47 protein-coding genes (2 of these 47 running past the window's edge) are annotated in these 57,671 nt (G+C 59.4%); 28 read left to right on the forward strand and 19 right to left on the reverse strand.

Translation table 11 applies throughout. The annotated features are described in order from the left end of the window. Positions 1–162, forward strand: the end of a protein-coding gene (locus F475_RS07070) for a LysR family transcriptional regulator (RefSeq protein ID WP_111453537.1). The gene continues 693 nt to the left of window position 1, outside the view; 162 of the gene's 855 nt are visible here — the last part of the coding sequence; its start codon lies beyond the left edge, outside the window; the stop codon is at positions 160–162. A 69-nt stretch (positions 163–231) separates the two neighbouring features. Here the strand turns inward: F475_RS07070 and fabI are convergent, their stop codons facing one another. The 8 genes from fabI to gloB all read right to left on the reverse strand — a co-directional run bounded on the left by fabI (position 232) and on the right by gloB (position 11,037). Continuing rightward, the gene (fabI, locus tag F475_RS07075) at positions 232–1,026 is read right to left on the reverse strand and encodes an enoyl-ACP reductase FabI (protein ID WP_007937760.1); all 795 of its coding nucleotides are present in this window, start codon (positions 1,024–1,026) and stop codon (positions 232–234) included. 22 nt (positions 1,027–1,048) lie between these two features. After that, positions 1,049–2,659, reverse strand: a complete 1,611-nt coding sequence (locus F475_RS07080; RefSeq protein WP_018929627.1) for an ABC transporter ATP-binding protein — start codon at positions 2,657–2,659, stop codon at positions 1,049–1,051. 1 nt (position 2,660) lies between these two features. After that, complete coding sequence (locus tag F475_RS07085; RefSeq protein WP_007906755.1) at positions 2,661–3,680, reverse strand: ABC transporter permease; 1,020 nt, start codon at positions 3,678–3,680, stop codon at positions 2,661–2,663. Position 3,681: 1 nt separating this feature from the next. Next, the gene (locus tag F475_RS07090; protein ID WP_018929626.1) at positions 3,682–4,755 is read right to left on the reverse strand and encodes a microcin C ABC transporter permease YejB; all 1,074 of its coding nucleotides are present in this window, start codon (positions 4,753–4,755) and stop codon (positions 3,682–3,684) included. A gap of 4 nt (positions 4,756–4,759) precedes the next feature. Further along, positions 4,760–6,601, reverse strand: a complete 1,842-nt coding sequence (locus F475_RS07095) for an extracellular solute-binding protein (protein WP_111453538.1) — start codon at positions 6,599–6,601, stop codon at positions 4,760–4,762. Beyond that, complete coding sequence (locus F475_RS07100) at positions 6,598–8,430, reverse strand: extracellular solute-binding protein (RefSeq protein WP_018929624.1); 1,833 nt, start codon at positions 8,428–8,430, stop codon at positions 6,598–6,600. The genes F475_RS07095 and F475_RS07100 overlap by 4 nt, the downstream gene beginning before the upstream one ends. 285 nt (positions 8,431–8,715) lie before the next feature. Next, positions 8,716–10,170 carry a transglycosylase SLT domain-containing protein gene (locus tag F475_RS07105; protein WP_111453539.1) on the reverse strand — a complete coding sequence of 485 codons (1,455 nt, stop codon included), beginning with the start codon at positions 10,168–10,170 and terminating at the stop codon, positions 8,716–8,718. 99 nt (positions 10,171–10,269) lie between these two features. Further along, positions 10,270–11,037, reverse strand: coding sequence for a hydroxyacylglutathione hydrolase (gene gloB / locus F475_RS07110; protein ID WP_018929622.1), 768 nt, complete (start codon positions 11,035–11,037; stop codon positions 10,270–10,272). A 65-nt stretch (positions 11,038–11,102) separates the two neighbouring features. Here gloB and F475_RS07115 point away from each other — a divergent pair, with 65 nt between their 5' ends. From F475_RS07115 to F475_RS07135, 5 genes are all read left to right on the forward strand, one after another. After that, positions 11,103–11,861, forward strand: coding sequence for a methyltransferase domain-containing protein (locus F475_RS07115; protein ID WP_018929621.1), 759 nt, complete (start codon positions 11,103–11,105; stop codon positions 11,859–11,861). Positions 11,862–11,954: 93 nt separating this feature from the next. Then, positions 11,955–12,407: a ribonuclease HI gene (gene rnhA / locus F475_RS07120; protein WP_003180633.1), complete on the forward strand. Its 453-nt coding sequence runs from the start codon at positions 11,955–11,957 to the stop codon at positions 12,405–12,407. A gap of 91 nt (positions 12,408–12,498) precedes the next feature. Beyond that, the gene (gene dnaQ / locus F475_RS07125; RefSeq protein ID WP_007937771.1) at positions 12,499–13,257 is read left to right on the forward strand and encodes a DNA polymerase III subunit epsilon; all 759 of its coding nucleotides are present in this window, start codon (positions 12,499–12,501) and stop codon (positions 13,255–13,257) included. Positions 13,258–13,549: 292 nt separating this feature from the next. After that, the gene (locus F475_RS07130; RefSeq protein WP_111453540.1) at positions 13,550–15,805 is read left to right on the forward strand and encodes an Orn/Lys/Arg decarboxylase N-terminal domain-containing protein; all 2,256 of its coding nucleotides are present in this window, start codon (positions 13,550–13,552) and stop codon (positions 15,803–15,805) included. A gap of 14 nt (positions 15,806–15,819) precedes the next feature. Continuing rightward, the gene (locus F475_RS07135; protein WP_007937773.1) at positions 15,820–16,434 is read left to right on the forward strand and encodes a GNAT family N-acetyltransferase; all 615 of its coding nucleotides are present in this window, start codon (positions 15,820–15,822) and stop codon (positions 16,432–16,434) included. On the opposite strand, the gene F475_RS07140 is transcribed toward F475_RS07135, so the two are convergent. Both F475_RS07140 and F475_RS07145 read right to left on the reverse strand, forming a co-directional pair. Further along, on the reverse strand, positions 16,400–17,293 hold the full coding sequence (locus F475_RS07140; protein WP_064618218.1) for a LysR substrate-binding domain-containing protein: 894 nt from the start codon (positions 17,291–17,293) through the stop codon (positions 16,400–16,402). The genes F475_RS07135 and F475_RS07140 overlap by 35 nt on opposite strands. An 88-nt stretch (positions 17,294–17,381) precedes the next feature. Further along, entirely contained in the window at positions 17,382–17,618 is a 237-nt protein-coding gene (locus F475_RS07145) for a hypothetical protein (RefSeq protein WP_018929617.1), read from the reverse strand. Between the two features lie 184 nt (positions 17,619–17,802). On the opposite strand from F475_RS07145, the gene F475_RS07150 reads away from it, so the two are divergent. Both F475_RS07150 and F475_RS07155 read left to right on the forward strand, forming a co-directional pair. Then, complete coding sequence (locus tag F475_RS07150; RefSeq protein WP_018929616.1) at positions 17,803–18,363, forward strand: NADPH-dependent FMN reductase; 561 nt, start codon at positions 17,803–17,805, stop codon at positions 18,361–18,363. A 144-nt stretch (positions 18,364–18,507) separates the two neighbouring features. Beyond that, entirely contained in the window at positions 18,508–19,791 is a 1,284-nt protein-coding gene (locus F475_RS07155; RefSeq protein ID WP_018929615.1) for an arsenic transporter, read from the forward strand. Between the two features lie 22 nt (positions 19,792–19,813). Here the strand turns inward: F475_RS07155 and F475_RS07160 are convergent, their stop codons facing one another. Next, entirely contained in the window at positions 19,814–20,764 is a 951-nt protein-coding gene (locus tag F475_RS07160) for a DUF1853 family protein (RefSeq protein ID WP_086946064.1), read from the reverse strand. A gap of 112 nt (positions 20,765–20,876) precedes the next feature. On the opposite strand from F475_RS07160, the gene F475_RS07165 reads away from it, so the two are divergent. The 8 genes from F475_RS07165 to F475_RS07200 all read left to right on the forward strand — a co-directional run bounded on the left by F475_RS07165 (position 20,877) and on the right by F475_RS07200 (position 31,914). Beyond that, complete coding sequence (locus tag F475_RS07165; protein WP_007906781.1) at positions 20,877–21,767, forward strand: NAD(+) kinase; 891 nt, start codon at positions 20,877–20,879, stop codon at positions 21,765–21,767. Then, on the forward strand, positions 21,764–22,738 hold the full coding sequence (locus F475_RS07170) for a metallophosphoesterase (RefSeq protein WP_172901237.1): 975 nt from the start codon (positions 21,764–21,766) through the stop codon (positions 22,736–22,738). Before F475_RS07165 ends, F475_RS07170 begins: the two co-directional genes overlap by 4 nt. Next, positions 22,735–23,604: a rhomboid family intramembrane serine protease gene (locus F475_RS07175; RefSeq protein WP_019648963.1), complete on the forward strand. Its 870-nt coding sequence runs from the start codon at positions 22,735–22,737 to the stop codon at positions 23,602–23,604. The genes F475_RS07170 and F475_RS07175 overlap by 4 nt, the downstream gene beginning before the upstream one ends. A gap of 31 nt (positions 23,605–23,635) precedes the next feature. Continuing rightward, positions 23,636–23,896, forward strand: coding sequence for a YeaC family protein (locus F475_RS07180; protein WP_007937782.1), 261 nt, complete (start codon positions 23,636–23,638; stop codon positions 23,894–23,896). Beyond that, positions 23,893–24,723 carry a DUF2797 domain-containing protein gene (locus tag F475_RS07185; RefSeq protein ID WP_018929611.1) on the forward strand — a complete coding sequence of 277 codons (831 nt, stop codon included), beginning with the start codon at positions 23,893–23,895 and terminating at the stop codon, positions 24,721–24,723. The genes F475_RS07180 and F475_RS07185 overlap by 4 nt, the downstream gene beginning before the upstream one ends. A gap of 10 nt (positions 24,724–24,733) precedes the next feature. Continuing rightward, the gene (gene pepN, locus F475_RS07190; RefSeq protein ID WP_111453541.1) at positions 24,734–27,391 is read left to right on the forward strand and encodes an aminopeptidase N; all 2,658 of its coding nucleotides are present in this window, start codon (positions 24,734–24,736) and stop codon (positions 27,389–27,391) included. A 1,042-nt stretch (positions 27,392–28,433) separates the two neighbouring features. Beyond that, positions 28,434–29,501: a YCF48-related protein gene (locus tag F475_RS07195; RefSeq protein ID WP_111453542.1), complete on the forward strand. Its 1,068-nt coding sequence runs from the start codon at positions 28,434–28,436 to the stop codon at positions 29,499–29,501. A 28-nt stretch (positions 29,502–29,529) separates the two neighbouring features. Next, on the forward strand, positions 29,530–31,914 hold the full coding sequence (locus tag F475_RS07200) for an RND family transporter (protein ID WP_018929607.1): 2,385 nt from the start codon (positions 29,530–29,532) through the stop codon (positions 31,912–31,914). Between the two features lie 64 nt (positions 31,915–31,978). On the opposite strand, the gene F475_RS07205 is transcribed toward F475_RS07200, so the two are convergent. The 3 genes from F475_RS07205 to F475_RS07220 all read right to left on the reverse strand — a co-directional run bounded on the left by F475_RS07205 (position 31,979) and on the right by F475_RS07220 (position 39,424). Beyond that, a complete protein-coding gene (locus F475_RS07205; protein WP_111453543.1) occupies positions 31,979–36,565 on the reverse strand; it encodes a dermonecrotic toxin domain-containing protein in 4,587 nt (1,528 codons plus the stop codon). Positions 36,566–36,709: 144 nt separating this feature from the next. After that, entirely contained in the window at positions 36,710–37,429 is a 720-nt protein-coding gene (locus F475_RS07210) for a FadR/GntR family transcriptional regulator (protein WP_018926179.1), read from the reverse strand. A gap of 258 nt (positions 37,430–37,687) precedes the next feature. Next, positions 37,688–39,424 carry an IlvD/Edd family dehydratase gene (locus tag F475_RS07220; RefSeq protein WP_111453545.1) on the reverse strand — a complete coding sequence of 579 codons (1,737 nt, stop codon included), beginning with the start codon at positions 39,422–39,424 and terminating at the stop codon, positions 37,688–37,690. 193 nt (positions 39,425–39,617) lie between these two features. Here F475_RS07220 and F475_RS07225 point away from each other — a divergent pair, with 193 nt between their 5' ends. The 9 genes from F475_RS07225 to F475_RS07260 all read left to right on the forward strand — a co-directional run bounded on the left by F475_RS07225 (position 39,618) and on the right by F475_RS07260 (position 46,475). Beyond that, a complete protein-coding gene (locus F475_RS07225; RefSeq protein WP_018926176.1) occupies positions 39,618–40,940 on the forward strand; it encodes an MFS transporter in 1,323 nt (440 codons plus the stop codon). A gap of 43 nt (positions 40,941–40,983) precedes the next feature. After that, a complete protein-coding gene (gene araD1 / locus F475_RS07230; protein ID WP_111453546.1) occupies positions 40,984–41,976 on the forward strand; it encodes an AraD1 family protein in 993 nt (330 codons plus the stop codon). Positions 41,977–41,986: 10 nt separating this feature from the next. Beyond that, on the forward strand, positions 41,987–43,567 hold the full coding sequence (locus F475_RS07235) for an aldehyde dehydrogenase (NADP(+)) (RefSeq protein WP_111453547.1): 1,581 nt from the start codon (positions 41,987–41,989) through the stop codon (positions 43,565–43,567). Positions 43,568–43,765: 198 nt separating this feature from the next. Next, positions 43,766–44,062 carry a DUF5629 family protein gene (locus F475_RS07240; RefSeq protein ID WP_018926173.1) on the forward strand — a complete coding sequence of 99 codons (297 nt, stop codon included), beginning with the start codon at positions 43,766–43,768 and terminating at the stop codon, positions 44,060–44,062. Then, positions 44,055–45,224 carry a lactonase family protein gene (locus F475_RS07245; RefSeq protein ID WP_111453548.1) on the forward strand — a complete coding sequence of 390 codons (1,170 nt, stop codon included), beginning with the start codon at positions 44,055–44,057 and terminating at the stop codon, positions 45,222–45,224. The genes F475_RS07240 and F475_RS07245 overlap by 8 nt, the downstream gene beginning before the upstream one ends. A 155-nt stretch (positions 45,225–45,379) precedes the next feature. Beyond that, on the forward strand, positions 45,380–45,559 hold the full coding sequence (locus tag F475_RS07250; RefSeq protein ID WP_018926171.1) for a hypothetical protein: 180 nt from the start codon (positions 45,380–45,382) through the stop codon (positions 45,557–45,559). A gap of 208 nt (positions 45,560–45,767) precedes the next feature. After that, positions 45,768–45,893 carry a hypothetical protein gene (locus tag F475_RS30655; RefSeq protein WP_007901166.1) on the forward strand — a complete coding sequence of 42 codons (126 nt, stop codon included), beginning with the start codon at positions 45,768–45,770 and terminating at the stop codon, positions 45,891–45,893. Between the two features lie 115 nt (positions 45,894–46,008). Next, positions 46,009–46,221 carry a hypothetical protein gene (locus F475_RS07255; RefSeq protein WP_018926170.1) on the forward strand — a complete coding sequence of 71 codons (213 nt, stop codon included), beginning with the start codon at positions 46,009–46,011 and terminating at the stop codon, positions 46,219–46,221. Then, the gene (locus F475_RS07260) at positions 46,218–46,475 is read left to right on the forward strand and encodes a hypothetical protein (protein ID WP_018926169.1); all 258 of its coding nucleotides are present in this window, start codon (positions 46,218–46,220) and stop codon (positions 46,473–46,475) included. The genes F475_RS07255 and F475_RS07260 overlap by 4 nt, the downstream gene beginning before the upstream one ends. A 161-nt stretch (positions 46,476–46,636) precedes the next feature. On the opposite strand, the gene F475_RS07265 is transcribed toward F475_RS07260, so the two are convergent. Genes F475_RS07265 through F475_RS07275 form a run of 3 tightly spaced genes read right to left on the reverse strand, consistent with a single transcriptional unit; the run spans position 46,637 to position 52,121 of the window. Beyond that, on the reverse strand, positions 46,637–47,242 hold the full coding sequence (locus F475_RS07265; RefSeq protein ID WP_111453549.1) for a glutathione S-transferase: 606 nt from the start codon (positions 47,240–47,242) through the stop codon (positions 46,637–46,639). Then, positions 47,239–50,880 carry an AAA family ATPase gene (locus F475_RS07270; RefSeq protein ID WP_111453550.1) on the reverse strand — a complete coding sequence of 1,214 codons (3,642 nt, stop codon included), beginning with the start codon at positions 50,878–50,880 and terminating at the stop codon, positions 47,239–47,241. Before F475_RS07270 ends, F475_RS07265 begins: the two co-directional genes overlap by 4 nt. Continuing rightward, positions 50,877–52,121 carry an exonuclease SbcCD subunit D C-terminal domain-containing protein gene (locus tag F475_RS07275; RefSeq protein WP_086946144.1) on the reverse strand — a complete coding sequence of 415 codons (1,245 nt, stop codon included), beginning with the start codon at positions 52,119–52,121 and terminating at the stop codon, positions 50,877–50,879. The genes F475_RS07270 and F475_RS07275 overlap by 4 nt, the downstream gene beginning before the upstream one ends. A gap of 259 nt (positions 52,122–52,380) precedes the next feature. Between F475_RS07275 and F475_RS07280 the strand changes: the two genes are divergently transcribed. From F475_RS07280 to F475_RS07290, 3 genes are read left to right on the forward strand one after another with little or no spacing between them, the layout of a single operon-like run. Further along, positions 52,381–53,610 carry an SIR2 family protein gene (locus F475_RS07280; RefSeq protein ID WP_111453644.1) on the forward strand — a complete coding sequence of 410 codons (1,230 nt, stop codon included), beginning with the start codon at positions 52,381–52,383 and terminating at the stop codon, positions 53,608–53,610. Further along, positions 53,600–55,474 carry an ATP-binding protein gene (locus F475_RS07285; RefSeq protein ID WP_111453551.1) on the forward strand — a complete coding sequence of 625 codons (1,875 nt, stop codon included), beginning with the start codon at positions 53,600–53,602 and terminating at the stop codon, positions 55,472–55,474. The genes F475_RS07280 and F475_RS07285 overlap by 11 nt, the downstream gene beginning before the upstream one ends. A gap of 12 nt (positions 55,475–55,486) precedes the next feature. Beyond that, entirely contained in the window at positions 55,487–55,696 is a 210-nt protein-coding gene (locus F475_RS07290; protein WP_111453552.1) for a KTSC domain-containing protein, read from the forward strand. A gap of 211 nt (positions 55,697–55,907) precedes the next feature. On the opposite strand, the gene F475_RS07295 is transcribed toward F475_RS07290, so the two are convergent. Continuing rightward, the gene (locus F475_RS07295; RefSeq protein WP_111453553.1) at positions 55,908–57,548 is read right to left on the reverse strand and encodes a BatD family protein; all 1,641 of its coding nucleotides are present in this window, start codon (positions 57,546–57,548) and stop codon (positions 55,908–55,910) included. Then, a protein-coding gene (locus F475_RS07300) for a VWA domain-containing protein (protein WP_111453554.1) crosses the window boundary here: on the reverse strand, positions 57,545–57,671 show its 3' portion. 1,610 nt of this gene lie beyond the right edge of the window; the window shows 127 of its 1,737 coding nt (coding positions 1,611–1,737); the start codon falls outside the window, past its right edge — the gene reads right to left on this strand; its stop codon occupies positions 57,545–57,547. Before F475_RS07300 ends, F475_RS07295 begins: the two co-directional genes overlap by 4 nt.

A 57,671-nucleotide genomic window follows, 5' to 3' on the forward strand; every position in this document is an offset into this window, starting at 1 on the left:
GTTTCGCTATTACCCGAGGCGGGGCTGTGGCTTGAGCATGGGGCGAAGGTCAGGATCATCCCGCTGGGAGAGCTGACGTTCTACCGGGAGATCGTGCTGTTGCAGCGTTATAGCCAGCGTACACAGCCGATCCAGCAGTTGTTTGCTCAGTGTTTGTTGTGAAGATCTTTTGAATTTGAGGGCACAAAAAACCCGCCTGAAGAGGCGGGTTTTTTAACGGCTAACCGAAGATCACTCTTCGATGTTGCCCATGGCGGTGGTGTTGAAGCCGCCGTCTACGTACATGATTTCGCCGCTGATGCCGGACGCCAGGTCCGAGCACAGGAAGGCGCCGGCGTTGCCGACTTCTTCGATGGTGACGTTACGACGCAGCGGGGTTTGCGCTTCGTTGGCGGCCAGCATTTTGCGGAAGTTCTTGATGCCGGAAGCGGCGAGGGTGCGGATCGGGCCAGCCGATACGCAGTTGACGCGGGTGCCGTCCGGGCCCAGGGAGCCGGCCAGGTAACGTACGCCAGCTTCCAGGGAAGCCTTGGCCATGCCCATTACGTTGTAGTTCGGCATGGTGCGCTCGGCGCCCAGGTACGACAGGGTCAGCAGGCTGCCATTGCGGCCTTTCATCATTTCGCGACCAGCCTTGGCCAGGGCCACGAAGCTGTAGGCGCTGATGTCGTGAGCGATGCGGAAACCTTCACGGGTGGTGGCTTCGGTGAAGTCGCCGTCCAGTTGGTCGCCCGGGGCGAAGCCGACGGAGTGCACGATGCAGTCCAGGCCGTCCCACTTCTTGCTCAACTCTTCGAAGACCTTGGCGATTTCGGCATCGCTGGCCACGTCGCACGGGAAGCACAGCTCAGGGCTCGAACCCCAGCCCTGTGCGAATTCTTCGACACGACCCTTGAGTTTGTCGTTCTGATAAGTGAAGGCAAGCTCAGCGCCCTCGCGATGCATGGCGGCAGCGATGCCGGATGCGATGGACAGCTTACTGGCGACACCGACGATCAGTACGCGCTTACCGGCGAGAAAACCCATGTGTTGCTCCTCTCTTTCAGGTTTATTGCGCAGTGGCTGGTGCCAGAAAAGCGGCTTCCAGCAACTGCTGTGTATACGGATGTTGGGGGGCGGCAAAGATACTTTGCGCGTCTCCCTGTTCGACCACTTGGCCATGCTTGACCACCATCAGCTGGTGGCTCAGCGCTTTGACGACAGCCAGGTCATGGCTGATAAACAGATACGTCAGGTTGTACTTGGTTTGCAGTGAACGTAGCAGCTCCACCACTTGGCGTTGCACGGTGCGGTCGAGGGCCGAAGTCGGCTCGTCCAGCAGAATCAACGCCGGTTTTAGCACTAAAGCCCGGGCAATGGCGATTCTCTGCCGCTGCCCACCGGAAAATTCATGGGGGTAGCGGTGCCGGGTTTCCGGGTCCAGGCCTACCTCCTTGAGTGCCGCAATAATCGCTTGTTCCTGCTCGGCCTCGGTGCCCATCTTGTGGATCCGCAGGCCTTCGCCGACGATCTGGCTCACGCACATCCGTGGGCTCAGGCTGCCGAAAGGGTCCTGGAACACCACCTGCATTTCCCGCCGCAGCGGCCGAACCTGTTGCTGCGTCAGGCAGTCTAGCTGCTTGCCTTCAAAACGGATTGCCCCTTTGCTGCCGATCAGCCGCAAAATCGCCAAACCGAGCGTCGACTTGCCGGAACCGCTTTCTCCCACAATCCCCAGGGTCTGTCCCTGGGGCAGGCTGAAATTGATGCCGTCCACCGCCTTGATGTGGTCGACGGTCTTTTTCAGAAAGCCTTTCTTGATCGGGAACCAGACTTTCAGGTCCTCGACCTGCAGCAAGGGCGGGCCAATTACATTGGTCGCAGGCTTGCCGCTGGGCTCCGCTGCCAGCAGTTCCCGGGTGTACGGATGCTGCGGCGCGCGGAACAATTCTTCGCACGATGCCTGTTCGACGATGCAACCGCGCTGCATGACACATACGCGATGCGCAATTCTTCGTACAAGGTTCAAATCGTGACTGATCAGTAACAGCGCCATGCCCAGGCGGGCCTGCAATTCCTTGAGCAATTCGAGGATTTTCAGCTGAACAGTCACGTCCAGAGCGGTGGTCGGTTCGTCGGCGATCAGCAGTTCCGGCTCGTTGGCCAGGGCCATGGCGATCATGACCCGCTGGCGCTGGCCACCGGACAATTCGTGGGGCAGGGCCTTGAGACGCTTCTCGGGTTCCGGGATGCCGACCATCTCCAGCAGCTCCAGCGTGCGCCTGGTCGCGACTTTGCCGGTCAGGCCCTTGTGGATGCCCAATACCTCGTTGATCTGCTTCTCGATCGAGTGCAGTGGGTTGAGCGAGGTCATCGGCTCTTGAAAGATCATCGCGATCCGGTTGCCGCGGATGTGGCGGATGGTTTTCTCTTTCAGCTCCAACAAGTTCCGGTCGGAATAGGTGATGGTGCCGGACGGATGCCGGGCCAGCGGATAGGGCAGCAGCCGCAGGATCGAGTGGGCGGTCACCGACTTGCCGGAGCCGCTTTCACCCACCAGCGCCAGGGTTTCGCCGCGCTTGATGTCGAAGCTGACGCCTTCGACCACCCGCTGAACGTGCTCGCCAACGACAAATTCGACGGCCAGGTCGCGCACTTCGATCAGATTGTCCTGATTCATTTCACTTCCTCGGGTCGAAGGCATCGCGAGCGGACTCGCCGATGAATACCAGCAGACTCAACATCAACGCCAGCACCGCAAACGCACTCATACCGAGCCACGGCGCTTGCAGGTTGGATTTGCCCTGGGCCACCAACTCACCCAGCGACGGGGCGCCCGGCGGCAAACCGAAGCCGAGGAAGTCGAGGGCGGTCAGCGTGCCGATGGCGCCGGTCAGGATGAACGGCATGAAGGTCATGGTCGAGACCATGGCGTTGGGCAAAATGTGGCGGAACATGATCGCACCATTCTGCATGCCCAGCGCCCGGGCCGCGCGCACGTACTCCAGATTCCGACCGCGCAGGAACTCCGCGCGCACCACATCCACCAGGCTCATCCACGAAAACAGCAACATGATCCCCAGCAGCCACCAGAAGTTCGGCTGCACGAAACTGGCGAGGATGATCAGCAGGTACAGCACCGGCAGCCCGGACCAGATCTCCAGGAAACGCTGCCCGGCCAGGTCGACCCAGCCGCCATAAAAGCCCTGCAAGGCGCCGGCGATCACGCCGATGATCGAGCTGAGGATGGTCAGCGTCAAAGCGAACAGCACCGAAATCCGGAAACCGTAAATCACCCGGGCCAACACGTCGCGGCCCTGGTCATCGGTGCCCAGCAGGTTGTCGGCGGACGGCGGCGCGGGGGCCGGGACTTTCAGGTCGTAGTTGATGCTCTGGTAGCTGTAGGGGATCGGCGCCCACACCACCCAGGCGTCCTTGGCCTTGAGCAGTTCGCGGATGTACGGGCTCTTATAGTTGGCTTCCAGCGGGAATTCGCCGCCGAACGCGGTTTCCGGATAGCGCTTGAGCGCCGGGAAGTACCAGGCGTTGTCGTAATGCACCACCAGCGGTTTGTCGTTGGCGATCAGCTCGGCGCCGAGGCTTGCGCCGAACAGAATCAGAAACAGCCACAACGACCACCAACCTCGCTTGTTGGCCTTGAACAGCTCGAAACGTCGGCGATTGAGAGGGGACAGGTTCATCTCAATGCTCCCGGCTTTCGAAGTCGATGCGCGGATCGACAAGGGTGTACGTGAGGTCGCCGATCAGCTTGAGCACCAGCCCCAGCAGCGTGAAGATGAACAGCGTGCCGAAGACGATCGGGTAGTCGCGGTTGATCGCTGCTTCGAAACTCATCAGGCCGAGGCCGTCGAGGGAGAAGATCACTTCCACCAGCAATGAGCCGGTGAAGAAGATCCCGATGAGCGCTGAAGGGAAGCCGGCGATCACCAACAGCATCGCGTTGCGAAACACGTGGCCGTAGAGCACGCGGTGACGGGTCAGGCCCTTGGCTTTGGCGGTGACCACGTATTGCTTGTTGATTTCGTCGAGGAAGCTGTTTTTGGTCAGCAGCGTCATGGTCGCGAAGTGGCCGATCACCAGTGCAGTGACCGGCAGAGCCAGGTGCCAGAAATAATCGAGGATCTTGCCGCCGGTGCTGAGCTCATCAAAGTTGTTCGAGGTCAGGCCCCGTAGCGGGAACCAGTCGAAATAGCTGCCGCCGGCGAACACCACAATCAGCAGGATGGCGAACAGGAACGCCGGGATCGCGTAACCGACGATGATCGCCGAACTGGTCCACACATCGAAGTGGCTGCCGTGGCGTGTCGCCTTGGCGATCCCCAGCGGGATCGACACCAGGTACATGATCAGCGTGCTCCACAGCCCGAGGGAGATCGACACCGGCATCTTTTCCTTGATCAGGTCGATGACCTTGGCGTCGCGGAAGAAGCTGTCGCCGAAATCCAGGGTGGCGTAGTTCTTGATCATGATCCACAAGCGTTCCGGCGCCGATTTGTCGAAGCCGTACATGTGCTCGATTTCCTTGACCAGCGCCGGGTCCAGGCCCTGGGCGCCGCGATAGGCGGAACCTGCCACCGACACTTCGGCTCCGCCGCCGGCAATGCGGCTGGTGGCGCCTTCGAAGCCTTCGAGTTTGGCGATCATCTGTTCCACCGGCCCACCGGGGGCGGCCTGGATGATCACGAAGTTGATCAGCAAAATGCCAAACAGGGTCGGGATGATCAGCAGCAGTCGCCGAAAAATATACGCCAGCATCTGATTACTCCGTGCCCGCAGGGTCGGCTTGCAGTTTTGTTTCGACTTCTATCGCAGGTGTCGCGTCGGGTTTGACCCACCAGGTATTGATGCCGATGTCATATTTGGGTGAAACCTTCGGGTGGCCGATGTGGTTCCAGTACGCCACGCGCCAGGTCTTGATGTGCCAGTTGGGGATCACGTAATAGCCCCATTGCAGCACCCGGTCCAGCGCCCGGGCGTGGGCCACCAGGCTTTTGCGCGAATCGGCGTTGATCAGTTGCTCGACCAGTTGGTCCACTACTGGGTCTTTAAGGCCCATGGAGTTGCGGCTGCCGGGTTTGTCGGCGGCGGCAGTCATCCAGAACTCGCGCTGTTCGTTACCCGGTGAGTTGGATTGCGGGAAACTGCCGACGATCATGTCGAAGTCCCGGGAGCGTACGCGGTTGATGTATTGCGAGACGTCGACCCGACGGATCACCAGATCGATGCCCAGGTCGCTGAGGTTGCGCTTGAACGGCAGCAGCACCCGCTCGAACTCGGTCTGGGCCAGCAGGAACTCGATGGTCACCGGTTTGCCGGTGGCGTCGACCATCTTGTCGTCGACGATCCGCCAGCCGGCCTCTTGCAGCAGTTGATAGGCTTTGCGCTGCTGGGTGCGGATCATGCCGCTGGCGTCGGTCAGCGGGTTCTGGAACGCCTCGCTGAACACTTGCTCGGGAATCTTGCCGCGGAACGGGTCGAGAATCGCCAGTTGATCGGCGTCCGGCAGGCCGGTGGCGGCCATTTCCGAGTTTTCGAAGTAACTGCGGGTACGCACGTAGGCGCCGTTGAACAGTTGCTTGTTAGTCCACTCGAAGTCCAGCAACAGGGTCAGCGCCTGGCGCACGCGCACATCCTGGAACACCGGACGACGCAGGTTGAACACGAAGCCTTGCATGCCGGTGGGGTTGCCGTTGGGGATTTTTTCCTTGATCAGCCGCCCTTCGGTCACCGCCGGAATGTTGTAGGCCTTGGCCCAGTTTTTCGCGGATATTTCCAGCCAGTAGTCGAACTGGCCGGCCTTGAGTGCTTCCAGTGCGACGGTGTTGTCGCGGTAATAGTCAGTGGTCATCACATCGAAGTTGTAGAACCCGCGATTGACCGGCAGGTCCTTGCCCCAGTAATCCTTGACCCGTTCATAGCGCACCGAACGCCCGGCCTTCACTTCGCTGACTTTGTACGGGCCGCTGCCCAGCGGCAGTTCCAGGTTGCCCTTGTTGAAGTCGCGGGTGGCCCACCAATGCTTGGGCAATACCGGCAATTGGCCGAGGATCAGCGGCAGTTCGCGGTTGTTGGTGTGCTTGAACTTGAACAGCACGGTGAGCGGGTCTTCGGCGATCGCTTCTTCCACGTCGCTGTAATAGCCGCGGTAGAGCGGGGCGCCGTCCTTGATCAGGGTCTGGAAGCTGAACACCACGTCTTCGGCGCGCACCGGGTGGCCGTCGTGGAAACGTGCTTCGGGGCGCAGATAGAAGCGCACCCAGGTGTTGTCCGGGGCTTTTTCGATTTTGCCTGCGATCAAGCCATATTGAGTGAACGGCTCATCGAGACCCTGTTTGGCCAGGGTGTCGTAGATCATGCTGATGTCGTCGGCCGGCACGCCTTTGCTGATGAACGGATTGAGGCTGTCGAAGCCACCGAACCCGGCCTGACGGAAGATTCCGCCCTTCGGCGCGTCGGGGTTTACGTAATCGAAGTGCTTGAAGTCGGCCGGGTATTTCGGCGGCTCGTTGTACAGGGTCAAGGCGTGTTGCGGGGCGGCGCAGGCCAGCCCGGCGAACAACAGACCGCTGGCCTGCAAGAGCAGGGCGCGTAAGGGAGTCATTGATCTTTCTCCGAAGATTTCAGCCACCAAGCGCTCAGGCCCAGGGTGTAGGGCGGCGTGGTGACGAAGGCGAACCGGTTGCGGTAGGCCAAGCGGTGATAATTGAGGTACCAGTTGGGAATGATGTAGTGCTGCCATAGCAGCACCCGGTCGAGCGCCTTGCCGGCGGCGACTTGTTCATCCCGGGTCTGGGCGCCGAGCAGTTGTTCGAGCAAATGGTCGACCACCGGGTCGGCGATGCCTGCGTAGTTCTTGCTGCCCTTGATCCCGACCTGGCTGGAGTGGAAGTACTGCCATTGTTCCAGGCCCGGGCTGAGGGTCTGGTTGAGGGTCATCAGGATCATGTCGAAATCGAATTGATCGAGGCGCTGTTTGTACTGGGCGCGATCGACCGTGCGCAGCCGTGCGTCGATACCGATGCTGGCGAGGTTCTCGACGTAGGGCTGAAGGATCCGCTCCAGGTTCGGGTTGACCAGCAGGATCTCGAAGCGTAGCGGTTGGCCGATGCTGTTCTGCAGCCGCTGGCCATTGAGCTTCCAGCCGGCTTCGGCGAGCAGGCCCAAGGCCTTGCGCATGGTTTCGCGCGGAATGCCGCGGCCTTCGGTTTGCGGCAGGCTGAACGGCTCGGTGAGCAGCTTGGCGGGCAACTGATCGCGATAGGGCTTGAGCAACAGCCACTCGTGGCCGACCGGCAGTCCCGTGGCAGAGAACTCGCTGTTGGGGTAGTAACTCATGGCGCGTGTGTAGGCGCCGCTGAACAGTGTGCGGTTGGTCCACTCGAAATCGAACATCAGCCCCAGCGCTTCACGGACCTTGATCTGGGCGAAGGTCGACCGCCGAGTGTTCATGAACAGGCCCTGGCTCTGGGTCGGGATCTGGTGCGGGATCTGCGCCTTGATCACCTCGCCACGGCGCACGGCCGGGAAGTCGTAGCCGTTGTCCCAGTTTTTCGCCTGATGCTCGATGTAGATGTCGAACTCGCCGGCCTTGAACGCTTCGAAGGCCACGTCGCTGTCACGGTAGAACTCGACTTCCATGCGATCGACGTTGTATTTGCCGCGATTGACCGGCAGGTCCTTGCCCCAGTAATCCTTGACCCGTTCGAAGACGATCTGCCGCCCGGGGGTTACCGAAGTGATGCGATACGGCCCACTGCCCAATGGCGGCTCGAAGGTGGTGGCCTTGAAGTCGCGATCTTTCCAGTAATGCTGGGGCAACACCGGCAACTCGCCCAGGCGCAGGATCAGCAACGGATTACCGGAGCGCTTGAAGACGAAGCGAATGCGCTGCGGGTTGAGGATGTCGACCCGCGACACTTCCTGCAGGTTGGTGCGGTATTGCGGATGACCTTCCTTGAGCAGCAGACGGTAAGAAAACGCGACATCGTAAGCGGTGATCGGCGTGCCATCGTGGAAGCGCGCTTCGGGGCGCAGGTTGAACACCACCCAGCTGCGGTCTTCGCTGTATTCCACCGATTGGGCGATCAGGCCATAACTGGACGTCGGCTCATCGCCCGACGGCGCGTACTGGCCGGTGCCGACCATCAGCGGTTCGTTGAGTTCGTTGATGCCGTATTGCAGGAAGTTGGCCGTGGAAACCGGGCTCGAACCTTTGAAGGTGTAAGGGTTGAGCGTATCGAAGGTGCCAAACGCCATCACCCGCAACGTACCGCCCTTGGGCGCTTGCGGGTTGACCCAGTCGAAGTGGGTAAATCTGGCCGGGTACTTGAGCGTGCCGAACTGCGCATAACCGTGGCTTTCGCTGATCGTCGCGCTTGCGGGGGAGCTCAAGGCCAGGCTGATCAGGAGCAGTAGGAGGGGACGCTTCAAGTCAGAGATCCGATCCAGGCGGCTTGGGCTTTGTGGGCCGTACAGTAACAGCTTGTATCGACAGGAAAAAGACGGGGGCTTAATGCATTGTTAACCGCTGCCTCGATAGCCCTGCGGATCGCAGAGCCTGTGGCGAGGGAGCTTGCTCCCGCTGGGTCGCGAAGCAGCCCCAAAACCTGAAATCCGGTAACTTCTGACACGCCGCGTACTTGGGTTTACGACTGCTTCGCAGCCGAGCGGGAGCAAGCTCCCTCGCCACAAAAGCCCCTAGGCAGGGCGTGCTGTTTAATGCGGGGAAGAAACCGTCAGCATCTGACCCGGTTTCAGCGCCTGGCCTACCCGAGGGTTCCAGCGCTTGAGGTGTTGCATTTCGACATTGAAACGTTTGGCAACCATGTACAACGAGTCGCCTTGCTGGACCTTGTACTGGGTCTGCGGTTTCTGTTTGTCTGACTTGCCGCTGGTTTTGCTGTTCGCCGCCACGACAGTGTTGATGCGACCGCCGCTGCGCTTGGTGGTGTCCTGCATCACAAGGGTCTGGCCGACCTTGATGTTCTTGCCGTTCAGCTTGTTCCAGCGTTGCAGGTCCTTGACGTCGACCTTGTTGGCCCTGGCAATGGAGGCCAGATTTTCTCCGCGCTTGACCCGGTAGGCGCGCTTGATGCTGGCGATTTCGCTGTCGTCGGCACCTTCGAACACCGGCTTGAGCGGCCGCTGGCTGATCAGCTCTTCAGGACGCATGGTCGACAGGCTGGCAGTCAGCAGTTGCGCCTTGGACGTCGGCACCAGCAGATGCTGGGGGCCGTCGATGGTGGTGCGTTGCTTGAAGGCCGGGTTGAGCTGGAACAGTTCGTCTTCGTCGATGTTGGCCACCGCGGCAACCTTGGACAGGTCCATGCGCTGGTTGATTTCGACGACCTGGAAGTACGGTTCGTTGGCGATCGACTTGAGGTTCACGCCATAGGCATCGGGCGCCAAGACCACTTGCGACAGCGCCAGCAGCTTCGGCACATAGGCCTGGGTTTCCGCTGGCAGCGGCAGGTTCCAATAATCGGTTGGAAGGCCGAGCTTCTCGTTGCGCTCGATGGCCCGGCTGACCGTGCCTTCGCCGGCGTTGTAGGCCGCCAGGGCCAATAGCCAGTCACCGTTGAACATGTCGTGCAGGCGGGTCAGGTAATCCATGGCCGCGGTGGTCGAGGCAGTGATATCGCGACGGCCATCATAGAAGCGGGTTTGACGCAGGTTGAAGTAACGCCCGGTGGAAGGAATGAATTGCCAAAGGCCCACCGCGTCGGCCCGGGAATAGGCCATCGGGTTGTAGGCGCTTTCAATCACTGGCAACAGCGCCAGTTCCAGCGGCATGTTGCGCTCTTCAAGGCGTTCGACGATGTAGTGAATGTAGAGGCTGCCGCGTTCGCCGGCGTTTTCGAGGAAGGACGGGTTGCTGGCGAACCACAGGCGCTGCTGCTCGATGCGCGGGTTGACGCCCAGGTTGTCCTGCAACTGGAAGCCCTGGCGCATGCGCTCCCAGACGTCCTGGGGAACTTGCGGTGTTGGTTTTTCGCTGAGCCAGATTGGTTTTTGCTTGGCTCGCGCTGCGATATTCGGTGTGTGTGTCGCTTCGGTCTGCGGCACATGGCTTGAACAGCCCGCCAAAGTGGCGGACACAGCCACCGCGATGGCTTGAGCCAAGCGGGTCAATGCGTCTGAATTGGTGGCTTTACGAATAGGTGACGACATTGGCTGGAAGTAAGTTCCGGGCGAAAATGTCGGGCGATTCTAGAAAGCACACCCCCTGCGGTCAACCATTCAGAATTTTTGTACCATTGCGCAGGCAGCTTAGAACGTATCTTTCCAAGCCCGCAATGCAGCAAAGACCGCACTCGGCGCCCGGTTTTCGGTTCCATTCCGTTCGTCCACTTTTTCTTTAACGGATGTTTCGCCGGTACGCAAAAACGGATTGGTGAGCTTTTCCAGCGCCAGGGTCGAAGGCAGCGTCATGATTCCGGCTTCCCGTTGACGGGTGACTTTGGCCAGTCGTTCGAGGGTGTCGGGATTGCCCGGTTCGACCGCCACGGCAAACTTCAGATTGCTCAGGGTGTACTCGTGGGTGCAGTAGACCAGCGTGTCTTCGGGAAGCGCCGCGAGGCGGCTCAGCGAGTGATGCATTTGCTCGGGCGTGCCTTCGAACAAGCGTCCGCAACCGGCAGCGAACAGGGTGTCGCCGCAAAACAGATGACCGCGGTGGTAATAGGCGATATGCCCCAGGGTATGGCCCGGTACTGTGATGACATCGAAGTCCCAGCCCAGCACGTTGATCCGGTCGCTGTCCTTGAGGGCCACGTCCCGTGCCGGGATGGTCTCGCTGGCCGGGCCATGGACGGTTGCGTCTGTCGCTTTTTTCAGCCGCTCGACGCCGCCGACATGGTCATGATGGTGATGAGTGATCAGAATATCGCTTAGCACCCAACCCGGGTGCGCCGCGAGCCACGCCTCTACGGGCGCGGCATCGCCCGGATCGACTACGGCGCAGCGCTGGGTGCTGTGGTCTTGTAACAACCAGATGTAGTTGTCGGTGAAGGCGGGCAGGGCACTGATCTGTATCATCGTCGGATTCGCCAAGCGGAAAACATTGGCGCATCTTAGAGCTTCCTGGCGCGTTGGAGAATGCAATGACCGATAAAGCGTTCGCTCAGGCTGATCCTGACTGGCTGGCATTGATCAGCGCGGCCCGTGACTGGCTGTCCGGTCCCATCGGGCAATTTTTGCTGGACGAAGAACGACGCATGCTCGAAGACGAGTTGGGGCGCTTCTTCGGCGGCTATCTGGTGCATTACGGCCCCTCGGCACAGACGCCACCGGCGGCGCCGCAGGTGCAGCGCAATGTGCGACTCGGCGCGCCGTTGCCGGGGGTCGAGATCGTCTGCGAAGAGCAGGCCTGGCCCTTGAGCGAGCATGCCGCCGATGTGGTGGTGTTGCAGCATGGGCTGGATTTCTGCCTGTCGCCACACGGCTTGTTGCGCGAAGCGGCGAGCAGTGTGCGCCCCGGCGGGCATCTGCTGATTATCGGGATCAACCCCTGGAGCAGTTGGGGCCTGCGTCATGTGTTCGCCCATGACGCCTTGCGCAAGGCGCGCTGCATTTCGCCGTCGCGGGTCAGCGACTGGCTGAACCTGCTGGGCTTCGCGCTGGAGAAACGCCGCTTCGGGTGCTATCGTCCGCCGCTTGCGTCACCTGCCTGGCAAGCTCGTCTGGCCGGTTGGGAGCGCAAGGCCGGTGACTGGCAATTGTCGGGTGGCGGCTTCTATTTATTAGTCGCGCGCAAGATCGTGGTGGGGCTGCGGCCGGTGCGCCAAGTACGGCGCGAGCCGATGGGCAAGCTGATTCCGTTGCCGATGGCCAAGGTCAATCGTCGTCACATCGAACCGTAATACACTTTTTTATATTCCCGGCCGGGTACGCCCCGGCCTCGGGCATCGTCGGTCGCCGATCGGCGAGCCAGCGCATTTTCTGGATAGATTGGCATGAGCGATAGCGTAGAACTCTTCACCGATGGCGCCTGCAAGGGCAACCCTGGCCCAGGCGGCTGGGGCGCGTTGCTGGTGTGCAAGGGCGTTGAAAAAGAACTCTGGGGCGGCGAAGCCAACACCACAAACAATCGCATGGAGCTGATGGGGGCGATCCGTGGCCTGGAAGAGCTCAAGCGTTCTTGCGACGTGCTGCTGGTGACCGACTCCCAGTACGTGATGAAAGGCATCAACGAGTGGATGGCCAACTGGAAGAAACGCGGCTGGAAAACCGCCGCGAAGGAACCAGTGAAAAACGCCGACCTGTGGAAACTGCTCGACGAGCAGGTCAACCGCCACAACGTCACCTGGAAATGGGTGCGCGGGCACATCGGCCATCATGGCAACGAACGGGCCGACCAACTGGCCAACCGTGGCGTGGATGAAGTGCGTGGGTACAAGCAGGCTTGATTCCGGCGTAACACGGTCTATCTGAAAGACCCCCGCGAGCGTGTTAACATCGCCGCTTTTGCACGATTGACCCGTTGAGAGCTGAGCACTGATGGCCACCAGATCCGTTGTACTCGATACCGAAACCACCGGCATGCCGGTGACTGACGGCCACCGGATTATCGAAATCGGTTGTGTCGAGTTGATCGGTCGGCGCCTGACCGGCCGGCATTTCCACGTTTACCTGCAACCGGATCGCGAGAGTGACGAAGGCGCCATCGGCGTCCACGGCATCACTAACGAATTTCTGGTGGGCAAGCCGCGTTTCACTGAAGTGGCCGATGAATTTTTCGAGTTCATCAAGGGCGCACAGCTGATCATCCATAACGCGGCGTTCGACGTTGGCTTCATCAACAACGAATTTGCCCTGATGGGCCAGCACGATCGCGCGGACATCACACAACACTGCACGATCCTCGACACCCTGATAATGGCCCGGGAACGTCACCCGGGGCAGCGCAACAGCCTCGACGCCTTGTGCAAACGCTATGGCGTCGACAACTCCGGCCGTGAACTGCACGGCGCCTTGCTCGACTCCGAGATTCTCGCCGACGTTTACCTGACCATGACCGGCGGCCAGACCAGCCTGTCGCTGGCCGGTAACGCGTCCGATGGCAACGGTTCGGGCGAAGGCGCCGATAATTCCGCCACGGAAATCCGTCGTCTGCCGGCCGATCGTCAGCCGACCCGGATCATCCGCGCCAGTGAAGAGGATCTGGCCCAACACGTTGCGCGCCTGGAAGCCATCGCCAAATCCGCCGGCGCGCCGTCGCTGTGGCAGCAATTGGCCGAGGCCAAGGCTCAGGCCTGAGTCCCTTCGAGCGGAAGGTTTTTTGTGGCGAGGGAGCTTGCTCCCGCTCGACTGCGCAGCAGTCGCAAATCCTGCCAATATGGTTCCGAGCGAATGCAGGGGGGGGCGCTTCGCAGCCCAACGGGAGCAAGCTCCCTCGCCACAGGTATCTTTCTCGACACCGAGTTTGCTGGCCACATGATGGTGCGCCGGCCGGCCCACTTCAGGGCATCCCCCTCGCCACATGCGCTCCAACCCTCTACCCTGAGGTGATTGGCAGGCCACGGTCTGCTGCCTCAGGACGCCGAGCCTCATGTATAAAGATTTGAAATTCCCGGTCCTGATCGTCCACCGCGACATCAAGGCCGACACCGTTGCCGGTGATCGTGTGCGTGGCATTGCCCGGGAGCTGGAGCAGGAAGGTTTCAGTATCGTTTCGGCGGTCGATTACACCGAGGGGCGTCTGGTCGCCTCGACCCATCACGGCCTTGCCTGCATGTTGATTGCCGCCGAAGACGCCAGCACCCACGCGCATCTTCTGCACAACATGGCCGAACTGATCCGCCTGGCGCGGGTTCGGGCGCCGGACCTGCCGATCTTCGCCTTGGGCGAGCAAGTCACCCTGGAAAACGCCCCGGCCGACGCCATGGCCGAGCTCAATCAGCTGCGCGGCATTCTCTATTTGTTCGAAGACACCGTGCCATTCCTTGCCCGTCAGGTTGCCCGCGCGGCGCGCAAGTACCTGGACGGCCTGTTGCCGCCGTTCTTCAAGGCGCTGGTGCAGCACACCGCAGACTCCAATTATTCCTGGCACACGCCGGGGCATGGCGGCGGCGTGGCGTATCACAAGAGCCCGGTAGGGCAGGCGTTTCACCAGTTTTTCGGGGAAAATACCCTGCGTTCGGATTTGTCGGTGTCGGTGCCGGAACTCGGTTCGCTGCTCGATCACACTGGCCCGCTGGCTGAGGCGGAAGCGCGAGCGGCTCGCAACTTCGGCGCCGATCACACCTTTTTCGTGATCAATGGCACCTCGACCGCCAACAAGATCGTCTGGCATTCCATGGTGGCACGCGATGATCTGGTGCTGGTGGATCGCAACTGCCACAAGTCAGTGTTGCATGCGATCATCATGACCGGCGCGATTCCGCTGTACCTGTGCCCGGAGCGCAATGAGCTGGGGATCATTGGCCCGATTCCGTTGAGTGAGTTCAGCCGCGAATCAATCCAGGCCAAGATCGACGCGAGCCCGCTGACCCAAGGCCGCGAGCCCAAGGTCAAGTTGGCGGTGGTGACCAACTCGACTTATGACGGCCTCTGTTACAACGCCGAACTGATCAAACAGAGCCTGGGCAACAGCGTCGAGGTGCTGCATTTCGACGAGGCCTGGTTCGCCTACGCGGCATTCCACGAGTTCTTCGCCGGCCGTTATGGCATGGGCACGTCCCGCAGCGAAGACAGCCCCTTGGTGTTCACCACTCACTCCACACACAAACTGCTGGCGGCGTTCAGCCAGGCGTCGATGATTCACGTGCAGGACGGCGGCGCGCGGCAGCTGGATCGCGATCGTTTCAACGAAGCGTTCATGATGCACATCTCGACCTCGCCGCAGTACAGCATCATCGCCTCGCTGGACGTGGCCTCGGCGATGATGGAAGGGCCGGCCGGTCGTTCGCTGCTACAGGAAATGTTCGACGAAGCGCTGAGTTTTCGCCGGGCGCTGGCCAATCTGCGCCAGCATATCGCCGCCGATGACTGGTGGTTTTCCATCTGGCAGCCGCCCTCGGTCGAAGCCATCGAGCAGGTGGCCGCCGAAGACTGGCTGCTGCAACCCGACGCCGATTGGCACGGCTTTGGCGGCGTGACTGACGACTATGTGCTGCTCGATCCTATCAAGGTCACGCTGGTGATGCCGGGGCTGACGGCGGGCGGCGCGCTGAGTGCGCGGGGGATTCCGGCGGCGGTAGTCAGCAAGTTCCTCTGGGAACGCGGGCTGGTCGTGGAAAAGACTGGGCTGTATTCATTCCTGGTGCTGTTCTCGATGGGCATTACCAAGGGCAAATGGAGCACGCTGCTGACCGAGTTACTGGAGTTCAAGCGCAGCTACGACGCCAACGTCAGCCTGGCCACCTGCCTGCCGTGCGTGGCGCAACAGAAGATGGCCCGTTATCAAGGCATGGGGTTGCGCGATCTGTGCGATCAATTGCACGCCTGTTATCGCAGCAACGCCACGGCCAAACACCTCAAACGCATGTACACGGTGTTGCCGGAAGTCGCGATGAAGCCAGCGGACGCCTATGATCAATTGGTACGCGGGGAAGTGGAGGCCGTTTCGATCGATGCCCTGGACGGGCGGATCGCGGCAGTGATGCTGGTGCCATACCCGCCGGGGATCCCGTTGATCATGCCCGGTGAGCGTTTCACCGAGTCGACCCGCTCGATCATCGATTACCTGAAGTTTGCCCGGGCGTTCGACAGCAGCTTCCCCGGGTTTGTCGCCGATGTGCATGGCTTGCAACATGAAGACGAGGGCAATGGACGGCACTACACCGTCGATTGCATCAAGGAATGAGGACCTTTGCGAGTATGCAGCCCGTCATGAATCCCAAATACCCGGGCCTCTCGGTGCGTGTCGCCGATGAGGGTTTTGCGGCTTATATCTGGGGCAGTGATTTCAGTTTTGAAGTCGCCGCCTATGGCGCAGCAGAAATCGGCAAGCCGGTGGCGCAGTGGCCGGTGACGCCAATCACCCCGTATCGCAAGTGCTACGGCATCGATCCCGAAGAGTTCAGCAGTTTTCGCGACGCCGCCGACAGTGCGATTTTCATGGCCTATCTGGATGATGAGCCGGTGGGCCACCTGGTGGTCAGCACCAACTGGAACGGTTTCGCCCATATCGATGAATTGGCGGTGCATGCACCGGCGCGTCGCCATGGCGTGGCCAAGGCGTTGCTGGACGTAGCGCAGTTCTGGAGCCGCAAGAAAAAGCTGCCGGGCATCATGCTGGAAACCCAGAACAATAATCTTGGGGCCTGCCGGCTGTATGAACGCTGTGGCTACGTGGTTGGCGGGATCGATCATCTGCGTTATCGCGGGATCGACCCGAACACCGCCGAAGTCGCATTGTTCTGGTATCGATTGTTCGATAACCCGCTGGAAAAACCGATCAGCTCGCCAGCATCGCCACGGCTTGTTCCGTGATGATGTCCAGCAGCGTCTGAACCGCCGGAGAGGGCTCGGCGTTTTTCAGGCGCAGGGCGTAGACGCTGACCGGTACCGCAGGCGCCAGCGGGCAGGCATCGAGCCCGGCCGATTTGGCGCCGAGGGCGGTAAATGGATCGACAATCGCCAGGCCTTCACCGGCCTCGACCATGCTGCGCATCATTTGATGCGTCTGCACCCGGGTCTGGATGACCGGGGCAGGGCGCAGCGCATGCAGCTTGTTGTCCAGCGCCGGGCTGAGCGGGTCGTGACCTTCCAGGCCGACCATTGACTGGCCGGCCAAGTCTTGCAGCGAGATGTACTTCTGTTTCGGTTGCAACCAGCCATGGGGTGCCAATAGCTGGAGCTTGCCCTGGGCGATGATCTGGCAATCGATATCGGCATGGTCCGGGTCGTGCAGGCTCAGGCCCAGATCGCTTTCGCGCAGCAGCAGGCTTCTGACAATCTCGCGGGTCGGTTGGCTCAGGAGGGTGCAAGGTGCATCGGGGAGGCGTCGGCGCAGCGCCGCGATGCTCTGCGGCAACAGTTGTTGCGCCAGCGGCGGGGTGCAGATGATTCGCAGGGGCGGGGCCAGATATTGCTTGAGGCTGCTGGCCAGTCGCTGGACCGGCTCAAGGGCCTCGTAGACGCGGGCGATCTCGACCTGCAACTCCCGCGCCTCGCGCGTGGCTTGCAGACGGCCACGCACGCTGGCAAACAGCATGAAACCCAACTGATCCTCGGCATCGCGCAACGTGCGTTCAACCTCGGTCACGGGCAACTGCAACCATTCGGCCGCGGTGCCCAGGTGACCGGTCTGCAGGAGCGCCTGGATCACTTCAATATGACGTAAACGCATGCGTGAAGTCCATGTTCAGCAGGTGAGGGAGTCAGTGACTGAATCCTAACTCAAGTGCGCGCATATGACTTCTGCTCATAACAGCGGGTTATGAAGCGACGTTCGTTTCAGGCTCGCGAATGAGGGTGACACCGGTTTGCACCAGCACAAACGCGTTGTCGTCGAGTTTGTTGACCCGATCGCCAATGGCCAGTTTATAGGTGGTGACAGGCGCAGAGCCGGCGAGGCCGTCGTGCGACAGGGTGGATTCCTGGAACTCATGCACGGAATAAACACGGCCTTCCGCGTCTCTTGCATGGAACTGACCGACGAGTACTGCTGCCATCTGCTTAGAACCTCTGGAGATAAATCACTCAATTTGCGGTTCTGTAGACCGTGGTTGGGCGAGGTAAGTTTTCCTACAGGAAAAAAATAGTCAGGGGCGGCGATTTTCCGTCGCCCGCTGGTTGAATCGTCATTTGATCATCTATAACTAGAAGCTCTTTCCATCGAACAGTCGAGTATCTTCCATGAGCAACGTCTACGAGATCGCCGTTCTGGTCGGCAGCCTGAGAAAAGCATCGATCAACCGCAAGGTCGCGCTGGCGCTGGCCGAGCTGGCGCCTGCCAATCTGAAGCTGACGATCGTCGAAATCGGCGATTTGCCGCTGTACAACGAAGACATCGATGGCGATTCACCGCCGGCAGCCTACAGCACTTTCCGACAACAGGTGCGTTCATCCGACGCGGTGCTGTTCGTGACCCCGGAATACAACCGTTCGGTGCCGGCGCCGTTGAAGAATGCGATTGACGTCGGTTCGCGTCCCTATGGCCAGAGTGTCTGGGACGGCAAGCCGGGTGCGGTGATCAGCGCTTCACCGGGCGCCGTAGGCGGATTTGGCGCCAACCACAATGTGCGCCAGTCGATGGTGTTTCTCAATGTGCCGTGCATGCAGCAGCCGGAAGCTTATCTGGGCGGCGCCGGTTCAGCGTTCGACGAGGCGGGCAAGTTGTCGGAGTCGCTCAAGCCGTTCCTGCAGAAGTTCATCAATGCGTATGCGCAGTGGGTCGAGCAGCATAAAAAGCCATGACCGCTTCCTTTTAGCTCGTAGCGGCTGTCTCGCAGGCTCGGCAGCTGCTGCATCGGGCATTTCATCCCACCTTCACTTTACGGCCTATTCAAACCTCCCTATATTCCGCGCTTCGTTTTTCCGTCGGGCTGGAACCGGGTTTATATGCTCATCGCATCGTTGATTTTTTTGCTGACCATCACCCTGGTGATCTGGCAACCCAAAGGCCTGGGTGTCGGCTGGAGTGCGGTATTCGGCGCGGTGCTGGCACTGCTGTCCGGGGTGGTGCACCTGAGCGATATTCCGCTGGTATGGCAGATCATCTGGAATGCCACCGGCACCTTCGTTGCGCTGATTATCATCAGCCTGCTGCTGGATGAGGCGGGGTTCTTTGCCTGGGCCGCGTTGCATGTGGCCCGTTGGGGGCGGGGCAGCGGGCGCAAGCTCTTTGCTTATATGGTGCTGCTCGGCGCACTGGTCTCGGCGTTGTTCGCCAATGACGGCGCGGCGCTGATTCTTACGCCGATCGTGATTTCCATGCTGCTGGCGTTGCGTTTTTCCCCGGCGGCGACCCTGGCGTTCGTGATGGGGGCCGGTTTCATCGCCGACACCGCGAGCCTGCCGCTGGTGGTGTCGAACCTGGTGAACATTGTTTCGGCTGACTTCTTCAAGATCAGTTTCAACCGCTACGCCGCGGTGATGATTCCGGTCAATCTGGTAAGCGTGGCGGCGACCCTGGCAATGTTGATGGTGTTTTTCCGTCGCGACATCCCTCGTGATTACCATCCCGAGCAGTTGGCAGACCCGGCCACCGCGATTCACGACACTGCAACGTTTTATGCCGGTTGGGTGGTGTTGGTGATTCTGCTGCTCGGCTGCTTTGCCCTTGAGCCGTTGGGCATTCCGATCAGCGCGATCTCCGCGGTGTGCGCTGCATTGCTGCTGGCCATTGCCGCCCGTGGCCACAAGATTTCCACGCGTAAGGTGATGAAAGAAGCGCCGTGGCAGATCGTGATTTTTTCCTTAGGGATGTACCTCGTGGTGTATGGCCTGCGCAACGCCGGGCTAACCGGGTATCTGGCCGGTTGGCTGGATGGCTTCGCCGGTTACGGCGTGTGGGGCGCGGCTATGGGCACCGGGGTGCTGACGGCGTTGCTGTCGTCAGTGATGAACAATCTGCCGACCGTGCTGATCGGCTTGCTCTCGATCGATGCCAGTCAGGCGACCGGCGTGGCGAAAGAGGCGATGATCTACGCCAACGTCATCGGCAGCGACCTGGGGCCGAAAATCACCCCGATCGGCAGTCTGGCGACCTTGCTGTGGCTGCATGTGCTGCAGCGCAAGAATATCCGGATTGGCTGGGGCTACTACTTCAAGGTCGGGGTTGTGCTGACGGTGCCGGTGTTGTTGGTGACGTTGGCGGCCTTGGCGTTGCGGTTATCCATCTAGACCGGGCGGACACTGCAAGCGCTCAACCACTGCCCGGCACATTCGGCCAAAGATCGGACACCAGGAACAGCCGCTCGGCCTCTTCCCAATCCCCTTTGGCATTCTCTGTCAGCCGCACCATCAATTGCGCCGGTGCCAGCGGGTCCAGATCACTCAGCCACGCCTTCAGCTGTTCAGCGCTCCAGGTCTGCTCCTCGGGATAGTGCGCCGGCGCCAGCCAGGCATGGCGGGGCAGGGGTTGCCAGCGACCGAACGGACGCTGCACGACAAACTCCGCCCAGTCCTTCTGGTGCAGCCAGCTACCGCGTAAATGCTGAGGATGTGCACCGCTGGGTGGTTCGGCCTGCCCCGGCCACGGATAGAGCAGATAACCGCCCAGCCATAGATGCGCGCTGAACTGCTGGATATCCAGCGACGCCAGCACCTCACGGCTTTCCGCCCGTGCGGAAATCGGCAGTTGATGCCGGCTCAGGTGTTCCAGTTTGCGGTCCAGCCGATCATGACAACCCGGTCCAAGCCATTGCGCGGTGTCACGGCCGTCACCGTTCTGCGGGCCGAGATAGAGCTTGATCGCCAGTTCCAGGTGATGCACACCATCGCGATCGCGCAGCAGCATGTCCAACTCGCCGAGGGTATGGCCTTCGCGACGGATCGGCATGTTGGCGGCGATCAGCTCGATCCCCGGCGCGTGCCGCACGGCGTACTGCCACAGCCGTTCGTAGTACAAACCCAGGCGCCGGGTCCTGGCCTGGGCCAGCCAGTGCAGCAAATCGTAACTGTCACGATCCAGATGCCTGAGCCAGTGTTCCAGGCGCTCCGGCGCCTGCACCCAATCGCTGCCGGCCAGGGGATGACGCTGCGGCCACGGGGTGGCGTCGAGCATCGGCGGCGCGAGGATGACCCAAGCCAGGTCGCGCACTTCAGGGTGGCGCAACTGGTGAGGTAACTGGAGCAAGTCTGGAAATAGGATCATCTTGCGAGCATAGCCCGAAACTAGAGCACACCGTTGTGGCTGAAAGGGTTTTGTCTACGCCGCGCTTTCGCCCATAATCGTGTTTTTCGCCGCCACACGCGTTAGGGGCCTCATGGAGCAATTTCGTAATATCGGCATCATCGGTCGCCTGGGCAGTTCTCAGGTGCTGGATACCGTCCGCCGACTGAAACGGTTTCTGCTCGATCGTCACCTGCACGTGATCCTCGAAGACACTATCGCCGAAGTCCTGCCGGGCCATGGCCTGCAAACTTCGTCGCGCAAGATGCTCGGTGAAGTCTGTGACATGGTGATTGTGGTCGGTGGTGACGGCAGCCTGCTGGGCGCTGCCCGGGCGCTGGCCCGGCACAACATCCCGGTGCTCGGTATCAACCGTGGCAGCCTGGGATTCCTCACCGATATTCGCCCCGATGAGCTGGAAGTCAAAGTCGCCGAAGTGCTCGACGGCCATTACCTGGTGGAAAACCGCTTCCTGTTGCAAGCCGAAGTCCGGCGCCACGCCGAGGCCATCGGCCAGGGCGATGCGCTGAACGATGTAGTGCTGCACCCCGGCAAGTCGACGCGAATGATCGAGTTCGAGCTGTACATCGACGGCCAGTTCGTCTGCAGCCAGAAGGCCGACGGCCTGATCGTTGCCACGCCGACCGGTTCGACCGCTTACGCGCTGTCTGCGGGCGGCCCGATCATGCATCCCAAGCTCGACGCTATTGTGATTGTGCCGATGTACCCCCATACCTTGTCGGGTAGGCCGATTGTGGTCGATGGCAACAGTGAGCTGAAAATCGTCGTGTCCAAAGATATGCAGATTTACCCGCAAGTCTCCTGTGATGGGCAGAACCACTTCACCTGCGCGCCCGGTGACACCATCACCATCAGCAAGAAAGCGCAGAAGCTGCGGCTGATTCACCCACTCGACCACAACTACTACGAAGTCTGCCGGACCAAGCTCGGCTGGGGCAGCAAGTTGGGTGGTGGAGGCGACTGATGCTCGATCCCGCGCGTAGCTACGACCTGATCGGTGACGTGCACGGTTGCGCTCTGACCCTTGAGCACTTGCTCGACCGGCTCGGTTACCACAAACAGGCAGGTGTCTGGCGGCATCCGTCGCGCATGGCGGTGTTCCTCGGCGACATCATCGACCGCGGCCCGCGGATTCGCGAGGCGCTGCACATCGTCCACGACATGGTCGAGGCCGGCCAGGCGCTGTGCATCATGGGCAACCATGAGTTCAACGCCCTCGGTTGGAGCACGCCGGCGCTGCCGGGCAGCGGCAAACAGTTCGTGCGCGAGCACACCCCGCGCCACGCCCGCCTGCTTCAGGAAACCCTGACCCAGTTCGAAGATCATCCCCAGGATTGGCACGACTTCCTGCAATGGTTCTACAAGCTGCCATTGTTCGTCGATGCCGAGCGTTTCCGCGTGGTGCATGCCTGTTGGGATGCCAGCCTGATCGAGCCGTTGCGCGGGTTGTTCCCCGACGGTTGCATCGACGAGCATTTCCTCCAGGCCTCCGCAGTGCCCGGCAGTTTCGCCTGCACCGTGTTCGATCGCCTGCTGCGCGGCACCGACATGCGCTTGCCCCACGGCTTGACCATGACCAGCGGCGACGGCCTGACGCGCTCGTTCTTTCGCACTAAATTCTGGGAAGACGACCCGCAAACCTACGGAGACATCGTGTTCCAGCCCGACGCCTTGCCCGAGCCGGTGGCCCGCACACCGCTGTCGTCCAGTGAAAAAGACAACTTGCTGCGCTACGGCATCGATGAGCCGATGCTGTTCGTCGGCCACTACTGGCGCAGCGGCAAACCGGCGCCGATCCGCCCGAACCTGGCGTGCCTGGATTACAGCGCGGTGCTCTACGGCAAACTGGTCGCTTATCGTCTGGATCAGGAAACCCGTCTCGACCCGCATAAATTTGTCTGGGTCGATGTCGAGCGGCCGGAGGTGTTGCAATGACGGCGGTGGCGGTATTGCGTCTACCACTGGCGGTAGATTTGAGCGGGTTCGTCAAACTGCTGCAGCGCATGCAAGTGCCCCATCGGGTCAGCGAAGAGGCGGGCGAGCAGGTACTGTGGGTACCGGCCAGCATCAGCGAAGACGTGCGCTCGTTGTACGAACGCTTTCCGGCCGGCGACCCCGATCAGCAACTGGATATCCCGGTGGCGCCGACCCTGCAACGTCCGGGTTTTGTCGAGCAGTTGCGCCACAGCAAGGCCACGGCGTTCGTGCTGTTGCTGAGCCTGATCGTCGGCGTGGTGACGCTGCTGGGCGAAAACCTCGAGACGATGCGCTGGCTGACCTTCCTCGATTTCCGCGTGGTCGGCGAATACATCCATTTCACGCCACTGGCCGACAGCCTGGCGGCAGGGCAGTGGTGGCGTCTGGTGACGCCGATGCTGATCCACTTCGGCATCCTGCACCTGGCCATGAACGGCATGTGGTATTGGGAGCTGGGGCGGCGCATCGAGTCGCGTCAGGGCAGCATCAACCTGATCGGCCTGACGTTGCTGTTCAGCCTGGTATCCAACTATGCCCAGTTTTTTTTCAGCGGCCCGACCCTGTTTGGCGGGTTGTCCGGGGTGCTGTACGGCCTGCTCGGGCATTGCTGGATCTTCCAGTTGTTGTCGCCGAACCCTGCTTATCGCCTGCCTCGTGGGGTGTTGGTGATGATGCTGGTGTGGCTGTTGTTGTGCCTGTCGGGGCTGGTCTCGATGATCGGTTTCGGCGAAATTGCCAACGCGGCCCACGTCGGCGGGTTACTCATCGGATGCTTCACCGGTTTGTTGGGCGGTTTGTACAACCGCCGTAAACTGGCCGTCTAATCAGTTATGAATGAAGAGCGCGGAGCCCTTGATGTCCTCTTTTAACGAAATGATCAAAAACATTACCCCGGATATCTACCAGAGCCTGAAACTGGCGGTGGAAATCGGCAAATGGTCCGACGGTGGCAAACTCACCGCCGAGCAGCGCGAACTGTCCCTGCAAGCGATGATCGCCTGGGAAATCCAGAACCTGCCCGAGGAACAGCGCACCGGCTACATGGGCCCGCAGGAGTGCGCGTCGAAGTCGATCGAAGTGCCGAATATTCTGTTCAAGTCGGATGCCATCCATTGATCGAGATTGGCCGCGGTGCAATCAGCAAAATGTCGGCGCGCCTTGACGGGCCGAACGTGCAGTACGCTTTTCGTCTGGGCGACGCCGAGGTACCGGTCAATCCGTTGATCGGCACCACGGTGCGCCTGGAGTACCTGGGGGCGATCCACTGCACCCATTGCGGACGCAAGACCAAAACCAGTTTCAGCCAGGGTTACTGCTACCCGTGCATGACCAAACTGGCGCAGTGTGACATCTGCATCATGAGCCCGGAGCGTTGCCACTACGACGCCGGCACTTGCCGGGAGCCTGAGTGGGGCGAGAAGTTCTGCATGACCGACCATGTGGTTTACCTGGCCAATTCGTCGGGGATCAAGGTCGGCATTACCCGCGCCACCCAACTGCCGACCCGTTGGCTCGATCAGGGTGCCAGCCAGGCCTTGCCGATCGTGCGCGTCTCGACCCGCCAGCAGTCGGGCTTCGTCGAAGACCTGTTCCGCAGTCAAGTCGCTGACAAGACCAACTGGCGTGCTTTGCTCAAGGGCGATGCGGTGTCGGTGGACCTGGCGCAGGTTCGTGATCAGCTGTTTGAAAGCTGTGCCGAAGGTTTGCACAGTTTGCAGGAACGATTCGGCCTACAAGCAATCCAGACAATTACCGACGTCGAACCGCTCGAAATCCGCTATCCGGTCGAGCAGTACCCGGCCAAAATCGTCAGCTTCAACCTGGACAAGAACCCGATTGCCGAAGGCACGCTGTTGGGGATCAAGGGTCAATACCTGATTTTCGACACCGGCGTGATCAATATTCGTAAATACACGGCCTACCAGCTCGCCGTGCATCAGTAAGGACTCAAGCATGCGCACCGAACAACCGAAGATGATTTACCTGAAGGACTATCAGGCGCCCGAGTACCTGATCGACGAGACGCACCTGACCTTCGAGTTGTTCGAGGACCACAGCCTGGTCCATGCGCAACTGGTGATGCGCCGCAACCCTGAGCGTGGCCCGGGCCTGCCGCCATTGGTGCTCGACGGCCAGCAACTCGAGCTGCTGTCGGTGACCCTGGCCGACCAGGGGCTGAGCGCCACCGACTACCAACTGACCGAGAACCATCTGACCCTGCACCCGACCGCAACAAGCTTCACGGTCGACACCAGCGTCCGGATCCACCCGGAAACCAACACCGCCCTGGAAGGCCTGTACAAATCCGGCACCATGTTCTGCACCCAGTGCGAGGCCGAAGGTTTCCGCAAGATCACCTATTACCTCGACCGCCCGGACGTGATGAGTGCATTCACCACCACGGTGGTCGCCGAGCAGCACAGCTATCCGGTGCTGCTGTCCAACGGCAACCCGATTGCCTCCGGTCCCGGCGAAGACGGCCGGCACTGGGCGACCTGGGAAGACCCATTCAAGAAGCCTGCCTACCTGTTCGCGTTGGTGGCCGGTGACTTGTGGTGTGTCGAAGACACCTTCACCACCATGACCGAGCGCTCCGTGGCGCTGCGCATTTATGTCGAGCCAGAAAACATCGACAAGTGCCAGCACGCCATGAACAGCCTGAAGAAGTCCATGCGTTGGGACGAAGAAGTCTACGGTCGCGAGTACGACCTGGACATCTTCATGATCGTCGCGGTCAACGACTTCAACATGGGCGCCATGGAGAACAAGGGCCTCAACATCTTCAATTCCAGCGCCGTGCTGGCCCGCGCCGAAACCGCTACCGACGCCGCACACCAGCGGGTCGAAGCGATCGTCGCCCACGAATACTTCCACAACTGGTCGGGCAACCGCGTGACCTGCCGCGACTGGTTCCAGCTGTCGCTCAAGGAAGGCTTCACCGTGTTCCGCGATTCGGAGTTCTCTGCCGACATGAACTCGGCCACGGTCAAGCGCATCCAGGACGTGGCGTACCTGCGCACCCACCAGTTCGCCGAAGACGCCGGCCCCATGGCCCACGCCGTGCGCCCGGACAGCTTCATCGAGATTTCCAACTTCTACACCCTGACCGTGTATGAAAAGGGTTCGGAAGTGGTCGGCATGATCCACACCTTGCTTGGCGCTGACGGCTTCCGCAAAGGCAGCGACCTGTACTTCGAACGCCATGACGGCCAGGCCGTGACCTGCGACGACTTCATCAAGGCCATGGAAGATGCCAATGGCGTCGACCTGACCCAGTTCAAGCGCTGGTACAGCCAGGCCGGCACACCGCGTCTGGCGGTGAGCGAGTCCTACGACGCCACGGCGAAAACCTACAGCCTGACCTTCCGCCAGAGCTGCCCGGAAACCCCGGACAAGGTTGAGAAGCTGCCGTTCGTGATTCCGGTGGAGCTGGGTCTGCTTGATTCGAAAGGCGCGGCAATTGCATTGCGTCTGTCCGGTGAAGCCAGTGCTCAAGGCACTTCGCGGGTGATCTCGGTGACTGAAGCCGAGCAGACCTTCACCTTCGTCGACATTGCTGAAAAACCACTGCCGTCGTTGCTGCGCGGCTTCTCGGCGCCGGTGAAACTGAGCTTCCCGTACGACCGCGATCAACTGATGTTCCTGATGCAGCATGACAGCGACGGTTTCAACCGTTGGGATGCCGGCCAGCAGTTGTCGGTGCAGGTGCTGCAAGAGTTGATCGCCCAGCAGCAGAAGGGTGACGCGCTGGTGCTGGATCAGCGTCTGGTTGCAGCCCTGCGTACCGTGCTGTCCGACGAGACGCTGGATCAGGCGATGGTCGCTGAAATGCTCTCGCTGCCAAGCGAGGCATACCTGACCGAAATCAGCGAAGTGGCTGATGTGGAAGCGATCCACACCGCTCGCGAATTTGCGCGCAAGCAACTGGCGGACACGCTGTTCGAAGCGCTGTGGCTGCGTTATCAGGCCAATCGCGATCTGTCGAAGAAGACTCCGTATGTGGCCGAGGCCGAGCACTTCGCCCGCCGCGCACTGCAGAACATTGCGTTGTCCTACCTGATGCTCAGCGACAAGCCAGAAGTATTGGCGGCAACCCTTGAGCAGTTCGACAGCTGCGACAACATGACCGAGCGCCTGACCGCGTTGGCCGTGTTGGTGAATTCGCCGTTCGAAACGCAGAAAGCCAAGGCACTGGCGAGCTTCGCCGAGCACTTCAAGGACAATCCGCTGGTCATGGATCAGTGGTTCAGCGTTCAGGCCGGCAGTGTATTGCCAGGCGGTCTGGCGCGGGTCAAAGCCTTGATGCAACACCCGGCGTTCAACATCAAGAACCCCAACAAGGTGCGGGCACTGGTCGGCGCGTTTGCCGGACAGAACCTGATCAACTTCCACGCGGCGGATGGTTCCGGGTATCGGTTCCTGGCGGATCTGGTGATTGAGCTCAACGGCTTCAATCCGCAGATTGCTTCTCGCCAACTGGCGCCGCTGACCCGCTGGCGCAAGTACGACAGCGCCCGTCAGGCGTTGATGAAAGGCGAACTGGAGCGGATTCTCGCTTCGGGGCAGCTGTCCAGCGACGTGTACGAAGTGGTCAGCAAAAGCCTGGCCTGATCTGGTTGCCTGCTCTTTCAAGTGTTCACTCGGACCTTGTGGGGGCGGGCTTGCTCGCGATGGCGGCCTGATAGCCGACCGGGATTTTTGATGGAGTACATATCCATTTCTGCGGTAACGGCTACTTAGGGTTTCGCCCTTACGGCGAGGCACTTTTGGCAAACGCCCCAAAAGTACCCAAAAGGTCTCGCCCCAAGCGTCCGGCCCCTCGCTGAGGCTCGGCGTTCCTTCGCTCCGGTATCCATCTGGGGGCATCGCCCTACGGTCTGCTTCGCTACGACCTACATGCGATGGGTTCGACTGCGTCGAACGGCGCTGCGCGCCAATCCCCAGATGAACACCTGCGCTCAGCCTCCCGAAGGGGCGGGTAGATCAAGATCAAGATCAAGATCAAAAGCCAAAGCCAAAGCAAAGCAAAGCAAAGCAAATGCAAGATCAAAAGATCGCAGCCTCGCTTCGCTCGACAGCTCCTACAGGGAAATGCGTCCGCTTGAGATCAGGCCGGCCGGGAGGCCGCCTGGCTTTTGATTTTGACGCACCGCCCCCTCGAGAGGCCGAGTGGAGGTTCTGCGCAGTGGGCAACCCGGCATGGATGCCGGGTTAGCCGCCCCCGGCCATGGATGGCCGATGGCGGCGGGCCCACGGAGCAGGACCGGAACGAGGGCACCCTGAGCCTAGGCGAAGGGCCGAACGACAGGGGCAAGAGCGCTTTGGTTACTTTCGCGCTTTTCGAAAGTGACTCGCTGTAAGAGCGAAACCGCCGGCCGCCGTTACCGCAGAAACGGATATGTACCCCAGACCCCGATCACCTCTGCGAATGTCCCTCCATTCAGCCTCTGCGCATATCCCCCCGGTTAACAAAACATAACGTGGCGTCGATTGTCAGACCTTTCCAAACCCCGATAGGATAAGCCCAGCTTCCGAAGGGGCTCTGGATTGCGGGTTTCAGGACTATGCTCTGGAATAGGGCAGTCCCGGTGAGCACCCCCTTACGGCGCCCTGAAAGGTTGAATGACCTAACAATAATAATGGGGGAAGGTCTATGAGTGAGCCTGTCATGGGTGTGAGTATTTGCCGCCCGCCGGCGTTACGCAGGTTCGCGTTGCTGGCTACAGCGCTCTCGCTGTTGGGTTGTGCCGTCTTGTCGGCCCCTGTGCTGGCCGCTGCCGCGCCGACCGCCGACGTGGTTTATTCCATTGAATCCGCCAAGGCCAGCAAAGGCCTGATGCTCGATGTCGTGCATGCCGGCAAACGCCTGGTGGCGGTCGGCGATCGCGGGCACGTTCTTTATTCCGATGACCAGGGCGCGACCTGGACCCAAGCCAAGGTGCCGACCCGGCAACTGCTGACAGCGGTATTTTTTGTCGATGACAAGCACGGTTGGGCCGTCGGCCATGACGCGCAGATCCTCGCCAGTGAAGACGGCGGTGTCACCTGGACCAAACAATTCGAAGACCTGCGCCGCGAATCGCCGCTGCTCGACGTCTGGTTCAAGGACGTCAACAGCGGCTTTGCCGTGGGCGCCTACGGTGCCTTGCTGGAAACCACCGACGGTGGCAAGAACTGGGAAGACGTCAGCGATCGCCTGGCCAACGAAGACCAGTACCACCTCAACGCCATAGCTGCCGTCAAGGATTCCGGCATTTTCATCGTCGGCGAGCAGGGCAGCATGTTCCGTTCCGCCGATGAAGGGCAAACCTGGGAAAAGCTTGAAGGCCCCTACGAGGGCTCGCTGTTCGGCGTCATCGGCACCGCGCAACCGGCCACGCTGTTGGTCTACGGCTTGCGGGGCAATCTCTACCGCTCCACGGATTTCGGCACCACCTGGGAGCAGGTCGAACTCAAGGCTGCACGCGGTGCGCTGGAATTCGGCCTGTCCGGCGCCACGTTGCTCGACGACGGTTCCATCGTGATCGTCGGCAATGGCGGCAGTGTCATTCGTAGCAGCGACGACGGCGAGACCTTCAGCGTGTTCAACCGTCCCGATCGCATTTCCGTCTCGTCGGTCACGGCGGCGGGTAACGGTAATCTGATTCTGGCAGGCCAGGGCGGCGTGCGCGTCACCTCGCCAACGGGCGCAGAGAATGGCACAAACGGGTCGTCCAAATGAGCCGGGCAAATAATAAGAAGGCGGGTCTATGACATCCTTAAGCACTCCTCATCAGGATAAGGCGACGTTTCTTGAGCGCCTGATCTTCAACAACCGCCCGGCGGTGATCGTCATCTGCCTGCTGGTCAGTATTTTCCTGTTCTGGCAGGCGACGCTGATCCGGCCGTCCACCAGTTTCGAAAAAATGATCCCGCTCGAGCATCCGTTCATTGAAAAGATGATGGAGCACCGCAACGATCTGGCGAACCTGGGCAACACCGTACGGATTTCCGTTGAAGCCACCGATGGCGACATCTTCTCCAAGGAGTACATGGAGACCCTGCGCCAGATCAACGACGAGGTGTTCTACATCTCCGGTGTCGACCGTTCCGGCCTCAAGTCGCTGTGGAGCCCGAGCGTGCGCTGGACCGAGGTGACGGAGGAGGGCTTCGCCGGTGGTGAAGTGATTCCCCAGAGCTATAACGGCTCCCAGCAGAGCCTCGACCTGCTGCGCAACAACGTGCTCAAGTCCGGGCAAGTCGGGCGGCTGGTGGCCAACGACTTCAAGTCGAGCATCGTCGACATCCCGCTGCTGGAGTCCTACCCGGACCCGCAAGACCAGGGCAAGTTGCTGGCACTGGACTACCGCAAGTTCTCGCATGAACTTGAAGACAAGATCCGCAACAAGTTCGAAACCCAGAACCCTAACGTGAAGATCCACATTGTCGGGTTCGCCAAGAAAGTCGGCGACCTGATCGATGGGCTGGTCATGGTGGTGATGTTCTTCGGCGTCGCCTTCGTCATCACCCTGATCCTGCTGTACTGGTTCACCAACTGCATGCGCAGCACCGTGGCAGTACTGAGTACGACGCTGGTGGCGGTGGTCTGGCAGCTCGGCTTGATGCACTTTTTCGGCTTCGGGCTGGATCCGTACTCGATGCTGGTGCCGTTCCTGATCTTCGCCATCGGGATTTCCCACGGCGTGCAGAAAATCAACGGTATCGCCTTGCAGTCCAGCGAGGCGGACAACGCACTGACTGCGGCGCGGCGAACATTCCGTCAGTTGTTCCTCCCGGGGATGATCGCGATCCTCGCGGATGCGGTGGGCTTTATCACGCTGTTGATCATCGACATCGGCGTGATTCGTGAACTGGCCATCGGCGCGTCCATCGGCGTGGCGGTGATCGTATTCACCAACCTGATCCTGCTGCCGGTAGCGATTTCCTACGTGGGTATCAGCAAACGCGCCGTCGACCGCAGCAAAAAAGACGCGCACCGCGAGCATCCCTTCTGGCGCCTGCTGGCGAACTTTGCCAGCCCGAAAGTCGCACCGGTCTCCATTCTCCTGGCGCTGATCGCCTTTGGCGGTGGCCTTTGGTACAGCCAGAACCTGAAAATCGGCGACCTCGACCAGGGTGCGCCGGAACTGCGTCCGGACTCGCGTTACAACAAGGACAACAGCTTCATCATCAACAACTATTCCACCAGTTCCGACGTGCTGGTGGTAATGGTCAAGACCAAGCCTGAAGGGTGCTCGCGCTATGAAGCCATGGCACCGATCGACGAGCTGATGTGGAAGATGCAGAACACCGAGGGCGTGCAGTCGGCGATCTCGCTGGTGACCGTGTCCAAGCAAATGATCAAGGGCATGAACGAGGGCAACCTGAAATGGGAAACCCTGTCGCGCAATCCGGACGTGTTGAACAACTCCATCGCCCGTGCCGATGGTCTGTACAACAACAATTGCTCCCTGGCGCCGGTGCTGGTGTTCCTCAACGATCACAAGGCCGAAACCCTGGATCGCGCGGTTCATGCGGTGCAGGACTTCGCCAAGGACAACAACAAGGAAGGCCTGGAATTCCTCCTCGCGGCCGGTAACGCCGGGATCGAGGCCGCCACCAACGAAGTGATCAAGCGTTCCGAACTGACGATTCTGGTGCTGGTGTACATCTGCGTCGCGACCATGTGCATGATCACCTTCCGTTCCTGGGCGGCGACCTTGTGCATCGTGCTGCCGCTGGTGCTGACCTCGGTGCTCGGCAACGCACTGATGGCGTTCATGGGCATCGGTGTGAAAGTGGCGACCTTGCCAGTGGTGGCACTCGGGGTGGGGATCGGCGTGGATTACGGGATCTACATCTACAGTCGCCTGGAAAGCTTCCTGCGTGCCGGTCTGTCGCTGCAAGAGGCGTACTACCAGACGCTGAAGTCCACCGGTAAAGCTGTGTTGTTCACCGGTCTGTGCCTGGCAATCGGCGTGTGCACCTGGATCTTCTCGGCGATCAAGTTCCAGGCCGACATGGGCCTGATGCTGACCTTCATGCTGCTCTGGAACATGTTTGGCGCGTTGTGGCTGTTGCCGGCGCTGGCACGGTTCCTGATCAAGCCAGAGAAACTGGCGGGGCAGAAGGGCAACTCGCTGTTTGCTCACTAGGCGTCAGCCTGACCCAAAAAGCCGCAACTCAGGTTGCGGCTTTTTTTATGGGGGACCGAATCACTCAGCGTGGTTGTAGCGTCAGGAATGCACTGTTGGCCAGTTCCTTGCTGATGATCCCGCGGTGGATATCGATTTTCTGTTTCGGATCTGTAGCCTTGGCCATCGCCGATTCGTAGGTTTCGAAGCGTTGTTCCCTGGTTTTCAGATGGGCCTGGGTATATTGCGTCTTGGCATCATCGAAGCGCTCATAGTGGAAATGCGCGTACCCCCAGGGTTGATCGTCTTTGTTCAACAGGACGTACTCCTGCATAAAGTCTTTACGTCCGGTTTTCAGTTGTACGCGATTACCGATCATGCGTGGGTAAACCTCCTTGCACCGTAACAGAAACTCCACACCCTCACTGCTGGGGGGCTGGGCCAGTGTCATGCGGATGCGCAGTTCCGATGCCTTACTGTCGAGGGCTCGCGCGTGATCGCGTAAATCGCGGATTAACGAGGCATCTTGTTCCCGGTTTGGCGAGGGTGCCTCATGGTGTTCCAGGCCCTCGGCATACCCGGTCAGCTTTTGTGCTTCGCGTTGCAATTGTTCTTCAATTTCCTTGGGTGAGCTTGCGCGTTGCGCGTAACCCTCGATTTTCCTTACCTGCTTGTCGACATTGGCGATGGCCTTGCGGGCATCCCCTTTGAGCTGTGCGTAGGAGTGCGCGGAGGCCTTGGGTGCGGGCTGCCTGACCTCGATCATTTCTACCCAGACATTCGGTTCATGTTCATGGAACGAAGCCAGTGGTGCATCTTCGAGTGGACCGTTGATATCAACAATGTCTCCGCCCTGGTTAGCCACGCGGGGGCGAATATCGCCGATCAGAGTGCCCTTGGCGGTTTTGATGACCCGCTTGCGACTGGCCCATGAAGAGGGGCGCTGGATCGGGGGCTTGCTGGCTCCGGGTGAAGACGGACCGGGCTCGGAGACCGAAGGTTGCGGGAGATTTTGAAGGTCATCGGCCAGACGTCGCTCGGCATCGAGGCGCAGTTCACCGATGATCTCTCGCAGGCGATTGAAGGCCGCCGGCTGTAATTCTTCGGCATTGAAGATGCCGATACTTTCAAGCCCATCCAGTGCTTTGCGGTAGTGATCGACCAGGTTGTCCAGAACGGCGATCCGATCGCTATTGTTATAAGTGCGAGAAGTTTGCAGTTCGGAATGGGAGCGAGACAGCAACATCAGGGGATCGAGTGCGCGTTCGAGTGGGGCCATGGTGGCGCTACCCAGTTCCTTCAGGCTGAGAATACGCAAGATGCTCAGTTGGTAGGATTTGACTCGCAAAGCGGTCAATTCATTCTCGGAGCGATTGTCGGTCAACCGTTTCCAGTCCTCCAAGCCCAAGCGAGACAGGTGTTTAAGCTCCGCAAGTCGGCTCTCTGTTTCTTCGTAGAACCTGATCATGGTTTCGTTGACTTCGGAGGTCCTGCGCATGAATTCGAAGTATCGATCCAGTACGACGTTGCCCTTGTCCTTGATTGCTTCGCGCAAGTGTTCGATACCGCGGGTCAAGTCCGCGTAAGTTCGATTGGTGGCTTCCCGTTCCCGGTCAGCGATGACCACACGTTTGCGCGCGTTGTTGATGAGATTCTCCAGCAGGTTGCGCTGCAGGTTTGGATCGGGATCAGTTTTGCTCAGAGCGCTTTTTTCGCGGATTTCGGCAAGCGCCGTGACATAGGTTTCGCTCTGTTTGTCCAGCTCGTCTGCGAACCGTTGGCGAAAAGTGGTGCGATCCTGCTCGCTGCTGGCGGGGTCGTTTGTTTTCAGCTCCATCAGCTTTTCCGCGATATCAACGCGTTTTTGCACCTGCGTCTGTTGCTGCAAAAATTCCTGGTGGTTCAGTTCCAGCAGGCTGATGCGTTGTTGTTTGCTCTCGCGCAGGGCATCCCGCCTGGCGTTACGTCCTCCGCCGAGCAGTTTCAGCCCTTGATCCAGCGTCCACCGGCCGTATCCATCGGTTTTGAGCTTGATGCCCGGATGGTCGGGATGCTCGGGATGCACCAGGTAGACCTCACCGAAACCGGGCACGACACTCACGCGAAACAGCAGGCCGGCGACCGTGACGTGCCATTTGTTGTCGATCCGGTACAGCCCCTTGAACGGACCGGTTGCAACAGGCTCTGGCAGAGACGCGGGCCATGCAACCTTGACCGCCTGCAGCTTGTTGAACAGCCGCGCCGAGGTCGAGTCCCGAGCGGTCGACAGGTTGAAATCCAGCAACGTATTGCCACTGCCCGGCGGTTCGGAGGGCAGTCCGGGTGTTTCTTGAGTGATGGTTGTCTCGGGAGGCAGCAAGTCCAGTGGCAACAGACGGCGCAGCGGATCGAGGGTCACCGGAGCGTCTTCGCCCATGCGCTCTGGCGCGAATGCAGGCCGTTCACCTTGAGTTCGTGCGACATGCAAAAGGAGCAGGCCGATGTTCAAGAGCACATCGATCCAGGCCAGATTCCGGGTAGTTGGGTCATCACTGTCCAGTGCGGGCAGGTCTTTGATCAGGCTATGGGTGATTTGCAGCATCCAGCCCACCAGCATTGCCGGGCCGCGCAACAGTGGCAGTACCAGGTTGTTAAAGACCAGCCAGCCACCCTCAAGGATGATCGCCCAACGGCTTTCGGCATTGGACACCGATTGCCTGTCAGCCAGATCGGCCAGCGCCCGGGCGTTGCTGGCGAACAGGCTGGCCGGCAATCGACCTTCCTCCACTGCACTGAGCCACTGGGCCGCAGCTTCGTCGCCTGCCAGAATCGCCGGTTTCGGCTTGTCGGGCGGTGAGAACTCGTCGCCGATGTGAAAGTGGTTGATATGCGGTTCGTTGAAACCGTTGTTGTCGTAAACCGGACGTGCGCGGTCCGGGAACCAGGTCAGCACGCTGGTTTGCAGCGCGCCCTGTTGCGCGACCGCTTTGAGCAAGTCGCTGCGTGCGGCGTATTGCTGCAGTGACGGGGTGTACAACGGGCGATAGAGGATATGCGGACCACTGGCCTGCAAGTCTTTGGGCTCGATGATGAACATGTTGGCGGCCACATCACAGTCGGCGCCGTCCTTGCGTTGGAACGCCAGGGGCCGGATGACCACGGCCTGTTCGTTGACGACCCGTTCGGCGGCGGTGCGATTCATCAACGCATCGACATAGCGATACCCCAGATGGGTGAACCCGTGCTCACCCTTGATCGAATGCTCGAGGGCCAGCAGGGGGAGATGAACCGACAGTTCCAGCGCGAATAATCGTTCCCGCTCCCGTGCGTCGTTGGTCTCTCCGAGCAGCGAGGTTTCGATCAGTTCGGGATAGTGCTGGCCGACATTGACCCGGCTCACCAGGTCCAGCAGATAGGCGTCGGTAGTCCACTGCTGAATCAGTTGGTCTCCGGTGTGACGGACAGTCATGCGGCCCTTGGGTTTTGCGGCGAGATTGTTGATCGCCAGCTCGGTCAGGGTCATTTTGGCGGTTTCGATGTAGCCGCTGCCGAGGTCACCGACGGGTACATGAAAAGTCAGTTCCAGCTCGTCGGAGTTATAACCGGGCGCCAGCGGATAATCTTCCTGCATCTGCTTGTGCAAGGCTTTTCGGGCAAACGTACGAAGGTCGTCGATGCCATCGTTGAAGGTGCGACCCTGGGTCTGTTGCTTGACGCTGGCCATGGCCAGGACGTGCTTGCGATAGGCCATGCGGTCAGTGGGTGTCGCCGCTTGCAACCACCTGGGAATCGACGCCTGTATCGGTTGAAAAACGGCCTCGTCCGGTTGGCTGTCGATGAACAGCGTGGCGACTTCGGTGATCGCATCAACGTGTTTCGCCAACTCGCCCAGGCCCTGGCTGGCGGGCAGTTTGAGCGCAGCCAGATCTTCCAGTTGCCGGTTCAGGAGCAGGGCAGCCTGAATGTCAAAGATGTTGCCGTCCGGCTCAAACCGCTTCCAGGTGATGACATCGGCTTTGTATGCCCGCTGAAACCGTGCGCCCCAAGCCAGGCCGAAAGCTTCCAGGGAAGCGAAGGGCTCGATTTTGCCGGTCACGCTGCACAACAAATGGGTTTCACCACAAGTCACCAGGAGCTCGGAGGCCTGCAGCGTAATGGAGACGTCACCGTTGGTCAGGGTGGTTTGCAGGGTGCAGGCTTGTATGGGGCCTTTTGACCAGGATTGCTGGAGGCTGACGCCGGCCTCGTCCTTTTGGTTCCAGTAAAGGGTCAGCGATTCCTGGAGCCCGATGTGCAGCAAGTCGGGCAGCTCAAGGATGACCCCCGCAATCACCTGGAGATCAGGCAGGCGTGATGTGGTTTTGCCGACAGTCAGTTGCGCGGGCGCACGGTTGGTCAGAAAGCAGGCACGACCGAACCGCTCGCTGAAATCGACAGGTGTGCCGCTGGCCAGATAATCCAGTACCAGGTCCAGCAGTAACGTGAGGCGCCAGGCCCCGTTGGGAATCGGCTGCGCGATTTTGGTTCGCTCAGGGTCGAAGTCCAGTTGCGGGTACTTTTCCAGTACGCCGTCCTTGAGCAGGCGAGCGGTTTCCGAGCGCAGGGTGGGGCGGGAGCTGAAGCGGGCGCTGACGGCGTGCGCGATGATATCGGTCATGTCCGCCGTGGCAGGGGGGGATGCAGGTATCGGCATGATGCAATCCTTTGCATGGGTTGAGTCACGCAAAGTAAGGCGAGGCCGGAATGGATGTGCGGTAACGGGATACCGCAGATCCGACAATTCGATGATCTAAGGGATGACTACGTGGTGGCAATGAGCCCAGGGGAATTGTGGTGGTTATGCGGGATCGGTGCCGAGCACCACATTCAGCGCGTTACGCGCATCGTCCAGTTGCACCAACGTCGCATGCCGCGCACCCAGCGCATCGCGATTCTCGATAGCCGTGAGAATCGCCTTATGCCGAGGCAACGCCAGTTCATGCAGGTTCGGCCGTTGGTTGGAGTGCTTCAAGGCTTCGGCAATCGCCACCGACAACATGTTGCACAGGTTCGCCAGCAGGTCGTTGTGGGTCGCGTCGGCGATGCGGCTGTGGAAATCCAGGTCCGGCTGCAACAAGGCTTCAGGCGTCGGTGCTGACTCCATGCGTTGGTAGGCTTCACCGATGGAGGCGATGTCTGCGTCGGTGGCGAACTGCGCGGCCAGGGCTGCAGCGGCCGGTTCAATGATGCTGCGCACGCTGGTCAGCAGGCTGAAGAACTCATTCTGCGGGCTGCTTTGCATCAGCCAGTGCAGCACGTCCGGGTCGAGCATGTGCCACTCCCGGCGCGGCTTGACCACGGTGCCGACCCGCGGACGGGAATACACGAGGCCCTTGGCAACCAGCACTCGGGTCGCTTCGCGCAGGACTGGCCGGCTGACCGCGTATTCCTCACACAACAGGGCTTCGGCGGGCAGTTTGTCGTCCGGTTTGAAGCGTCCCGAGACAATCTGCATGCCCAATTCCTGGACGATGCGCGAGTGCATGCTTTTGCGGTCGGAGGGTTTGCGGTAATCCATGGGGAACGGCGCGGTCCTGTGCGATGGGGTGCTGCGCATGATAGCAGGCGTGGCGGGCACAATCATTGTGGCGAGGGAGCTTGTCGGATCGCCGCACCGTCCCGCTCGGCTGCGAAGCAGTCGCAAATCGGCCGGCACGGTCTGCCTGACAAATCGCGACTGCCTGTATTGGGGCCGCTTCGCAGCCCAACGGGACGGTGCGGCGATCCGACAAGCTCCCTCGCCACAGGTTCTACTGTGGTTACAGAATCCAGAGGGTCAGTGAGAGTGACGCGGCACCTCGGCTCCACGACAACCGACGAGGAAGTCGAAGTCGCAGCCCTGATCCGCCTGCAGCACATGGTCGATGTACAGCTGGCGATAGCCGCCCACCAGTAACTGTTGCGGCGGTTGCAGGTCGGCCATGCGCGCGGCCAGTTCGGCATCCGGAATGTCCAGATGCAAACGTCCACTGGCGCAATCGAGCTCGATCCAGTCGCCTTCCTTCACTGCCGCCAAAGGCCCGCCGACGGCGGCTTCCGGTGCCACATGCAAGACCACGGTTCCGTACGCCGTGCCGCTCATGCGTGCGTCGGAAATCCGTACCATATCCGTCACACCCTGGGCCAGCAGCTTGGCCGGCAAGCCCATGTTGCCGACTTCGGCCATGCCCGGATAACCCTTCGGCCCGCAGTTTTTCATCACCAGAATCGAGTTGGCGTCCACGTCCAGTTCCGGATCGTTGATCCGCGCCTTGTACATGTCGAAATTCTCGAACACCACTGCGCGCCCGCGATGTTGCATCAGCTCGGCACTCGCCGCAGAGGGCTTGAGCACCGCACCCAGTGGCGCCAGGTTGCCGCGCAACACGCAGATGCCGCCGTCGGCGCGGATCGGGTTGTCGAGGGTGCGGATCACTTCATCCTGGCCATAGATCGGCGCGTCCTTGGTGTTCTCGCCGAGGGTTTTGCCGTTGACCGTGAGGGCGTTCGGGTTCGGAATCAGGTTGGCTTCGCCCAGGCGACGCAGCACTGCAGGCAAGCCACCGGCGTAGTAGAACTCTTCCATCAGGAAGCGCCCGGACGGTTGCAGGTCGACAATGGTCGGCATGCCGCGACCGATGCGGGTCCAGTCATCCAGGTCCAGTTCGACACCGATGCGTCCGGCGATGGCTTTCAAGTGGATCACCGCGTTGGTCGAACCGCCGATGGCAGCGTTCACCCGGATGGCGTTTTCGAAGGCTTCCTTGGTGAGGATTTTCGACAGCTTCAAATCCTCGCGAACCATCTCCACCGCACGCATACCCGACATGTGCGCCAACACATAACGGCGCGCATCGACTGCCGGAATCGCCGCGTTATGGGGCAGGGAAGTGCCCAGTGCTTCGGCCATGCAAGCCATGGTCGAGGCGGTGCCCATGGTGTTGCAGGTACCGGCGGAACGGGACATGCCACCCTCGGCCGCGAGGAAATCATCAAGTGTGATGGTGCCAGCCTTGACCTGTTCGCTGAGCTGCCACACCACCGTGCCTGAACCAATGTCCTGGCCCTTGTGCTTGCCGTTGAGCATCGGCCCGCCGGTGACGACGATTGCCGGCACGTCGCAACTGGCCGCGCCCATCAGCAACGCCGGAGTGGTCTTGTCGCAACCGGTCAGCAGCACCACGCCATCGATCGGGTTACCGCGAATGGCTTCCTCGACATCCATGCTCGCCAGGTTACGGGTGAGCATGGCGGTGGGGCGCAGGTTCGATTCGCCGTTGGAGAACACCGGGAATTCCACAGGAAAGCCACCGGCTTCGATCACCCCGCGTTTGACGTGCTCCGCGATCTGGCGGAAATGCGCGTTGCACGGAGTCAGTTCCGACCAGGTGTTGCAAATGCCGATGATCGGCTTGCCGTGGAACTGATGGTCGGCGATGCCCTGATTCTTCATCCAGCTGCGGTACATGAAGCCGTTCTTGTCGGCAGTGCCAAACCATTGGGCGGAGCGCAGGGTGGGTTTCTTATCAGTCATGATCGGTTCTCTTATTGTATGACTATATTGTTCGAGCTGTGGTGTAACATAAGCGCAATTTCGGCTGTTTGGAAGTGTTGTTGGTTAAATAGTAATACTATATAGTCGTTTTCAACGGAGGGACGACCCTGATGGTTTTCCGCGAGAGGCGTCCCCCGAGGTTCTATAACAACAACAATCGGAGACCGAACTCATGAGCCAGGAATTGCGGCTTATCCGTCGCATCACGTTGAAACTGATTCCCTTCCTGATCCTGCTGTACCTGATCGCCTATGTGGATCGCTCCGCCGTGGGGTTCGCCAAGCTGCACATGGGCGCCGACGTCGGCATCGGTGATGCGGCTTACGGATTTGGTGCCGGGCTTTTCTTCATTGGCTACTTTCTGCTGGAGATCCCCAGCAACCTGATGCTCGACCGCTTCGGCGCCCGACGCTGGTTCGCGCGGATCATGGTCACCTGGGGCGCTATCACCATCGGCATGGCGTTCGTCCAGGGCCCGAACAGCTTCTATGTGATGCGTTTTCTGCTCGGTGCGGCCGAAGCCGGGTTCTTTCCAGGCGTGCTGTACTACATCACCCAATGGTTCCCGATTCGCCATCGCGGCAAGATCCTCGGGCTGTTCATCCTTTCCCAACCCATCGCCATGATGATCACCGGCCCGGTGTCCGGCGGTTTGCTCGGTATGGACGGCACGCTTGGCCTGCACGGCTGGCAGTGGCTGTTCATCGTTATCGGTACGCCAGCGATCCTGCTGACCTGGCCGGTGCTGCGCTACTTGCCGGACGGCCCGGACCAAGTGAAATGGCTGGATCAATCCGAGAAAGACTGGCTGACCGGGGAACTGAAAAAAGACCTCGCCGAGTATGGCCAGACCTGCCACGGCAATCCGTTGCATGCACTGAAGGACAAACGGGTGTTGCTGCTGGCGCTGTTCTATCTGCCGGTGACCTTGAGCATCTATGGACTCGGTTTGTGGCTGCCGACGCTGATCAAGCAGTTCGGTGGCACAGACCTGGTGACCGGGTTCGTGTCATCGGTGCCATACATCTTCGGAATCATCGGTTTGCTGATCATTCCGCGCAGTTCCGACCGCCTCAATGATCGCTACGGTCATCTGGCGGTGCTGTATGTGTTGGGTGCCATCGGCCTGTTCCTCAGCGCCTGGCTGTCGGTGCCGGTGCTGCAACTGGCGGCGCTGTGCCTGGTGGCATTCGCGCTGTTTTCCTGCACGGCGGTGTTCTGGACCTTGCCGGGGCGCTTCTTCGCCGGCGCCAGTGCGGCGGCAGGAATCGCGTTGATCAATTCGGTGGGCAACCTCGGCGGCTACATCGGCCCGTTCGTGATTGGTGCGCTGAAGGAGTACACCGGCAACCTGGCGTCGGGGCTGTATTTCCTGTCCTGCGTGATGGTGTTCGGTCTGGTCCTGACCGGCGTGGTGTATCGCCTGCTGGAACGCAAGCATGTGCTGCCGGCCGACCAGTTCGCGGCAAGTGCCCGCGGTGCTACCCGTACCTGACGCGAGATTGGCCAACAAGTTTTGCATTAACAGGAGAAGGTTCATGCGTTTAGTTCAGTTCGAATTGAGTAATGGCGAACGCCGCGTCGGCGTGGTCGAAGACGGTCTGGTGCGTGAAGTGCAGGATGCGCATACGGTGCGGGATCTGGCGCTGGCGGCGATCGAGGCGGGCACCAGTCTTGAGCGACAGGTTCAAACCCTGGGGCTGGGCATCAGCCACAACTATGCCGAGCTGCTGGCCAAGCTACGCATCCTGCCGCCGCTGGATCACCCGGACCCGGCGCATACGCTGGTCAGCGGCACCGGCCTGACCCATTTGGGCAGCGCCTCGGCTCGGGACAAAATGCATCAGCAGGCCGGCGATGAAGCGGCGATGACCGACACCATGCGCATCTTCAAGTGGGGTGTGGAGGGCGGTAAACCTGCAGCCGGCCAGGCCGGCGTGCAACCGGAATGGTTCTACAAGGGCGATGGCAGCATCGTCGTGCGACCGGGCAAGCCTTTCCCGCTACCGCCCTTTGCTGAAGATGCCGGGGAAGAGCCCGAACTCAGCGGCCTCTATGTCATCGGCCACGACGGCAAACCGTATCGCCTCGGTTTTGCGGTGGGCAACGAGTTCTCCGATCACGTGATGGAACGCAAGAATTACCTTTACCTGGCCCATTCGAAACTGCGCAGTTGCAGCTATGGCCCGGAGCTTCGGGTCGGCGAACTGCCGCAACACCTGGCAGGCACCAGTCGCATCCTGCGCGACGGCGAAGTGCTCTGGCAGAACGAGTTCCTCAGTGGCGAAGCCAACATGTGCCACAGCCTGGAAAACCTCGAGTATCACCATTTCAAGTACAGCCAGTTCCTGCGCCCCGGCGACGTGCACATCCACTTCTTTGGCACCGCGACCCTGTCCTTCGCCGATGGCATCCGTACCCGGCCGGGTGATGTGTTCGAGATCAGCCAGGCCGAGTTCGGCGCACCCTTGATCAACGGCATCGCACCGGTTGAAGCAGCGTTCGAACCCGGCACCGTCGGCACACTTTAAGGAGACACCCATGACCCGGATTCTTGGTCACAACTACATTGGCGGCGAGCGCAGCGCTGCCGGCACCGTCAAACTGCAGAGCGCCGATGCCAGCACCGGCGAGGCCTTGCCCCACGATTTCTACCAAGCCACCGCTGCAGAAGTCGACGCCGCCGCGAAGGCTGCTGCCGCCGCTTACCCGGCCTATCGCAGCCTGAGCGCCGAGCGCCGTGCGCAATTTCTGGATGCGATTGCCGATGAACTGGACGCCCTTGGCGATGAGTTCGTGGCCGTGGTCTGCCGCGAAACCGCGTTGCCGGCGGCGCGGATTCAAGGTGAGCGTGGGCGCACCAGCGGCCAGATGCGTCTGTTCGCCAAGGTGCTGCGGCGTGGTGATTTCTATGGCGCGCGGATCGATCTGGCGCTGCCGGAACGCCAGCCACTGCCGCGTCCGGACCTGCGTCAGTACCGTATAGGTCTGGGGCCGGTGGCGGTGTTTGGCGCGAGTAACTTTCCGTTGGCGTTTTCCACGGCTGGCGGTGACACCGCTTCGGCCTTGGCCGCCGGCTGCCCGGTGGTGTTCAAGGCCCACAGCGGCCATATGGCAACCGCAGAGTGGGTGGCTGACGCGGTGATCCGCGCTGCCGAAAAAACCGCCATGCCGGCCGGTGTGTTCAACATGATCTACGGCGGTGGAGTAGGGGAAGCACTGGTCAAGCACCCGGCGATTCAGGCAGTCGGTTTTACCGGTTCACTGAAAGGCGGTCGGGCGCTGTGCGACATGGCCGCGGCACGGCCGCAGCCGATTCCGGTGTTCGCCGAGATGTCGAGCATCAACCCGGTGATCGTGTTACCGCAGGCGCTGGATACTCGTGCTGAAAGCATCGCCCGTGACCTCACGGCTTCAGTGGTGCAGGGCTGCGGGCAGTTCTGTACCAATCCGGGGCTGGTGATCGGCATTCGTTCGCCGCAGTTCAGTGCGTTCGTGCAGCAGGTGGCCGGGCTGATCGGCGATCAGCCGGCGCAAACCATGCTCAACGCCGGCACCTTGAGCAGCTATGGCAAAGGCCTGCACAAGCTTCTTTCGCATCCGAAAATCGAGCACTTGGCCGGTAATCCGCAACAAGGCAATCAGGCGCAGCCGCAATTGTTCAAGGCGGATGTGAGTCTGTTGCTCGATGGCGATGAAGTGCTGCAAGAGGAAGTGTTCGGCCCGACCACGGTGTTTGTTGAAGTGGCGGATCAGGCGCAACTCAGTGCTGCGCTGAACGGCCTGCACGGGCAACTGACGGCAACGATTATCGGTGAGCCGGCGGACTTCGAACGCTTCGGCGAGCTGACGCCCTTGTTGGAGCAGAAGGTCGGGCGGATCTTGCTCAACGGTTTTCCGACCGGTGTGGAAGTCTGCGATTCGATGGTCCATGGCGGACCGTATCCAGCGACTTCCGATGCGCGCGGCACTTCGGTGGGCACCCTGGCCATCGACCGTTTCCTGCGCCCGGTGTGCTTCCAGAACTACCCCGATAGCCTGCTGCCGGACGCGTTGAAGAATGGCAATCCTTTGCGCATCCAGCGCCTGGTCGATGGCAAACCATCGCGTGATGCTCTCTAGCCGCCCACAACTGATTGGCTCGGTCCGCTGTAACTGATCGTTCCCACGCTCTGCGTGGGAATGCAGCCCGTGACGCTCCGCGTCACATCAACAGCCGAACGCAGAGCGTCCGTTGAGGCATTCCCACGCGGAGCGTGGGAACGATCATTGCGGTGTGATGAGCTATCATTGCCCTTTCCCATTCAAAGATTGACTGCCATGACTGCCGTAAACGACACCTTGCTCAACGCCCTCGAACATTGCGACATGCTGGAGATCGACGGGCTGCACGCTTTCGACTTCTCTCTCGATGAAGACGATAACCTGCACATCGAATGCATGGACGGTCGGGCGCTCAAGCGCTGGGAGTTCAGCATGGCGCAGATCAAGGCGGCGACTTTCGATCCCGATTTGAAGAGCTGGATCATCACCGGTGATTCCGGTGAACACCGTCTGGTGCCTATGGAAGCGTTTGGTGGTCAGGATGACGAGGACGAAACGAATGAGGATGCGTAACTTCTGGCCACTGTTGATCGCCGGCAGCGTCGGTGCTATGGGCGTGCAGGCGGCGCCGGTCGACAACTACGAATTGCTGGTGGGGTCGTACACCGCCGGCCAGAGCCAGGGGATTTATCGCCTTAACTTCGACAGCCGCACCGGGCAGATCGATGCCAAGCCGCTGCAAGTGGTGAAGAGCGCCAACCCGTCCTGGCTGACCGTGTCCAAGGATCAACGTCGCTTGTTCGCGGTCAACGAAAACGGCCCGGGGCAGGCCGATCCGGTAGGGCGCGTCAGCAGTTACGCAATCGATCCGAAAACCCATGAGCTGAGCCTGATCAACCAGATGCAAACCCTGGGCAACGAGCCGACCCATTCGAGCATCAGCGGTGATGCCAGCCATCTGTTTGTCAGCAACTACTCGGTGGCTGAAGACCCGGGTGGTACCCTGGCGGTGTTACCGGTGAGCCCCGATGGCAAGCTGAAACCTGTCGTGCAGATGAGCGGTCATCCGTCCAGCCGGATCGACCCCGAGCGGCAGATGTCGGCGCACGTGCATTCGGCGATCTCTTCGCCGGATGGTCAATACGTGTTTTCCAATGACCTGGGCGCGGACAAGATCTTTATCTATCGCTTCGACCCCAAGGCCAATCCGGAACTGCCGTTGACTGCCGCCAAACCCGCGTCCGTCCCGTTGCCCCCCGGCAGCGGGCCGCGACATTTACTGTTCAGCGCCGATGGCAAGCACGCCTGGCTGACCATGGAAATGAGCGCGCAGGTGGCGGTGTTCGATTACAAGGACGGCCAACTCGAACAAACGCAGTTGGTCGATCTGGCGGCGGGGCTGCCCACATCGGGCAAGGCCGCGGCTGCGCTTCACGCCTCGGCCGATGGCAAGTTCCTTTACGTCAGCAACCGTGGCACCGCCAATCAGTTGCTGGTGTTCGCCATCGACCCGGCAACCGGCCACCTCAAGGAGCTTCAGCGTCGCTCGGTGGACGGTGATCACCCGCGCGAGTTCAGTCTCGACCCGAGCGGCAAATTCGTGCTGATTGCCAACCAGAAGAGCAACCAGATTGTCGTCATCGAGCGTGACGCCAAGACCGGTCTGTTGGGCAAAACCGTGCAAAAACTGCCGATGGATGCCCCGAGCGATCTCAAGTTCCTGCTGCGTCAATAGGCCGCAGGCCCCGGTTGATGGGGCCTGCAACCTTCTATTAATGAGACTGATATCGGCTAATGCTACAAAGCATTTCAAGGCGCCGACCCTCGGGAGTTAAGTTTGCTTCACGGCCCAATCGGGCAAGCAAGCCAACTGAATCGAGGAATACCGCCATGAACTTCAATCTCTTCTCTGTTATCGCCGCTTCCGCTATTTCCGCCACTGTTGCTCTGCCTGCCAGCGCCAACGTTGAAATCAGCGACAAAAAATCCCACACCCAAAGCTACACCCAGAAATACCTGCAACAGAGCGCCAACTTCTACGCCGCACTGGATCACAAAAACCAACACTGAAATGTCAGCCCTGCACCCTTTATGCAGGAGCGAAGTCACTTGCCGATCGGCCCAAACAGGCGTCGAAAAGCCTCGAAGTGATGTCGCTCCTGCATAACGCATTTACGACAGCATCATATTGCCATCAATGTATTGCTTGATATCACATAGCCATGTGTTTAAATTTGACGCTGATTTTTTGACTCCTTCTCTAATAAGGATCGACAGCATGGCAATGCGTCTGGCAGTGGTTCTCCTGTTTCTCTATTCCACCCCGATTCTGTCGGCTGCCCAGCCCGTTCCCAACGAGCCGGACGCGGCCCGTGAGCGCTTGATGAGTTTTATCGAGGATTGAAACGCGCTGGGTTAAAGATCAATAAAACTGATAGCTACTATGCATAAAGGTCGCTAGTTATCTTCTGTTTTTTGATCGATTCTGTGGGCACTGAAACATGCCCACGGAGATCACCATGGCCAGCACCATCCTCACTTCTGCCAAACACGGCGCCTACCTGGCCATTGGTCTTTACGTGGCCATGGTGTTGGTCGTCAGCCTTTCGGCTCAATCGCAACACAGCCTTCAAGCACCGATTCAGGTCGCTTATCCCGGTATCCAGTTCGAACACCGCGCTCAACACGCGGTGGTTGATGACGTCGACTTGGCGGGGGTGGCAGGGGCATGAAAGGACGCAGACTCTGGGTCATCGCCTTTCTGGCGTTCATGACCAATGGCGCTTCGTTGTTAGGGATCGGGCAGGGCTCGGCGGGCTCGGTGGCACGGGCCATCGAATGCAACCACAACATCGCCCACAACATCCAGACCGCCAAGGCGCTGGAGTTGCTGGTGGGTAATCCGCCGAGCAAATCCAATGGCGAATTTTTCGGGCCATTCCAGGTGGATTGCTCGGCGTTGGGGATGTGTGAAGTGTTGGCTTGATTCCCTTACCTGCACACACCCACACCTGTAGCAGCTGCCGAAGGCTGCGTTCGGCTGCGAAGCAGTCGTAAAACCAGAGCTTGCGGTGCATCACTCAGACCGCATCAGCCGAGTTTACGACTGCTACGCAGCCGAACGCAGCCTCGCACGCTCGGCAGCTGCTACAAAGGCTGCTTCTGCATCACACCGGTGAACAGATCCGATTCCAGAAAGCGCTGCAACCAGCCCTGCAATCGCACATAAGGCGTTTGCCCGAACCACTCGCGATCCACATGGGCGAATTGCCGCACGAACGGCATCAAGGCGACATCCGCCAGGCTCGGGTGCTCGCCCAGCAAGTAGGCGCGCCCCTCCAGCAATTGATCCAGCTTGCGCAAGAACACCTCGCCCTCGGCGCGATAAAACGTCATTGGCTGCTCAGGATATCGTTCGGCGTATTTGTAGCGATTGAGGTGCACCTTGAACACCTCATCGTTTTCTTCGATCAGCCCGGCGATGTATCGCTGCCCGACAGGGTCATCCTTGAGCAACCAGTCCTGCGGGTCGTTCTGCGCCAGCGCCCAGCGCATGATTTCCAGGCTTTCATCGATCACCCGGCCGTCCACGCTAAGCACCGGTACCGTGCCTTTGCTCGACAGCGCGAGCATTTCGGCCGGTTTGGCCTTGAGGCTGACCTCGACGATATTCACCGCAACCCCCGAATAACGCAGGGCCATGCGAGCGCGCATGGCGTAGGGGCAGCGGCGGAACGAATACAGCGTGATCATTTCACCTCCAGGGTACTCAGGCCGTTGCCCTGGCGGTGGACCTGGATCTGCACCGGAATCCGTTCATGCATTTCCTGTACGTGGGAAATCACCGCGACCTTGCGTCCCTGCGCTTGCAGGCCGTCGAGGGCGTCCATGGCCAGTTGCAGGGATTCGGGGTCGAGGCTGCCGAAGCCTTCGTCGATGAACAGCGATTCGATTTTCAGCGTGCTCGATGCCATCGATGCCAAACCGAGCGCCAGCGCCAGCGACACCAGGAACGTCTCGCCACCGGACAGCGAATGCACCGAGCGCAGTTCATCGCCCATCTCGGTGTCCATCACCAATAACCCGAGCATGCTGCCGCCCCGTTTCAGGCGATAGCGCCGCACCAGTTGCCGCAACTGGACGTTGGCGTGATGCACCAGCAGGTCGAGGTTGTAGGCCTGGGCGATTTTGCGGAAGGTGTCGCCGGTGGCCGAACCGATCAGCGCACTCAAGCGCGCCCAGCGCTGGTACTCGGCATAGGCGTCGGCGATCTGCTGCGTCAGCGCCTGATTGGCGTTTTGTCGACGCTGATCTTCGGTTTGTTCGGCACGCAATTCGGCGCAGCGATGCTCGCTGGCGGCGAACAGGTTTTGCAGCTCGGCCAGTGCCGTGGCCAGTTGTCCGGCGTCCAGGTTGCCGTTGTGCTGCGCCTGATGATCGCGCAAGCGCTGATCCCGCTCCTGCAACAGCACCTTGGCTTGCGCGATGTCTTGTTCACTTTGCTGCAATCGTTGACGCAGCTCGCTGAGCTGTTGGTCGTTGACACCGAGCAGCGCTTCCAGCCCACCGTCGTCCAGCTCCGGATGCTGCGCGCGCCAGTCGGCGATCTTGCTGCTCAGCTCGCGGTCTTCGCTTTCCAGGGCTTGCGCACGTTCCTGTTGCGCCTTGAGTTCGGCGGCCAGTTGCACCAGCCCCGTGCGCACGCTTTGCAGTTCCTGATTGGCCGTCGCTTCGGCATTGCGTGCCTGCTCGACGGCCTGATCCAGTTGCTGTTGCCATTGTTCGGCGCTGGCGTGTTCGCCCAGCAGTTGCGTCAGTTTTTCCTGGCAAGCCTGTTGTTGCCCGGCCAACGCGCTGAACTGCTGCTGCGCGGCGTCCAGTTGCTGGGTGCGGGTCTGCTGGCGGTCCTGTTCTTTGTCCAGCGTCTGCTGGCGTTGTTGTTGCTCGCCGAGTTCATCGCGCTGCTGCTCGAGTTGTTGCAGGCGCTGGGCGATCTGCTGGTCAAGCTGCATGAAAGTCGCGGCGGGTTCGTTGCGCAGCGCTTCCAGCGTCTGGGCTGGCAGCAGGCTGCTGAACGCGCTCAGCTCTTCGTCCAGGCGTTGGCGATCGCTGCTCAACTCCCTTTGCTGGTTGAGCAGGTGTTGTGTCGCCTGTTGGTTCGCCGCTTCGGCGCTGCGCAGTTGTTGCGCCAGTCGCGCGGCATCCTGTTGCAGGGTGAGCAGGGCAGTTTGCCGCTGTTCGTCCTGGGTGATGCTCTGGTTCAGCTGGCTGCTTTGTTGGGTCAGCCAGGCATCGCGTTTGTTCGCGTCCTGGGCCAACAGTTGGGCGGACAACGGGTGCGCTTCCAGGCTCGGTGTCAGGCTCTGTTGTTGAGTGGCGAGTTGTTCTTGCTGCTGCAGCAATTCCTTTTGTTGAGCAATCAAGCCGCCAACTTCTGCGCGCAGCTCGGTGAGTTTTTCCTTGAGCAGGTCGACGGCTTTCTGGGCGTTGGCCTGTTCGTTTTCATCGTGCCGACCGAGGCTTTGCAGCAAGGCTTCGGGCTGATGATAAGGATGGTCCGGGCTGCCACAAACCGGGCACGGCTGATCGTCCAGCAGTTGTGCACGCAGCTCTTCGACGCTGGCACTGCGTGCCAGGCGCTGACGTTCCAGCAGTTCGCGGGTGACGGTCAGGGTCTGTTCGGCGACCGTCAATTCGGCCTTGGTCTTCACCCCGTCCTGGGTCAGGCGATCACGCGCTTGCTGCGCGGTGAGCTGGCGCTGTTGAAGTTCGGTGCCGCGCTTGTCCAGTTCCTGTTGGCTGGCCCACAGCCGCGTCAGTTCTTCAATGGCCCGCAGTTGCTTGCGGTTGTCCTGTAGCAGGCTGCCAAGGATCTGAATCTGCTCGGCCACGGCTTCGGGTTCGGCGCCAGCCTCTTTGTACAGCAGCTCCAGGCTCTGGCGTTGAGCGGCCAGATCCTCGGCGGCGCGGGTGGCGCTTTGCTCCAGGGCGGCCAGTTCGGACTGGCCCTTGTTCAGGCGATTGCCGATCAGCATCAGTTGTTGCAGACGATCACGGTAGGCGTTCCAGGCATCGCTCAGTGGCGCCAGATGAGTGCTCTGCTCAAGCTCACCGGCGATACGCTGCAACCGTTCTGCGACCTGTTTCTGCTGGTCAAGCAAGCCCTGAATCGTACTTTGGCCCTGAGTGCTGGCCAGTTCTGCCTGCTGCTTGAGGTCGGCACTGAGGCTGGCGTCCTTGACCAGGCGGGCGAGGGTGCTTTGCTCTTCGAAGGCCTGACGCAGCAGCGGCGCGCTGGTGCTGTGTTGGCTTTGTGCGGCGGCCAGTGCCGTTTGCGCCGCGCTCAGGCTGTGTTCGAGCTGAGCCTGACGCGCGTTCAGTTCGGTTTGCTGTTGGGTATGCTGCTGAATCTGTGCCGCCAGCGGTGTGAGCTGGGTGGTCAATTCGGTCTTTCGCGCGAATTGGTGCCGTTGCGGGGCCAATTGCTCCAGACGGGTCAGCTTCAAGCGCTCGCCGGCCAGGCTGTCCCAGTGTTGTTGGGCGGACTGCAGTTGCTCGGAGGCGCTCTGTTGCGCGTCCTGCAACTGACGCAAATCCTTGAGCCAGGTGTGTTGCAGCTCCAATTGCTTGAGCTGCGCCTGCTGGGTCTTGAGTTGCTGCTGCGCGTCATTGAAGCGGTCATCGAGCTCGGCCCGGGCTTCAGGCGACAGTGGCGTGACCCCGGTGGCCTGGTCCTGCAACAGCTTGTGGGCTTCGCGTGCTTCTTTGGTCTTGTCGAAGGCGCGGCGACCGAGGCGGGTGTAGAGCGCGGTGTCGGTGAGCTTTTCCAGCAGTTCGCTACGGTCGTTGTCGTCCGCCTTGAGGAACGCACTGAACTCGCTCTGGGCCAACAACACGGCGCGGGTGAACTGTTCGAAGTTCAGGCCCAGCGCGGTTTCGAGCTGAGTCTTGTACTCGCCTTTCTGGCTGGCCAGCAGTTGATCCTGATCGATGTCGCGCAGGCTCTGGCGACTGGCTTGCAGCTTGCCGCCGGCCTTCTCCCGAGCGCGATTGGCCTCCCAGCGCGCGCGATAGCGACGACCGTCGATGCCGACGAAATCCACTTCGGCATAACCTTCGCCGGTGCCACGACGCAGCAGGGTCCGCGGGTCGCCGGTGCCGATTTCGCCATCAGCGTCCGGAACCTTGGCATCGCGGCCGGTATTGTTCAGCCGCGGCACGGCGCCAAACAGCGCCAGGCACAGCGCATCGAGCAGAGTGCTTTTGCCGGCGCCGGTCGGCCCGGTAATCGCAAACAGGCCGGCACTGGCCAAGGGTTCGGCGGTGAAGTCGATTTCAAACGGCCCGGCCAGGGAGGCGAGGTTTTTCAAGCGGATCGCGAGGATTTTCATGGCTGTTCGCTCTCCATCTGCACATCTTGCAGCAGCTCGGCGAAGTCCCTGAGCGTTTGCTCGTCGACCTCGCTGCCGTAGTTGTCCTGCCAGGCGCGGCTGAACAGTTCCTGCGGCGTCAGTTGGTCCAGTTCGATCAAGGTGGCGCCGTCCTCGACGCCGTCGCGGCTGCCGTTGCCGGCGTATTCGGCGGCAATCCGCACCAGCCGTACCGCTTTGCCTTGCAGGGCTGTTTCCACTTGATGGCGCAGGTCCGGTTGCGGTTCATCGAGGCGCACCCGCACTTCCAGCCACGGCTGGCGCTGGATGTCGGCGAGCAGGTCAATGTTGGGCAGGTCGGCCAGTTGCAGCAGGATCTCCGCCAGCGGCGCGGGGCCGAGGCGTTGCAGGTTCACTGGTCGGGGAATGAGCTTCGGTTCGACGCTGAGCAGGGTTTCGCCATCCAGTTTGATGTCGAGAATCTGATGCTGATAACCGATCTCGGAGAATGACAGCGGGATCGGCGAGCCGCTGTAGCGGATGCGCTCTTCACCGTTGACCTTCTGCGGCTTGTGCAAATGCCCGAGGGCGACATAGCTGACGCTCGGCCCGAACAGGCTGGCAGGCAGGGCTTCAGCGTTGCCGATGATCAGGCTGCGCTCGGAGTCCTCGGACACCGAACCGCCGGCCATGTGCGCATGGCTGATAGCGATTAGCGCCTGACCCGGCTTGCGCTTGGCGTTCGCCGCTTCAATCAGCCATTCGTGAACCTGGCCGATGCCGCGCAAATAGTTGTCACCCAGCTGCGCGCCGGTCACTTCGGCGGGGCGCAGGAACGGCAGCGCCAGGCACCAGGCAGCGATTGCGCCGCTGGCATCCGGCAACGGCAGCAACAGGCGTTCGGCATCCAGTTGGCCGTCATCCAGCCACAGCACGCGCCCCAGGGCGTGAGTGCGCAAGCGGCGCATCAACGGCGCGGGCAGTTCGATGCGCGAGCCGGAGTCGTGGTTGCCGGCGATCATCACGATGGTCAGCAAGGGCTGCTGCTCGTGGGCGCTGACGATGAAATCGTAGAGGCGTTCCTGGGCTTTGACCGGCGGGTTGACCGTGTCGAAGATATCGCCGGCAATCAGCAGCACATCAGGCTGGTCCAGCTTCAGCTGACGCAGCAGCCAGTCGAGAAAACAGGCGTGCTCGAAATCGCGTTCCTGGCCGTGCAGGTTCTGCCCAAGGTGCCAGTCGGAGGTGTGGAACAGACGCAAGGCGTACTCCGCAACAAAATAAGGTGATGGCCGCGGGGGAAATGATGGCGGCTAAAGAGGGGAGAGTTTACTGGGAAAAAGCGAAATAGGTTAACGCTGGCGTACTACGTTTCGAAATTGGAGTGAGATTTTCTTCTGTCGCTGTTTCGTTTTTGCGCTAAGCATAGATGCATGAGAAAGAGTTGCCATCTGTAAATGCTGAGCTATGGTTTTATGGGACATAAAATCAATCTCTTATAATCTGTTAGAGAGTGTCTACATGGAAAGCAGCCACGACCCCCTAAGGCACCTTCGGTATTTAAGGCAGTCTCTTTCTCAAGATAATGAATCGATAGGGTTTTTCCTGTCTGCGGGTTGCCCGCTATCAGTACCAATGCCGGATGGTGAATGGCCGTTGATTCCTGATGTGCTAAACCTAACTGAGCACATCAATAGAGAGCTTGCGACAAACTTGAAGTATGTTTGTTTGTTAGATGAGTTGGTCAAGGCAGAAAGAAATTCAAGAAATATAGAGGATATACTAAGCTTTATAAGAAGCTTGTCGCTAGTGTCAAAGGGAGGGAGTGTTAGAGGGCTGAGTGAGAGTGATTTGCTTGAGCTGGAAAAGCTGATCTGCAAGGAGATAGTGAAGAAAATAAATGTTGTGCTCCCTGGTGATGAAACTCCCTATCATCGATTTTGTAGTTGGATTCGATCTATTGATAGAAAAAATGCGATAGAGGTTTTTACGACAAATTATGATTTGTTGGTTGAGCAAAGTCTTGAAGATTTAGAGGTTCCATATTTCGATGGTTTTGTTGGTGCAAGAAGGTCTTTTTTTGATTTAAGAGCGGTCGAAGACAATCTCATACCAAAACATTGGACAAGATTGTGGAAGATACATGGGTCTATAAATTGGTATCAAGAGTTCCATGATGGCCAGAAAAGGGTTTTTCGATCTTCAGAAGTTAAGGAGGAAGCGTCGCATTTAATTTATCCTTCGCACCTTAAATATGAGGAAAGTAGGAAGATGCCTTATTTGGCACTAATCGATCAGTTGACCCGATTCGTACGTAAGAAGTCATCACTGCTAATTCTATGCGGTTATTCATTTAATGATGGTCATTTAAATGATGCAATTGTCAATGCATTGAAAGCGAATCCTACAGCGATGGTTTTGGGGCTCATGTTCGGGGAGTTTCATAGGCGAGATGCGTTAGGTGAGATTGTTGAAAGTTATCCTGAGGCGATAAGGCTGGCAAGGAAGCAGCATAATTTAAATATTTGGACTTCTGATCGAGCTGTTATTGGTACGACCGTGGCAAACTGGAAGAAAGGTTCGTATGCAGAGGGGGCAGACGATAATTTGTTGAGTTTTGTTAGGCGTGAAGAAGTGAAGGGTGCGAGTCAAATAGTTAGGGATTTTATTTCGTTAGGAGATTTTTCGGTCTTTACAGATTTTCTAAAGAGCATTATTGGTTCTTCTAAGGAGGGTGATAATGTCAAGTAAGGAAACGTATCTTGGGGATGTTCAAGATGTAAATGGGACTTCGGTAAGTATCGTTCTGTCAAAAAAATCTATGACCGGTTTTGTTTATATTGATGGTCAGGGGTATAGGGTTGGTCAGATTGGAAGTTTTATTCGTATCCCCATTGGATTTACCGATTTATTCGGAATTGTCAGTCAAGTGGGAGCAAGTGCTATACCTGATAGCCAGATAGATAGTGTGATTTCTGGTGATCGATGGATGAAAATTCAGTTAATTGGTGAAGGGCAGCGTAATGGGATTTTTGAGCGCGGGCTATCTCAGTATCCGACCATTGGCGATGAAGTGCATCTTGTCTCCGAGAAAGAACTAAAAAACATATATGGACAGCCTGATAAACCGTACTTTGTAAAAATTGGTCATATTTCAAATGCAGATTCAATTCCTGCGCTAATAGATGTTAATAAGCTGATCACTAGGCACTCTGCGGTAGTAGGTACCACAGGCTCCGGTAAGTCTACCACCGTAGCTAGTATAATGAATGCGCTGTCTGACTGTGACAAGTATCCATCATCTAGAATAATAATGTTGGATCTGCATGGGGAGTATGGTTCGGCTCTAAAGGATAGGTCTAATATTTATAAGATCAATGCTGATAAAACCTCGAGGCTTCGTGAGAAGTCACTCCATATACCATTTTGGGCTTTGAACTTTGATGAGTTGTGTGAAATAAGTTTTGGGGATTTTTCGAGTGAGAAGGATAAGAATATAGTTCTTGAAAGGGTGCAAAAGTATAAAAATGACTCTATCCAAAAACACCCCAAAAAGGGAGCCTCTGCCGATACACTGAGTGTGGATTCACCCGTTCCTTTCAGTATCCATGATTTGTGGTATGAGTTATATGTAGAGACTTTTGGTACGTATTATAATAAAAAGCCAGGGAGGCCAATTGATAATCTTGCTTATGAGTTGGATGCAAAAGGGGTTGAACTCAAGGGTAATCCAAAGAAGGGTATACCTCCAATTTTTAGAAATGTAAAAAATGATAAGGATGATGAGGAGAAGATTAATTACATCCCCGGCTCATTGAATCTCGGGAAGCAGCTTCTGTTATTGGGTTCAAAGCTTAGAATTCCACGGTATGATTTTATATTTCAGCCGGCAGATTGGAATCCGGACTCCGACGGTAAAGTTGTTCGTGATCTAGATGGTCTTTTGAAAGACTGGATAGGTAGCGAAATGCCAATAACTATTTTGGACTTGTCAGGTGTTCCAGCTGATATTTTGCAGACCACTATCGGGGCTTTGTTGCGTATTTTATACGAGGCGTTATTTTGGGCTAGGAATTTATCGCAGGGAGGGAGGCATAGGCCGTTACTGATCGTAATGGAGGAAGCGCACATTTATTTAAATGACGATTTTAAAGGGATGGCTTCTAAGGTGGTTCAGCGAATAGTCAAGGAAGGGAGGAAATATGGTATAGGCGCAATGATCGTTAGTCAGAGACCCTCTGAAATTGATTCGACGATACTCTCCCAGTGCGGAACATTTTTTGCTCTTAGGTTGGCCAATTCAACTGATAGAAATCATATTACCTCTACGCTATCTGATAATCTGGATGGGCTCACTAGCATGTTACCTATCCTAAGAACAGGTGAGGCAATAATCCTCGGAGAGGCAGTGAAGCTACCAATGCGAACATTTATTATACCTCCTCCAAAGAATGCAAGACCTGATAGTCAAGATCCAGTAGTATATGATGAAGTCTCTTCTGATATGTCTCTTAATCCGGGTGGATGGGGTATCGCAATGGAAAAAAACTCAAATTATGATGAGTTGAGCGAGACTTGGAGAGCTCAAAATCCCAAGATTGATAAAATTAAATAGTGGGGTAAGGTTATGGAAAGAATACCTGTTGTGTCGAGTAATATTTTGTCCGTGGGCTATGACCCTGAAAGTGAAGTGCTGGAGATCGAGTTTAATAATCACGCCATTTATCAGTATTTCGATATAAACGAAAGAATTTATGAGGGTTTGATAGGTGCTGCTTCGGTTGGTGGGTATTTCGCAAGCTGCATTAAAGGTGTGTACCGGTTTTCGAAGGTCTAGGGTGTGTAAGGCCTTTATTGCAGTTTAAAAGTCGTGTTTCTGAATTTGTTGTCGTTTTTTTGAGGTGATGTCAGATTTGCTTGAGTCGGTGTGGCTAGTCAGATGGTTGGTTTAGTGGACGTTGTTTTTCAATGTTAGGTGCTGCATTGGCATGAGCCACTGCAGCACCGTGTATAAATTTCGATGCAATCAAAATAAAAAGTCGAAGTCCCTACTTGGGATAAAGCGGCGGCAACCCGCTGTCGCCGACCACGCCTTGAAACCCTTCGGCCGTCGGGATCGCCCGGATGGCGCGCCAGAGTTCTTCGCCTTGCCAGTACTGGCCGGTTTCGCTGTAGAGCGCGCCGTTCAGGCCGTCGAGGGCATCGGACAGCGGCACGAAGCGGGCGGCCATGTCGGCCAGGGTTTCCGGTTGTTGCCGGGCCCAGGCGTCGAGGGCCTGGCGGGTGGCGTGGGTGTCGTTGGCCTGGCAGGCGCGTTTGAGGTCGTCGAGCAGCGTGCGTGGGCTCGGGCCGGTCTGCGCTGCCCGCAGGACTGCCGGTTGCGAGCGGGCGCGCCACCAGAGGCCGAAGCCTAGCAGGGTGGTGCAGGCCAGAATTGCCGTGCTGAGTTTCCACCACCAAAGGGCTTCGTTGCTGGCGCCGGACATCACCAGCGGGCTGCTCGCCGGGGTGTCGACGATCAGGCTCGGATTGCTCGCCACTTGCAGCGTGCGGGCCGGCAGGCTGGTGTGTTCCAGATGATCCTCGAAGGTGTTCCACCAGATTACTTCAACGCTCGGCAAGTCGATGTCGCCGGTGCGGGTCGGCACCAGGGCTTCACGATCCTCGCGACTGCCGACCAAGCCACGCTCTCCGCTCTGGTTGCTCAGCACCGGTTGATCCGGGTAGCGCCGCAGGCCGTTGATCTCGGTGGCGGGCAACGGTGGCAGTTGAGAGCTGGCGAGGCCTTCGGCGCTCAAGGTCAGGCTGCGGGTCAGCGAGTCGCCGACCTGCGCATGATCCGGTTCCGGGCTCCAGCTTTCACTCAGGCTCAGGCTGCGGGCCGGTAGCCAGGGAACATCGGCTGGATAACTGCCGGGCTTGGCCTTGACCGTCAGCGGAATCTCGGTGGAACTGACGCGCATCAATTTGCCCGGTTTTGGCCCCTGGGGCGATCCGTCCTGGGACGGTTGGGCATCGACCAGTGTGGCACTGAACACTTGCGCCGGAATGGTCAATACACCGCTGTGCTGTGGGTAGATCGCGTAGCGCATTTCGATCACGCCGTGGCGCAAACCGTTGATGGCTTTCTCGTAGGTGCGCGACTCGCCCAGTTGTTCGATGCGCGCATCGGGAATCTGCAACGGGGTCAGGCTGCTGTCGTCGTACAGCGACACCGAATGATAAATGCGCAAGGTCAGGATCGCCTGAGCCTGCACATAGACGCTGTTTTGGTCGAGGCTGGCTTCGATGAACACCGGCGCAAGCGTGTTGCTGCTGTCCTGGGTTTCGCTTTCGATCACCTGCACGGTAATCGGTTGGCTCTGCGCCTCGCCCAGTTGCAGTGACGGAATTACCACACTGCCGTTCTGCCGGGGCAGTAGGGTGATGATCCAGCGGGTGGTCGCTTGAGTGTTGCCGTTGAGGGTGTTCGGTTGGTTGACCTGACGGGTACCGCGCACCTCGAACTGCGGCTCCAGCGGAGTCAGGTCGGGTTTGCCGAACTGGGTCACGTCGCTGGATTCCAGAGTCAGTTCGACCGTCTCCCCGGAACTCAGGCGACTGCGATCGACACTGGCGACCAGCTCCGCGGCCTGGGCCTGAGCGGTCCACAGAAGCAGTGCAAGCAAGAAGGCGGTGAAGCGGGTCATCGAGTTTTTCCCTGATCCTGATGTTGTTGCTGTTCGTACCAGAATTTGCGCCGGAGCAGTTCGCCGGGGTCATCCGGGATCTTGCGCAACCATTGCTCCAGCGCCTGTTGCTGTTCGCCTTCG

It is taken from the genome of Pseudomonas sp. URMO17WK12:I6 (assembly GCF_003253625.1).
In the GTDB taxonomy this organism is placed as follows: domain Bacteria; phylum Pseudomonadota; class Gammaproteobacteria; order Pseudomonadales; family Pseudomonadaceae; genus Aquipseudomonas.

What these genes read in the sequence shown, in the direction of transcription:
- fabI (WP_007937760.1), bottom strand. Translation starts at nt 1,026, where the DNA reads ATGGGTTTTCTCGCCGGTAAGCGCGTACTGATCGTCGGTGTCGCCAGT.
- F475_RS07080 (WP_018929627.1), bottom strand. Translation starts at nt 2,659, where the DNA reads ATGAATCAGGACAATCTGATCGAAGTGCGCGACCTGGCCGTCGAATTT.
- F475_RS07085 (WP_007906755.1), bottom strand. Translation starts at nt 3,680, where the DNA reads ATGAACCTGTCCCCTCTCAATCGCCGACGTTTCGAGCTGTTCAAGGCC.
- F475_RS07090 (WP_018929626.1), bottom strand. Translation starts at nt 4,755, where the DNA reads ATGCTGGCGTATATTTTTCGGCGACTGCTGCTGATCATCCCGACCCTG.
- F475_RS07095 (WP_111453538.1), bottom strand. Translation starts at nt 6,601, where the DNA reads ATGACTCCCTTACGCGCCCTGCTCTTGCAGGCCAGCGGTCTGTTGTTC.
- F475_RS07105 (WP_111453539.1), bottom strand. Translation starts at nt 10,170, where the DNA reads ATGTCGTCACCTATTCGTAAAGCCACCAATTCAGACGCATTGACCCGC.
- gloB (WP_018929622.1), bottom strand. Translation starts at nt 11,037, where the DNA reads ATGATACAGATCAGTGCCCTGCCCGCCTTCACCGACAACTACATCTGG.
- F475_RS07115 (WP_018929621.1), top strand. Translation starts at nt 11,103, where the DNA reads ATGACCGATAAAGCGTTCGCTCAGGCTGATCCTGACTGGCTGGCATTG.
- rnhA (WP_003180633.1), top strand. Translation starts at nt 11,955, where the DNA reads ATGAGCGATAGCGTAGAACTCTTCACCGATGGCGCCTGCAAGGGCAAC.
- dnaQ (WP_007937771.1), top strand. Translation starts at nt 12,499, where the DNA reads ATGGCCACCAGATCCGTTGTACTCGATACCGAAACCACCGGCATGCCG.
- F475_RS07130 (WP_111453540.1), top strand. Translation starts at nt 13,550, where the DNA reads ATGTATAAAGATTTGAAATTCCCGGTCCTGATCGTCCACCGCGACATC.
- F475_RS07135 (WP_007937773.1), top strand. Translation starts at nt 15,820, where the DNA reads ATGCAGCCCGTCATGAATCCCAAATACCCGGGCCTCTCGGTGCGTGTC.
- F475_RS07140 (WP_064618218.1), bottom strand. Translation starts at nt 17,293, where the DNA reads ATGCGTTTACGTCATATTGAAGTGATCCAGGCGCTCCTGCAGACCGGT.
- F475_RS07145 (WP_018929617.1), bottom strand. Translation starts at nt 17,618, where the DNA reads ATGGCAGCAGTACTCGTCGGTCAGTTCCATGCAAGAGACGCGGAAGGC.
- F475_RS07150 (WP_018929616.1), top strand. Translation starts at nt 17,803, where the DNA reads ATGAGCAACGTCTACGAGATCGCCGTTCTGGTCGGCAGCCTGAGAAAA.
- F475_RS07155 (WP_018929615.1), top strand. Translation starts at nt 18,508, where the DNA reads ATGCTCATCGCATCGTTGATTTTTTTGCTGACCATCACCCTGGTGATC.
- F475_RS07160 (WP_086946064.1), bottom strand. Translation starts at nt 20,764, where the DNA reads ATGATCCTATTTCCAGACTTGCTCCAGTTACCTCACCAGTTGCGCCAC.
- F475_RS07165 (WP_007906781.1), top strand. Translation starts at nt 20,877, where the DNA reads ATGGAGCAATTTCGTAATATCGGCATCATCGGTCGCCTGGGCAGTTCT.
- F475_RS07175 (WP_019648963.1), top strand. Translation starts at nt 22,735, where the DNA reads ATGACGGCGGTGGCGGTATTGCGTCTACCACTGGCGGTAGATTTGAGC.
- F475_RS07180 (WP_007937782.1), top strand. Translation starts at nt 23,636, where the DNA reads ATGTCCTCTTTTAACGAAATGATCAAAAACATTACCCCGGATATCTAC.
- pepN (WP_111453541.1), top strand. Translation starts at nt 24,734, where the DNA reads ATGCGCACCGAACAACCGAAGATGATTTACCTGAAGGACTATCAGGCG.
- F475_RS07195 (WP_111453542.1), top strand. Translation starts at nt 28,434, where the DNA reads ATGAGTGAGCCTGTCATGGGTGTGAGTATTTGCCGCCCGCCGGCGTTA.
- F475_RS07200 (WP_018929607.1), top strand. Translation starts at nt 29,530, where the DNA reads ATGACATCCTTAAGCACTCCTCATCAGGATAAGGCGACGTTTCTTGAG.
- F475_RS07205 (WP_111453543.1), bottom strand. Translation starts at nt 36,565, where the DNA reads ATGCCGATACCTGCATCCCCCCCTGCCACGGCGGACATGACCGATATC.
- F475_RS07210 (WP_018926179.1), bottom strand. Translation starts at nt 37,429, where the DNA reads ATGGATTACCGCAAACCCTCCGACCGCAAAAGCATGCACTCGCGCATC.
- F475_RS07220 (WP_111453545.1), bottom strand. Translation starts at nt 39,424, where the DNA reads ATGACTGATAAGAAACCCACCCTGCGCTCCGCCCAATGGTTTGGCACT.
- F475_RS07225 (WP_018926176.1), top strand. Translation starts at nt 39,618, where the DNA reads ATGAGCCAGGAATTGCGGCTTATCCGTCGCATCACGTTGAAACTGATT.
- araD1 (WP_111453546.1), top strand. Translation starts at nt 40,984, where the DNA reads ATGCGTTTAGTTCAGTTCGAATTGAGTAATGGCGAACGCCGCGTCGGC.
- F475_RS07235 (WP_111453547.1), top strand. Translation starts at nt 41,987, where the DNA reads ATGACCCGGATTCTTGGTCACAACTACATTGGCGGCGAGCGCAGCGCT.
- F475_RS07240 (WP_018926173.1), top strand. Translation starts at nt 43,766, where the DNA reads ATGACTGCCGTAAACGACACCTTGCTCAACGCCCTCGAACATTGCGAC.
- F475_RS07245 (WP_111453548.1), top strand. Translation starts at nt 44,055, where the DNA reads ATGCGTAACTTCTGGCCACTGTTGATCGCCGGCAGCGTCGGTGCTATG.
- F475_RS07250 (WP_018926171.1), top strand. Translation starts at nt 45,380, where the DNA reads ATGAACTTCAATCTCTTCTCTGTTATCGCCGCTTCCGCTATTTCCGCC.
- F475_RS30655 (WP_007901166.1), top strand. Translation starts at nt 45,768, where the DNA reads ATGGCAATGCGTCTGGCAGTGGTTCTCCTGTTTCTCTATTCCACCCCG.
- F475_RS07255 (WP_018926170.1), top strand. Translation starts at nt 46,009, where the DNA reads ATGGCCAGCACCATCCTCACTTCTGCCAAACACGGCGCCTACCTGGCC.
- F475_RS07260 (WP_018926169.1), top strand. Translation starts at nt 46,218, where the DNA reads ATGAAAGGACGCAGACTCTGGGTCATCGCCTTTCTGGCGTTCATGACC.
- F475_RS07265 (WP_111453549.1), bottom strand. Translation starts at nt 47,242, where the DNA reads ATGATCACGCTGTATTCGTTCCGCCGCTGCCCCTACGCCATGCGCGCT.
- F475_RS07270 (WP_111453550.1), bottom strand. Translation starts at nt 50,880, where the DNA reads ATGAAAATCCTCGCGATCCGCTTGAAAAACCTCGCCTCCCTGGCCGGG.
- F475_RS07280 (WP_111453644.1), top strand. Translation starts at nt 52,381, where the DNA reads ATGGAAAGCAGCCACGACCCCCTAAGGCACCTTCGGTATTTAAGGCAG.
- F475_RS07285 (WP_111453551.1), top strand. Translation starts at nt 53,600, where the DNA reads ATGTCAAGTAAGGAAACGTATCTTGGGGATGTTCAAGATGTAAATGGG.
- F475_RS07290 (WP_111453552.1), top strand. Translation starts at nt 55,487, where the DNA reads ATGGAAAGAATACCTGTTGTGTCGAGTAATATTTTGTCCGTGGGCTAT.
- F475_RS07295 (WP_111453553.1), bottom strand. Translation starts at nt 57,548, where the DNA reads ATGACCCGCTTCACCGCCTTCTTGCTTGCACTGCTTCTGTGGACCGCT.